Genomic DNA, 53,513 nt, shown 5'->3' with positions numbered 1-53,513 from the left:
CAGCGGGATGCCGCCCGCGACGTCGATGATCGCGTCGAAGTGCCCCGCGGGCAGCTCGCGCAGGGGCGTGACCCGGTGGTCGAACGTGCGCACGGCCCCGAGGCGCTCGATCAGCGGCTGGTTGCGGTCGCGGCACGACGCCCACACCTCGGCCCCGCGCAGCGCGGCGAGCTGCACCGCGAACGTGCCGACCCCGCCCGACGCCCCGATCACCAGCACCCGCGGGGTGCCGCCGTGCAGTCCGACCCCGCCGAGGTCGAGCGCCTGCCACGCCGTGCCCCCGGCGACCGGGAGCGTGGCGGCGACCTCGGGCTCCACGCCCGGCGGCAGCGGCACGAGCCGGGCGGCCGGCACCCGCACGTACTCCGCGAGACCTCCGCCGCCCACGAGCTCGCCGACCACGTGCTCGTCGAGCTCGGCGCCCACCACGTCGGGCCCGACGCCCACGACCGTGCCGACGACCTCCATGCCGCGCACGGGATGCTTCGGCCGGGTGAGCCCGAACGCCGGTCGCACGAGCAGCGGATCGCCGAGCAGCAGCCGCACGTCGCCCGCATTGAGCGCGGTGGCCCGCACGCGGAGCAGCACCTCGCCGTGGTGCGGCTGCGGCAGGGGGAGGCGTTCGAGCGCGACTCCGTCGGCGGGGCCGTAGGTCTCGCGACGCCAGGCGGCCATGCGGGCGGTCATGCGGCACCTCCGGGGGCGCTCGGATAGGAGAACAGCTCGTCGAGCCCGACGCCGAAGGCACGGGCGATCTGGAACGCGAGCTCGAGCGTGGGCGAGTATTTCTGCTGCTCGATCGCGATGAGCGTCTGGCGCGTCACGCCGACGGTCTTGGCGAGCTCGGCCTGGGTGAGCCCTGCCCGCTCGCGGTGGGCGCGGATGCTGTTGGAGACGAGGGTGGGCTTGACCATCACACGAGCCCCCGCCGGTAGGCGATCACCCGGGCGATGCCGCCGACCACCGCGGCCACGAAGAACCCGAGGAACATCGTGTTCGCGATCCAGAAGACGTCGGCTCCGATCCCGCACAGCACGATCACGCCGAGTCCGGCGATCGCCACGAACGCCTGCTCCACGCGGGCGCCCATGCGGCCGATGTCGCGGTCGCGGATGTCGGAGCGGCCGACGCCGTCGGGGTCGCGCATCCCGGCCAGGATGCCCCAGGCGACGCTGAGCAGGATGGTGCCGACGATGCCGCCGCCGATGCTCCAGAGCATGAGCGGGAACCAGTCGACCGCGGTGAGCGGCCCGCCCGCCGCCTGCTGCAGCACGAGCACCACGTAGGCGACGAGCACGATCGGGCTGATGATGAGCCCCGCCCAGACATTGCGTTCCTCGTAGACCATGACGCCCTCCGAATGTAAAGGATTCTTGACATGAGGCTACGCGCGGCGGATGCTCGTGTCAAGAATCTTTTACACGCCCGGCGGTGCCGGATCGAAGACGCGCCGGACACGCCCGCGGAACGCACCTTTTCGACCCCGCACCGGTGGGCGCGGCGGGCGGGGGCGGGGTCAGATGACGGGAGCACTCCAGGGGTCGAGGTTGCCGTAGCGGTGCGCCGTGATGGAGATCGACTGCTCGTGCACGAACGGGAGCAGCTCGATGCGGGCGGCCGCGGTCACCTCCGCGTCGTACACCGCCAGGTCGGGGTCGCCCGCGGTCGCCGCCGCCAGCGACGCCCGCAGCGTCGCGACCGCCTCCCGGCCGCCCACCAGACGCACCCGGTCGTACCGCGCGCCCGCGCTCGCGCCCTCCGCCGGCTCCTCCTCCGCGGGCAGCAGGCGCTGCATCCACTCCTCGTCCGACTCCAGGAACACCACCGCGTCGAGGTCGCCCAGCGCGTGCCGCACCCCGGCCGGCAGCCCCACCGGGGTGGAGAGCACGAAGTCCGCCCCCGCGCGGACCCCCGCGATCACGACCCGCAGCACGTCCTGCAGCCTTGCGTCCTCGGTCGCCCTGATCTCCACGTGCCCCGGACGGTAGCGGAACAGGTTGCGCTCCACCTCCAGCCGCGACACGTCGCGCACCCGCCCGAACTCTCGGTCCCAGGCCAGGGCATCCGACAGGGCCGCGCGCCGCAGCCACTCGAAGGCCTCGTACGCCAGCGACGGCTGCGCCGACTCGATGAGCGCCGTGATGCGCGAGTCGAGTCCCCGCAGGTGCAGGGTGCTCGATGCCGCGCCCCCGGGCTGCGAGCGCCACGTGCCGAGGCCGATCAGGTGGTTCGGGCCGCCCGGCTTCGCACCGGGGCCGACCGACGACCGCTTCCAGCCGCCGAAGGGCTGCCGCTGCACGATCGCCCCCGTGGTGCCGCGGTTGACGTAGAGGTTGCCCGCCTGCACCCGGTCGAGCCAGAGCGACAGGTCGTCGGGGTCCTGCGTGTGGAGCCCGGCCGTGAGGCCGTACGCGACCGCGTTCTGCAGCTCGATCGCGCGCGCGAGCGTGGGCGCGTGCATGATGCCGAGCACCGGGCCGAAGAACTCCTCGAGGTGGAAGCGCGACCCCGGCTGCACGCCCACGCGCACGCCGGGCCGCCACAGCCGTCCGCTCTCGTCGCCGTCCACGGGGGCGGGCTCGATCAGCCACCGCTCGTCGCCCTCCAGCTCGGTGAGCGCCCAGGCGAGCTTGCCCTGGGGTGTCTCGATCACGGGGCCCACCTCGGCCGACGGATCCGCCGGCCAGCCCACGCGCAGAGAGCGGACCGCGTCGGCGAGCTGCCGGGCGAAGCGCTGCGAACGGCCGACAGGGCCGACGAGGATCGCGAGGGAGGCGGCGGAGCACTTCTGCCCCGCATGCCCGAAGGCGCTCTTGACCAGGTCGGCGACGGCCAGGTCGAGGTCGGCGGACGGCGTGATGATCATGGCGTTCTTGCCGCTGGTCTCGGCGAGCAGCGGCAGGTCGGGGCGCCACGAGCGGAACAACGCCGCCGTCTCCCACGAGCCGGTGAGGATCACGCGGTCCACGGCCTCGTCGGTGATCAGCGCCCGTCCGAGCTCGCCCTCCTCGATGTCGACCAGGGCGAGCACCTCGCGCGGCACGCCGCCCTCCCACAGGGCCTCGGCGAGCGCGGCGGCGCAGCGTCGCGCCTGCGGGGCGGGCTTGAGCACGACCCCCGAGCCGGCGGCGAGCGCGGCGAGCACTCCTCCGGCCGGGATCGCCAGCGGGAAGTTCCAGGGCGGCGCGACCACGGTCACGCGCGCCGGCTCGAACACCGCACCGGAGATCGCGTCGAGCTCGCGGCACGTGGAGGCGTAGTAGCGGGCGAAGTCGACGGCCTCGCTGACCTCCACGTCGGCCTCGGCGAACACCTTTCCGGTCTCCGCCGCGGCCACCTCGATCAGCTCCCCGCGCCGACCGTCGAGCGCGGCGGCGGCCCGTAGCAGCACCTCCGCGCGCTCCGCCGCCGGACGCGAGCCCCACGACGCGGCCGCGGCGCGCACGCCCCGCACGAGGCGCCCGAGCTCGTCGGCGTCGTCCACGCGGGCGGCGGCGAGCACGGCCTCCCCCACGGTCGAGTCGGCCAGGCGACCGCGGATCCCGTCGGCCCACTCCCGGTTGGCGGGCAGCGCGAGGTCGGTGTCCTGCGCGTTGGCGAAGCCCGGAGCGCCGCCCGTGTCCTCACCGCGCTCGCGGGCCGCGTACACCGCCGTCTCCAGGAAGGCCCCGGTGTCCGCGCCGTCGGTGCCGCGGGCGATGCCCAGCACCGCCTGCGTCAGGTCGGCCTCGGGGATCGGGGCCGCGGCGGTCGGGCGGACCGACTCGTGCACGGGTGCGAGCCGGTCCTGCGTGCGGCGCGGTCCGCGGAGCAGGGTCGCGTCCGTGGAGCGGTCGAGGGCGTCGAGGAACCGGTCGCGCTCCCGGGCGAACAGCCCCTCGTCCTCGTGCAGCCGGAAGGCCGCGGACAGGAAGTTGTCGGACGACGCGTTCTCCTCCAGCCGCCGCACCAGGTAGCTGATGGCCACGTCGAACTCGGCCGGGGCGACCACGGGCACGTACAGCAGCACCGGCCCGACCTCGCGCGACACGGCCCGCACCTGGCCCTGCGCCATCCCGAGCAGCATCTCGAACTCGATCGCATCGCGCACGCCGCGCTCGCCCGCGAGCAGCCAGGCGTAGGCGATGCCGAACAGGTTGTGCCCGGCGATCCCCAGCTTCACGGCGGAGGTGTGCGCGGGCGTGAGCGCCCAGTCCAGGCAGCGGAGGTAGTTCGCGTCGGTGTCGAGCTTGGTGTCGTAGGTCGCGGGGGTCCAGCCGTGCAGCCGCGCCTCGACGTGCTCCATGGCGAGGTTCGCGCCCTTCACGAGCCGCACCTTGATGCGGGCACCCCCGTGGGCCACGCGGTCCTGCGCCCACGCGGTCAGCTCCTGCAGCGCGGGCAGCGCGTCGGGCAGGTAGGCCTGCAGCACGATGCCGGCCTCCAGCCGCGCCAGCCGCGGATCCTCCAGCAGCCGCGTGAACACCGCGATCGTGAGGTCGAGGTCGCGGTACTCCTCCATGTCGAGGTTGATGAAGGTGCCGTCGTCCGCCGCGGTCAGGTACAGCGGCAGCAGACGCTGCACCACGCGGTCGACGACGACGTCGAACCCCCACATCGAGATGCGGCTCATGATGGCCGACACCTTGACCGACACGTAGTCCACGTCGGCGCGGCGGATGAGCTCGTGGATGCCGTCGAGCCGGCGCTGCGCTTCGGCCTCGCCCAGCACCGCCTCGCCCAGCAGATTGAGGTTGAGCCGCGAGCCCGAGGCACGCAGCCGCTCGATCGCGGGGCCGAGCTTGGCGGGACGCGCGTCGACCACGAGGTGCCCGACCATGTCGCGCAGCGCCCGCCGCGCGATCGGCACGACCGGGGTCGGCAGCACGGGCGCGACACCCCCGCCCAGGCGCACGGCCGAGCGCAGGTACCAGGGCAGGAACTCGGGCACGATCGGCGCGATGCGGTGCAGGCGGGCGGCGGCCGCGGTCAGGCTCTCCGGGCGCATCACCCCGTCGACGAAGCCGAGCGTGAAGGGCAGGCCGTTCGCGTCGCGCAGCACCCCGGCCAGGCGTGCGGCCGCGGGGTCGACGTCGGCCGCCGCGGCCTCGATCACCCAGCGGCGCGCGAGGTCGATCGCACGGTCGGAGAGGGGGGCGGACGACGCGGCATCCGGCGGGAGCTCGGCCATGATCCTCAGCCTATGACCGGGCCCCTGTTTCGGCGGGAGCCCGGGCCGCACGACCTCGCCCCTATGCTGTTGCCGTGACCACGACACCGCCGGAGGGGACGGCGCCGCAGGGCCGCAGCGACGCGTCCGCCGCCCGGGCCAGGGTGCTGGGGTGGGCGCGGCGCAGCATCGACCTGATCCCGACCCCGTGGCTGCTCACCGGCGCGGGGGCGCTGCTCCTCGCCGGCACCGCGGTGTTCGGCGGGCTGGAGGCGGCCGCGGTCGACCCGACCCCCACGGTCGCGGTGGGTGAGACGTACGCGGGGTCCGACCTGGAGCTGACGGTCGTGGCGGTGGAGCTGCGCGACGACCGCGGGCAGACGTGGGTGTTCCCCGAGGAGGAGAAGGGCGAGCGCGTGCTGGTGGTCACGGTCGACGCGGTGAACACCTTCCACGCCCCGCGCGGCTCGACCTCGGGCGTCCCCGAGTCGGCGGTGGTCGACGGCATCCGCATCGAGGGCCTCGACGAGAAGGGGCAGGTGTCGCGGGCCGACGACGGACGCGGGGCCCCGACGCTGCAGCCCGACGTCCCCGCACGACTGCTGCTCGCCTGGCTCGTGGGGCCGGACGACTACCGGGAGGGCGAGGAGCTCACGCTCACCCTGCCGGACTCCACGCACGCGGTCGGCTCACGGGTGATCCGCGGGGATTACTGGACCGACGTGCGGGTCGGCGCGACCCTCACGGCACGGATCGGCGAGGGGACGGCACCGTGAAGAAGCACGTCCTCGTGTGGCTGCTCACCGCGGCGCTGCTCGCCGGCGCGTGGGTGGTGTCGAAGGTCACGCTTCCGGACGACGCCGCGACGGCCGCGTTCCCCCGGGTCACGCGGATCGGCGAGGAGGCCGCCGTGCGCAACCTCGTCGTGACGATCACCGACGTGCGCCTGGCCGACCGGGTCGAAGACGCGGACGGCTGGTCGGCCGACGGCACCTGGCTGGTGGTCGACCTGGAGGCCGCGTCCGCCGTGACGCAGGACCTCAGCACCCTCTCGCTCGCGCAGCTCACCATCGGCGACCGCACGTTCAGCGCCACCGATCGCGGGACGACGTTCGCGCAGCAGCGGCTGGTGACCGGCGTCCCGCGCGCGGGGAGTCTGGCGTTCGAGCTGCCAGACGACGTCACGGACGACCGCGCCACCCTGCGCCTCGGGGTCGCGGGCGCCGGCATCGGCGAGGTCCTGCTCGACGGGGTCGTCGACCTGCCGCTCGACCTCGCCGACCTCCCGGTCGAGGCCGCCATCCTCCTGGACGAGAACGGGTGGGCCCGCGGATGACGATCCCGCCTCCGCCGCTCCCGCCCGCGCCCACGGTCGAGCCCGCACCGGTGCCGCGTCGGCCGTCGTGGTGGCGTCGCAACGCCGTCGCGCTCGTCGCCCTCGCGGTGCTCGCCCCGGTCACCGCCGCGGCCGTCGGCTGGCAGGAGTGGTATCAGTACTTCGGGTTCGGGGCCAGGGCGGTCACCGCGATCACGGTCGACGAAGACGCCTCGGCCGACCTCGCCGGAGCCGAGTGGGGCCCGGTGCGCGGGGGCGAGATCGACGACGTGAGCGGCCTCGACGTCCCCGACGGCACGCGGCTGATCGCCGTGGCGGTGCCGGTCGACGCGAGCACCGCGGGCATCGGCTGCGAGACCCCGAAGCTGGTGGAGCGGGCGACGGGCCGCGAGTGGCGCCCCGTGCGTCTGGAGATCGGGCTGCTGTCCGACCCGGACGAGCCGGAGACGTGCCTGAGCGCAGAGGCCGGGGAGTACGAGCTGGTCGTGCCGTTCGTGGTGCCGGACGACGCGGAGGGCCCGTTCTGGGTGGACGTGCGACCCTACGACGCGGGCGGCTCGTTCCTCAGGTTCGCGTTCGAGCTCTGACCCCCCACGGCATCGCGCGGCGGGGCGGCGACGACGGCCGCGGCGACCGCGTCGACCGAGGAGGGCAGCAGCCCCGCGGCATCGGCGACGGCGCGCATCTCCGCCTCGGCCGCGGAACCGGTGGTGGTGTCGGAGCGCTCCTGCTGCTTGCGTCGCAGTCGCCCGAGCGTGGCGTCGTACGCGCCGCTGATCACGGCGATGCGCACGGGCTCGATCAGCAGCATCGGGACGAGGGACACGAGGGGCGTCGCGACCGCCCAGAAGACGAAGTCGTGCGGACCGATCAGGCGGGTGAGACCGAAGGCCAGGTACGACTCGAGCGCCTTCACCACCACGTACAGCAGGGCGTAGGACGCGACCAGGAGCGGGCCGGCCCGCCACATCAGCAGCAGCGCGCGACCGATCGGGCGGAACCGGGCGCCCAGTTCGTCGCCGAGGTCTCTGAGCCGGCGCACGAGCGGGTTGGGGATGGCCTCGGCGTGCTGACGGAACCGCGACAGGAACCGGCTCTCGACGCGCAGCTTCTCGGCCACGATCGCCTGCCCGAACACGACGCCGGCGATCGTGAGCCACGCCAGCGGCGCCAGCAGCACCGGACCGGCCTCCGACAGCACCCAGCCGACCCCGTCCCACAGCCACCGCAGCGGCGCGACCGCGTCCAGCAGTCCCTCGCGCACGTCTTCCAGGACCGCCATCGCGGCTCGGCTGTCGACCCAGGCCTTGATCGCGTCGAACACGTCGCCGAGCACCATGACCGAGAAGAACACCCAGACGACCTCGAAGTACACCGCCACGGGCGACAGCCAGGCGGCGAGTTTCGGCGACCACTTCGACCACGCCCATCGCCCGGCGAACGCGACGACGATGATCGCGATCGTCCAGACGTTGAGGGGCAGGTTGAGCACCGTGTCCTCGGAGCCGACGGCCGGTTCGCCGTTGACGCTCGCCGTCCAGATGATCCCGGAGCGCACCTCGAGGGCACGGGCCGAGTAGGTGCGCACGTCCTCGCCGAGCAGGCCCTGCGCCCAGTACACGGCGAAGAAGGGGAGGATCCCGGCGAGCAGCGCGGTGAGGAACGTCCGGCGCCGGTCGGCGGCGGACTCCGGGAGCGGGGCGACCTCCTGCAGGTTGCGCAGCCCGTCGCGCAGCACCAGGAACATGGCCACCAGGCTGACGAGGCGGGCGAGGATCGCGATGGGCAGCACCAGGAAGCCCAGCGTGGCCGAGGTGGCACCCACGAAACCGGCGATCTCGGTGATCACGTAGTGCACGAGGACCCCGGCCAGGTACCACGCCATGAGCGCGGGCCAGTGCCGCAGCAGCACGCGCCCGGCGGTCGTCAGGATGGCCAGCACAGCGTCAATATATCGGCAGTGCGCCCGCCGCGCGCCTGATCAGTTCCAGACGCTGGGGGCGGGCGTGCGCACGGGCGGGAGGGCGGACGCCGCCGCCCAGTCGTGCACCCAGGCGTCGATCTCCGGCACGCCCTCCGGCTTGCCGACCGCGGCGAACAGCTCCTCGTTGCTCACGGTGCCGCCTGTGCGCCGCAGCACGCGCGCCCGCACGATGGCCCTGGCGTACACCTCGCCGTCGACCACGGCCCGGTGCTCCAGGAACAGCGCCCTGTCGTCGTGGCCGATGAACCGCGACTGCACCTCGAAGCGCTGCCACAGCTGCAGCGACTTGCGGAACGTGATGGTCTCGCTCGAGACGACCGCGTACCAGCCGCGCTGCTTCATCACGTCGAACAGCCCGGTGCGGATCAGGTGATCCCAGCGGCCGAGGTCGAACAGCGACAGATAGCGGCCGTTGTTCATGTGCCGGAGGATGTCGAGGTCGGTGGGGAGGGTCGTGACGGTGACGCTGCTCACCGCGGTCGGGTCGAGGGTCTTCCCCTGCCGCACGCGACGCCGCGCGCCGAGGATCACGAGGAGGGTCCGCCAGATCACGTTCACGAGGGACGATCGTAGCCAGCGGCGCACGAACCGTGAATATCGTTGTGCGGTTCCTCCAGGCCGTTCACCCGCGCGTCACCCCGCTCCGCGCCGATTTCGAGTTTTCACGGGCCGCGCGTAGAGTCACCGCATGAGCGCCGAAGCCCAGCCCGAAGTCATCGTCCGTCCGGTCCGTGATGTGGATGCCGAAGCCCTCGGTCGCGTGCACGCGCAGTGCTGGCACGAGACCTACGATCACCTGATCAGCAAGGCCGCGCTGGAGAAGGTCTCGCCCCGCCGCATGGCCGAGCTGTGGACGCACTGGGCCGCCCAGGGCCCCGACTTCAAGATGAACGCGGCCCTCGTCGACGGCGAGATCGTCGGCTTCGTCGGCTCCGGCCCCGCCCGCGACAAGGACGCCCCCGCCTTCCGGGAGCTCTACTTCATCTACCTGCTCGACGCGTACCACTCCACCGGCATCGGCCAGAAGCTGTTCGACGCCGCGGTCGAGAAGGACGAGCCGCTCTACCTGTGGGTCGCGGAGGACAACCCCCGCGCGCACCGCTTCTACACGCGCAACGGCTTCCACCTCGACGGCGCCTCGCACACCGAGCCCTTCCTCGGCGAGACGCTCACCGAGGTCCGCTTCGTCCGTCCCTGACGCGTCGCGACCGGGAGAACCCTCGTGACGGCGGCGATCCTGGTCGGACTCACGGGCGGGATCGCCGCGGGGAAGAGCACGGTCGCGCGCGCCCTGGCCGCGCACGGTGCCCGCATCGTGGACGGTGACGCGGCCGCCCGTGCCATCGTCGATCCCGGCACCACGGACGGCGCGGCGCTGCTCGACCGGATCACGGCGCTGCTCGGGGCCGAGGTCCGCACGGCGGACGGGTCTCTCGACCGGGCGGCGGTCGCGGCACGCGTGTTCGACGATCCCGCCCTCCTCTCCCGCTACAACGCCCTGCTGCGCCCGGCTCTGCTGGCCGAGGTGGCTGCGCGCATCGCCGAGGCCCGCCGCGAACCGGGTGTCGTGGTGCACGAGATCCCGCTGCTCAGCCGCACCACCGCCCCCCTGCCCTGGACGTACGACCGGGTCGTGACGGTCGAGGCCGCCGAGGCCATGCGCCTGCGACGGTTGCGGGAGGAGCGGGGGCACGATGCGGCCGAGGCCGAGCGGCGGCTCCGCGCACAGGGCGCCGAGGCCGACCGGATCGCGATCGCCAACGAGGTGCTGCGCACGGACGGCACCCTCGCCGACACTCTCGCCGCGACGGCCGTGCTGTGGGAGCGGCTCAGCGCTGCGCGTCCGCCGCGGTGACGATCTCCGCCAGCGCGCGCTCGACATCGCCCCGGTCGTAGCCGAGCAGGGCGGTCTCCGCGGGGTCCGGCTCGTACGCGATCACCGCGCCGCGGCCCTGCACGATGAAGCGGTCGGGCTGGAACGGATGCTCCTCGTCGCGCTCCTCGATCGTGTGCGCGCTGCCGGCGGCGTCGGCGAGCAGCTGGAAGTAGTCGCGATACGTGAGGTTCGCGTCGCCCACCAGGTAGGCGCGCCCGCCTTCGCCCGCATCGAGCGCGCCCTGCACGGCCTGCGAGAGCGAGCGCACCGACAGGTAGTTGGTGCCGCCGGGCGGGGCGAACAGCGCGGGTTCGTCGAGCTCGCCGCGCGTCCACGCGATCATGCGGGCGAACCGCCGCAGGCCGCGCTCATCGGCGCCGACGATCGACGGCGGGTTCAGGGTGATCGCCGCGAAACCGTCGTCGCTCAGGGCGCGGGTGCGCTCGTCGGCGTCGCGCCGCGCCGCCACGTAGGGGATCCGCTCCGCCCACTCCGGGTGCAGCTGGTGGTAGTAGCTGCCGATCTGCACGAACCGGCCGACGCCCGCGGTCTTCGCGAGCGCGGCGAAGCGCGGCACCCCGACGCTCTGCGTGCGCTCCCAGAACGCGTCGTCCTCCTGCGCGGCGGGCACGTGGCGGATGTCGTTGCCCGCCGCGAACACGACCGCGTCGAAACCGTCGAGCAGCGCGGCGGACCCGGCGTCGGTGTAGTCGCCCCGGAGGCGCGGCATCCCGGCGATGGCCCGGGGGTCGCGCTCGGACGGCTCGCGCCGCGCCATCACGGTCACCGCGTCACCGCGCGCGGCGAGGTCGGCGGCAACGTGACTGCCGATCATCCCGGTCGCGCCGACCACCAGCACCCGGCTCATGCGAACACCGCCCGGCCGTCGGAGATCACGGACGTCCCGTCGCGCCGCAACTCGAAGTCGCCGCCGTGCCACGACTCGACCTCGAGCACATCGCCCGGGATGACCGGACCGCTGAACCGGCCCCGTAGCGAGCGGAGGTCGGCCGGATGCGCGCCCTGCTCGGAAGCGAGGACGAGGGTGGTGGCGGCGAGCGTGCACAGCCCCTGGAGGATCGGCACGGTCTGCCCGATCCGCGCGGACGCCGCGGGATCGATGTGGATGTGGTGGCGGTCGCCGGTCAGCCGGTACAGGGCGGCCTGCGTCGGGAACGTCGTCACGGCGGCCGTCGCACCCACCGGTCGCTCGTCGGTGGCAGCCCGCGCCGGGCCCCGCTCCCCGCCGAACCCGCCCGCACCGGGTGCGAACAGTGACCAGGTCGCGGTGAACTCGGCGCACTCCACGATCACGTCGAACACGGCCGCGGAACCCTTGTCCCACACGTCGCCAACGCGGGCGGACAGCCGCAGCTCGCCCGAGCGCGGCAGCGGCCGGTGCACCTCCAGCGTCTGCGAGCCGTGCACGGCGCGGTCGTCGAACGCCCCCGCCTCGGCGAGCACGTCGGGCGCCCACTGCGCGAGCGTCAGCCCGAACGACGGGAGCACGCGCAGACGGTCCTCGAACACGAGATCGAGGTCGGTCGCGGCGGCCCCGACCGACAGCGCGTAGAGGATCGCGTCGCGCTCGTCGTAGCCGACTGTCTGCTCGCCGAGGTCGCGCCCGGCCCAGTCGCCCGCGCTCATGCGCCGTACACCGGCTCGGGGGCAGCAGCTTCGGCGACCAGGGCCCGCACCGCCTCGCCGACCTCGGCCGCGTCCCACCGCCGATCCCGGTCACGCCGGGGCCCGTGCCGCCATCCCTCCTCCAGGCAGAGGCGGCCGCCCTCGATCTCCAGCACGCGGCCGGTGACGTCGCAGTCCGCGCTGGCGAGCCAGGCGACCACGGGCGAGACGTTCGCCGGGTCCATGCGATCGAAGCCGTCCGCGGGCGCGGCCATCGCGTCGGCGAAGGGCCCCTCGGTCATGCGCGTGCGGGCGGATGGGGCGATCGCGTTGACGTGCACGCCGTACCGCTGCAGCTCGGCGGCGGCCACGAGGGTGAGGGAGGCGATGCCGCCCTTCGCGGCGGAGTAGGCCGCCTGCCCGATGCTGCCCTGGAGCCCGGCGCCGGACGAGGTGTTCACGACGCGGGCGACCGGCTGCCGCCCGGCCTTGGCCTCGGCACGCCAGTGCGCGCTCGCGTGGCGCAGCGGCGCGAAGTGCCCCTTGAGGTGCACGCGGATCACCGCGTCCCACTCGTCCTCGCCGGCGTTGACCAGCATGCGGTCGCGGACGAACCCGGCGTTGTTCACGAGGATGTCCAGTCGTCCGAACGCCGTGAGCGCCTGCTCGACGAGGGCCCCGGCCTGCGCGAAGTCGGCGATGTCGGCGCCGTTCGCGATCGCCTCTCCCCCGGCGGCCTCGATGAGCTCGACGACCTCCTGCGCCGGACCGACCGAGACGCCGTCACCGTCGAGGGTCGTGCCGAGGTCATTCACGACCACCTTCGCCCCCTGGCGCGCGAGCTCCAGCGCGTGCTCTCGGCCGAGGCCGCGACCGGCACCGGTGACGATGGCCACGCGGCCTTCGAGTATTCGTGCCATGGTCGACTCTCCTTCGAGCGGCGTCGGCGGACGCGGGTGGGATGCGCCCGAGCATACCAACCAAGCAATTGCTAGGGCAAATGCACGGTGAGGGTTCCGTCGATAACCAAGCAACTGCTAGGGTGCTTGAGCAAACGTTAGGTTAGGTGTCCGATGACGATCACTTCCACCCTGCACCCTCGCGGCGTCCGCACCGTCACGATGGACTACCCGCCGGTGAACGCACTCCCCGTCGCCGGGTGGTTCGACGTGGCCGCCGCGATGCGCGAGGCCACGGCCGACGCCGAGACCCGCGTCGTCATCCTCCGCGCCGAGGGCCGCGGGTTCAACGCGGGCGTCGACATCAAGGAGATGCAGCGCATCGAGGGCTTCTCCGGCATCCTCGGCGCCAACCGCGGCTGTTACGAGGCGTTCAAGGCCATCTACGAGTGCGCCGTTCCGGTCATCGCCGCCGTCAACGGTTTCTGCCTGGGCGGCGGGATCGGCCTCGTCGGCAACAGCGACGTGATCGTCGCCTCCGACGACGCGACCTTCGGCGTGCCCGAAGTGGACCGCGGCGCGCTCGGCGCCGCCACCCACCTGGCCCGCCTCGTGCCGCAGCATCTGCTGCGCTCGCTGTACTTCACGAGCCGCACGGTGACGGCGCAGCGTCTCGCGGAGTTCGGATCCGTCGACGCGGTGGTGCCGCGCGCCGACCTCGACGCGACCGCGCTCGCGCTCGCGGAGGAGATCGCCGCGAAGGACCCGCGCGTCATCCGCGCCGCCAAGGAGGCGCTGAACGGCATCGACCCGATCGACGTCAACCGCAGCTACCGGTTCGAGCAGGGCTTCACGTTCGAGCTCAACCTCGCCGGCGTCGCCGACCAGCACCGCGACGCGTTCGTCGCGACCGGCGAGAACCTGACGACATGACCACCGCCGGATCCGCCGCCGATCTCGCGCCGCTGATCCGCGACGGCATGACGATCGGCGTCGGCGGCTGGGGTTCGCGGCGTAAGCCGATGGCCCTCGTGCGGCAGATCGTGCTCTCCGGGGCGCGCGACCTGCGCATCGTCAGCTTCGGCGGACCGGACGTGGGCCTGCTCTGCGCCACTGGCCAGGCGTCCGAGATCGTGCACGGGTTCGTCTCGCTCGACAGCATCGCGATCGACCCTTACTTCGCGGACGCCCGGCAGTCCGGCGCGGTGCGCAGCGTGGAGTACGACGAGGCGATGCTGGTCGCCGGACTCCGCGCCGCCGCCCGGCGCCTGCCCTTCGAGGCCACCCGGGCGGGGGCGGGCTCGGACGCCGTCAGCCGCAACCCCCAGATCCGCACGATCACATCGCCCTACGCCGACGCCGAGGTGCTGGTGGCGATGCCCGCCGTGCCCCTCGACCTCGCCCTGCTCCACCTCGACCGGGCCGACGCCGCCGGCACCGCCGTGTGCCTCGGGCCGGACCTGTTCTTCGACGACCTGTTCGCGGGCGCGGCGGCGCACACCGTGGTGAGCGTGGAGGAGGTGGTGGACACCGCCGCGCTGTGGACGGGGCTCGGCCCCACGGCGCGCTTCCTCGACCGCACGCTCACCGACCGGATCGTGTATGCCCCGGGCGGAGCCGGGTTCACGGCGTATCCGCCCCATCACGACCGCGACGAGGAGGGGCAGCGCGCCTACGCCGCCGCGGCCGCCTCGCCCGCGGACCGTGAGGCGTATCTGACCCGGTTCCGGGCGGGCGAGCTCGCCCCGCGGACGAGTGAGGCGGCGACACCATGACGGCCACGCGCGCCGAGGTCGCGATCGCCGCGTGCAGCGACCTCTTCCGCGGCGCGGGCACGATCCTCGCGAGCCCCGTCGGCATCGTGCCCACCGTCGGGGTGCGGCTCGCGCGGCTCACGCACGCGCCCGGCCTGCTGCTCAGCGACGGCGAAGCCACCCTGTACGCCGACACCCCCGCCGTCGACGAGCCGTTCCGCGAGCCGGAGGCGCCGCTCCCCTACGCGCAGCTGTTCGAGCTGATCGCCCGCGGTCGCCGCCACGTGATCATGGGGGCCGCACAGCTCGACCGCCACGGCGACCAGAACCTGTCCGCGATCGGCGACCGCGACCGTCCCACCCGGCAGCTGCTCGGCGCCAGGGCCGCCGCCACGAACACCGTCAACCACGCGACCAGCTACTGGGTCGCCCGCCACAGCCCGCGCGTGTTCGTGGACCGGGTGGACGTGGTCACGGGCGTCGGGCCGGCCAGGGCGCGCACGGCCGGGGCCCACCGCTTCCACGACGTGCGCCGCATCGTCACCGACCTCGCGGTGCTCGACCTGACCGGCCCCGGCGACACGGTCGCCCTCGTCAGCCTGCACCCCGGCGTGACCCTCGACCGAGTGGTCGCGGCCACCGGCTTCCCGCTGCACATCCCCGCCGGCGTCCCCGAGACCCGGCAGCCCACCGCCGAGGAGCTGCGCCTGGTGCGCGAGCGTCTCGACCCCCGCGGACTCCGCGACCGAGAGGTGATCGCATCATGACCACGCCCCCGCAGCTCTCCACGCCGCTCACGCGCCTGACCGGCGTCGACCATCCGATCGTGCAGACCGGCATGGGCTGGGTCGCCGGCGCCCGCCTGGTCAGCGCCACCGCGCAGGCCGGAGCGCTGGGCATCCTCGCCTCCGCCACCATGACCATCGACGAGCTCGAACGGCAGATCATCGAGGTGACCGAGCGCACCGACCGGCCCTTCGGCGTGAACCTGCGCGCCGACGCCGGGGATGCCACCGAGCGCGTCGAACTGCTCATCCGGCACGGCGTGAAGGTCGCCAGCTTCGCTCTCGCCCCACGACGCGAGCTGATCGAGCGACTCAAGGACCACGGCGTGGTCGTGATCCCCTCGATCGGGGCCGTGCGGCACGCCGAGAAGGTCGCGGCGTGGGGTGCGGACGCCGTGATGGTGCAGGGCGGTGAGGGCGGCGGTCACACCGGCGCCGTGCCCACCTCGATCCTGCTGCCCTCGGTGGTCGCGGCCGTCGACATCCCCGTGATCGCGGCCGGCGGCTTCCACGACGGACGGGGTCTCGCCGCCGCGCTCGCGTACGGCGCCGCGGGGGTCGGGATGGGCACGCGGTTCCTGCTCACGAGCGACAGTTCGGTGCCCGAGGCCGTGAAGCGGCGATACCTCGACTTCGGGCTGGACGGCACGGTCGTCACCTCGAAGGCCGACGGCATGCCCCACCGCCTGCTGCGCACCGAGTTCGTGGAGGGACTGGAGGGCGGAAGCGGGGTGTCCCGCCTGCTGCCGACGCTGCGCCGGTCGTGGGAGTTCAAGAAGCTGAGCGGCCTGAGCTGGCCGCAGCTGGTGCGGGATGCGGTGTCGATGAAGAAGGCGACCGGGCGCTCCTGGACGCAGATGACCCTCGCCGCGAACACTCCGATGCTGCTGAAGGCCGGGCTCGTCGACGGCGACACCTCCGCGGGCATGCTCGCCGCCGGCCAGGTGGTGGGGCTGATCGACGACCTCCCCAGCTGCGAGGAGCTCGTCGACCGCGTGGTGCGCGACGCCGTGGCCCACCTCCGCGCCGCCGCCTCCTGCGTCCTCGCCTGAGCCCCGGGGAGCCGCGCCCCCCGGGGCCCGGACGCACGCCATCCGCGGGTCGTCCGTCGTCAGGCCCGGATGCGCAGCCTCAGAGGCGCTCGATGATGGTGACGTTGGCGAGACCGCCGCCCTCGCACATGGTCTGCAGACCGTAGCGACCGCCGGTGCGTTCGAGCTCGTTCAGCAGCGTCGTCATGAGACGGGTGCCCGTCGCGCCGATCGGGTGACCGAGGGCGATGCCGCCCCCGTTCACGTTCACCTTCTCGTGCGGCACCCCGGTCTCGCGCATCCAGGCGAGCACGACCGACGCGAAGGCCTCGTTCACCTCGAACAGGTCGATGTCGTCGAGGCTCATGCCCGTGCGCTCCATCGCGTACCGCGTGGCGGGGATCGGCGCGGTGAGCATGAACACCGGGCTGTCGCCGCGCACCGACAGGTGGTGGATGCGCGCGCGGGGCGTGAGCCCGTGGTCCTTCACCGCCTGCGCGCTCGCGACGAGCACCGCGCTGGAGGCGTCGCTGATCTGCGAGGCCACGGCAGCCGTGAGCCGTCCGCCGGGGGTGAGCGTCTGCAGGCCCGCCATGCGCTCGAGCGAGGTGTCGCGGCGCACGCCCTCGTCGCGGTCGAGCCCGTTCAGCGGGGCGATCTCGCCGTCGAACCGACCCTCGTCCTGCGCTCTGGCCGCCCGCTGATGGCTCTCCAGCGCGAACCGCTCCATCTCCTCGCGCGTGATGTCCCACTTCTCGGCGATCATCTCCGCGCCGACGAACTGCGAGATCTCCTGCCCGGGGTAGCGCTCCTGCCAGCCCGGCGACTCGGCGAACGGCGTGGTGAAGCCGTATGCCTCTCCGGCCACCATGGCCGAGGAGATCGGCAGCTGCGACATGTTCTGCAGACCGCCGGCGATCACCAGGTCGCTGGTCCCGCTCATCACGGCCTGCGCGGCGAAGTGCACGGCCTGCTGGCTCGAACCGCACTGCCGGTCGATCGTGACGCCGGGCACGTGCTCGGGGAAGCCAGCGACGAGCACGGCGGAGCGACCCACGTTGCCCGCCTGTCCTCCGATCGTGTCGGTCGCGCCGATGATCACGTCGTCGAGCGCGCCAGGGTCGATGCCCGTCCGCTCCACGAGCGCCTTCAGGCTGTGCGCGCCGAGGTCGGCCGGGTGGATGCCGGACAGCGAGCCGCCCCGCTTCCCGACGGGCGAGCGGACCGCGTCGACGATGTATGCCTCTGCCATGGTGTTCCTTCTCTCCGGGTTCACGCGTGCTGACTGCTGACGGCGACGACCTCGCCGGTCATATAAGAGGAGTATGCGCTGGCGAGGAACACCATGACGTTGGCGACCTCCCAGGGTTCCGCGGCCCGGCCGAACGCCTCGCGCGCTTTCAGCTGCTCCAGCAGCTCGGGCGAGGTGACCTTCTCCAGGAACGGGTGCATCGCGAGGCTCGGTGACACGGCGTTCACGCGGATGCCGTGCGGCGCGAAATCCATCGCCGCGCTGCGGGTGAGCGCCATCACGCCGGCCTTCGCGGCGGCGTAGTGGGCCTGCTCCACCTGCGCGCGCCAGCCGATCACGGACGCGTTGTTGACGATGACGCCGGCCGTGCCCGCCGCGACCATGCGGCGGCCGACCGCGCGCAGGCACCGGAACGTGCCGGTGAGGGTCACGTCGATCACCCTGTCCCACTGCTCGTCGGTCATGTCGAGGATCGACACCGACCCGCCGAGCCCGGCGTTGTTGATCATCACGTCGATCGCGCCGCCGTCCTCCGCGAGGTCGAGGAGGGCGGCGACCTGGTCCTCGACGGTCACGTCGCACACGGCGGTGCGCACGCGGTCGGCGCCGAAACGGTCACCCAGCTCGCTCTGCGTCTCGGCGAGGCGGCCGGCGTGCGTGTCGCCGAGCACCACGAGCGCCGCGCCCTCCTCCAGGCAGCGGACCGCGGCGGCCTGACCGATGCCGGCTCCGGCGGCGGCCGTGATGACGACGCGCTTCCCGTCGAGCAGGCCGTGACCGGGGACGTAGGCGGGGGCGGAAGAGCTCATGGGCGGGCCTCTCGGGGTAGGCCGAGCACGCGCTCGGCGATGACGGTGCGCTGGATCTCGTCGGAACCGCCGTAGATCGTGTCGGCGCGGCTGAACAGGAACAGCGTCTGCAGGTCGTCAAGCGCGTAGTCCGCGCCGACCCGCAGGGCCTCGGGTCCGGCGACCTCCATCGCGAGCTCGCCGAGCGCGCGGTGCCAGTTCGACCACAGCAGCTTCGCGACGGAGGCGCCGTCGCCCTGGGCACCGCCGAGCGTGCGGAGGGCGTGCTGGCGGATCACCTCCAGGTCCATGCGGGCGCGCACGAGGCGGTCGCGGATCACGGCATCGTCGATCGCGCCGGTGCGCTGCGCCGTCTCGATCACGGCGTCGAGCTCGCGACGGAACGCGATCTGCTGCGCGAGGGTGGAGACGCCGCGCTCGAAGCCGAGGGTCGCCATCGCGACGCGGAAGCCGTTCCCCTCGCCGCCTACGACGAGGTCGGCATCGGTGCGGGCGTCGTCGAAGAACACCTCGTTGAACTCGCTGGTCGCGGTGAGCTGCAGGATCGGGCGCACCTCGACGCCGGGCTGGTCCATCGGCACGAGCAGATACGACAGACCCTGGTGGCGGCTCGATCCCGGTTCGGTGCGGGCGATCACGAAGCACCAGTCGGCGTGCTGCGCGAGGGACGTCCACACCTTCTGCCCCGTGACGGACCACTCGTCGCCCGTGCGCTGAGCCTTGGTCGCCACCGCGGCGAGGTCGGATCCGGCGCCCGGCTCCGAGTAGCCCTGGCACCACAGCTCCTCGACCGCGACGATGCGCGGCAGGAAGCGGGCCTGCTGCGCGGGCGTGCCATGCGCGATGAGGGTGGGGCCGAGCAGCTCCTCCCCCAGATGGTTCACGCGGGCGGGGGCGTCGGCGCGGGCGTACTCCTCGTGGAAGATGACCTGCTGCGCGATGCTGAGTCCGCGGCCGCCGTGCTCGACCGGCCAGCCCACGCACGTCCACCCCGCAGCGGCCAGGTGCCGGTTCCACTCCAGGCGCGCCTCGAAGTCCTCGTGCTCGCGACCGGAGCCGCCGCGGCCGCGCAGCGCGGCGAAGCGACCGGTGAGGTTCTCTTCCAGCCAGCCGCGGATCTCGGCGCGGAATCGCTCGTCCGCGTCGTGCTGCGTCGCGTCCATCTGTGCTCCTCATCGAGTCGTGGTCTTCGGCGGACCGTTCCCGTATAGTATCAAACTAAACCAAGCGATTGTTTGGTTTCGCTCCCGGGAGTTCAGAGAGGAACCCGCCATGACCGACGACTCGGACGCCGTGGTCACCTACGAGGTGCGCGGCGCGACCGCGATCATCCGGCTGAACCGCCCCCAGTATCGCAACGCCCAGAACTCGAAGGTCACCTACGCCCTCGACGCCGCGTTCACCCGCGCCGTGGACGACGACGCCGTGAAGGTCATCGTGCTCGGCGGGAACGGGAAGCACTTCTGCGCCGGGCACGACATCGGCACCCCCGAGCGCGACATCGACCAGAGCTTCGAGCGCAGGGCCGTCATCTGGTGGGACCACGTCGGAGCCCAGGGCGTCGACTCCCGCTTCGCCCGCGAGTCCGAGGTCTACCTGGGGATGTGCCGCCGCTGGCGCGAGATCCCCAAGCCCGTGATCGCGATGGTGCAGGGTGCCTGCATCGCCGGAGGGCTCATGCTCGCCTGGTCGTGCGACTTCATCGTCGCCTCCGACGACGCGTTCTTCCAGGACCCGGTCGTCGCGATGGGCATCCCCGGCGTCGAGTACTTCGCACACCCCTGGGTGACCAACCCCCGCGCGGCCAAGGAGATGCTGTACACCGGCGACCGGATGCCCGCCGCCCGCGCGCACGAACTCGGCATGGTCAACCACGTCGTCCCGTCGTCCGAGCTGGAGCAGCGCACGCTCGAGCTCGCCGAGCGCATCGGCCGCATGCCCCGACTCGGGCTCGCCCTCGCGAAGAAGGCCGTGAACCAGGCGGAGGATCTGCAGGGCCTGCGCCCCGGCATGGACTCCGTGTTCGGGCTGCACCACGCCGCCCACGCGCACAACGCCGAGGTGGGCGGCGACTCCCTCGGCGGCGTGGACGTGCGCACCATCAAGGCCGACACCGCGGACGGAGCATCCCGATGAACCTCGACCTCACCCCCGCGCAGGAGGCCTTCGCCGCGGAGGCGCGCGCCTGGCTCACCGAGCACGTGCCGTCCACACCGCTGCCCTCGATGGACACGGCCGAGGGCTTCGCGGCGCACCGCGCGTGGGAGGCCGAGCTGGCGGAGGGCCGCTGGTCCGTCGTCTCCTGGCCCGAGCAGTTCGGCGGCCGCGACGCCGGAATCACGGAGTGGGTGCTGTTCGAGGAGGAGTACTACCGCGCGGGCGCCCCGACCCGGGTGGCGCAGAACGGCATCTCCCTGCTCGCGCCGATCCTGTTCGAGCACGGCACCCCGGATCAGCACGAGCGGTACCTGCGCGCCATGACCGACGGCTCGCTGATCTGGGCGCAGGCCTGGTCGGAGCCCGGAGCGGGCAGCGACCTCGCCGCGATCCGCAGCACCGCCCGCCGCGACGACGACCGCGGCGGATGGGTGCTCAACGGCCAGAAGATCTGGAGCTCGCGCGCGGTGTGGGCCGACCGCGGGTTCGGCCTGTTCCGGTCCGACCCCGAAGCGCAGCGGCACCGCGGCCTGACGTACTTCCTGTTCCCGATGGACGCCGAGGGCATCACGGTGCGGGCGATCGCCCAGCTCGACGGCACGACCGGGTTCGCCGAGATCTTCTTCGACGACGTGTTCGTGCCCGATGAGGACGTGCTGGGCGCTCCCGGTGACGGGTGGCGCGTGGCCATGAGCACCGCGGGCAACGAGCGCGGACTGTCGCTGCGGGCGCCGGGACGGTTCCTCGCCGCGACCGACCGCCTGATCGCACTGCAGTCCGAGCGGGGCGCGACCGGCGAGGATGACGCCGTGGTGGACGCCTGGATCGGCGCGGAGGCCTACCGGCTGTTCACGTGGCAGACCGTGAGCACCCTGCTCGACGGTGGTGCGGTCGGCGCGGAGGGCAGCATCAACAAGGTGTTCTGGTCGGAGCTCGACGTGCACATCCACGAGACCGCGCTGCGCATCCTGGGACCGGAGTCCGAGCTGCGCGGGGAGTCGGCGGTCGACGGCGGGCGCTGGGTCGACGACTACCAGTTCGCGCTCGCCGGTCCCATCTACGCGGGCACCAACGAGGTGCAGCGGAACATCATCGCGGAGCGGATCCTCGGACTCCCCCGCGGCGGAGACGGAAGGCGCGCCTGATGCGGTTCCTCCCCACGGAAGAACAGACCGCGTTCGCGGAGGCCATCGACGAGATCGTGGAGGGCGCGGGCGGCGCCGACGTCGCACGTGCCTGGGCCGACGGCGACACCGCCCCCGGGCTCGCCCTGTGGGCGCAGTTCGCCGAGCTCGGGCTGCTGGGGCTGCGGGTGAGCGAGGAGGCGGGCGGCTTCGGCGGCACCCTCGGCGACCTGGTGGTGGTGTTCGAGCGGCTCGGCTACCACGGCGTGCCCGGCCCCTACCTGGAGACGGTCGCGCTGCTGCCCTCCCTGGTGGACGACGGGACGCGGCAGGCCCTCGCCGAGGGAGCCATCGCCACCGCGGCGGTCGACGGTGTCGCTCCCGCCGCCGTGGACGCCGCCGTGGCCACGCACCGCTACCTCGTCCGCGGTGACGCGCTGCACGAGGGCGAGCCGGGCGCGGAGCTGACCTCGGTCGCGCCCACCCGGCGTCTCGCCCGGCTCTCCCCCACGGGAGCCTCGACCCCGCTCGTGCCCGGCGCCCTCGACGCGGCCCTGAACGAAGCAGCCCTCGCCGCCGCCGCGCTGCTCGTGGGCGCGGGAGAGCGGCTGCTCGCGGAGGCCGTGTCGTACGCGAAGGTGCGCGAACAGTTCGGCCGTCCGATCGGGGAGTTCCAGGCGCTCAAGCACCAGCTGGCGGATGTGCGGATCGCGCTGAGCTTCGCGCGGCCGCTCGTGTGGAACGCGGCACTGCGCGCCGACGAGCCCGACGAGGACCGGGCGGTGTCGGCCGCCAAGGTCGCCGCGGGCGACGCCGCGCGGCGCGCCGCGCGCACCTCGCTGCAGGTGCACGGCGCGATCGGCTACACGGCCGAGCACACGCTGCGGATCTGGCTGGGCCTCGCGCCCGCGCTGTCCGCGGCGTGGGGCACGCCGGATTTCCATCGGGCGCGCATCGCCCGCGACATCCTTCCGAAGGAGCGGTGATGTCTTTCGAACCCGATGAGGATCAGCAGGAGCTCGTCGCCCTCGTGCGCGGGATCCTGAGCCAACGCGCCGACAGTGCGGCGACGCGTCGGGCCCTGGAGTCGGACCAACGGTTCGACGCCGACCTGTGGCGTCTGCTCTGCGAGGAGATCGGCATCGCCGGCATGGCCGTCCCCGAGGAGCACGGCGGCGCCGGCTTCACACTGCGGGAGGCGCAGCTGGCGCTGGAGGAGATCGGCTACGCGCTCGCGCCGTCGCCGTACCTCGGCTCGGTCGCGATCGCGGCGCAGGCGATCCTGGCCGCGGGCGATGCGGAGGCGTCCGCCCGACTGTTGCCCGGCATCGCGGAGGGATCGTCGGCGGCGGCGCTCGTGTGGGCCGACCCGTCTGGACGCTTCGCCCCCGACCACATCGACGTGCACGCCGAGGCCGACGGGGAGGCGTGGACGCTCACCGGCACGGCGGGCTTCGTGCTGGACGGGCTGCCCGCCGACGTGCTGGTCGCGGTGGCCCGCACCGCCGACGGCCCGCGCCTGTTCGAGGTGCTCGACGCCGCGGCGGTCGCGCGCGAGGACGACCCGACGATGGACCAGACCCTGCGGCTCGCCACCCTCCGGTTCGACGGGGTCCCTGCCCGTCCGCTCGGCGACGGCGATCCCGCGGTGCTCGACGACGTGCGGGCGCTCGCGCTCGCGGCGGTCGCGGCGGTGCAGGCGGGCACAGCGGCGCGGGCCCTCGACGACACCGTGGCCTACGCGCAGCAGCGGGTGCAGTTCGGACGACCCATCGGCTCGTTCCAGGCGCTCAAGCACCGCATGGCCGACCTGCACGTGCGGGTGGAGGTGGCGCGCACCGCGTCGCGCGCGGCCGCCGACGCCCTCGCGTCCGGCGCCCCCGACCGCGCGGAGCTGGCCACGATCGCGAAGGCCGTGTGCTCGGAAGCGCTCACCCGGGTCGCGGGAGAGATGATCCAGCTGCACGGCGGGATCGCGATCACGTGGGAGCACGACGCGCACCTGGTGTTCAAGCGCGCGCACGCCCTCGGCACCCTGTTCGGCACCCCGCGCGAGCTCCGCGCCGCCGCCGAGCCCTGGGCCCTCGCACGCCTCTGACCGCAGCCCTGGCGGCGGCCTCAGCGGCGGAGCGGGGTGGTCTCGGTCCAGTCGGTGTACTTGCGGCGCTCGCGGAACAGCCAGCGGCCGTCCACCCGCACGAGGTCGTCGTCGTAGCGGTCGGCGAGGGTGAAGCGGATGCGTCCCTCCGAGGTCTCGCGGATGTGGTGCGACAGGCAGGCCGTATGCACCCGGGCGGTGTCGCCTCGCACCTCCACATCGCTCGGAGACAGCGCGTGACTGGTCGCCACGAAGGCCGTGAGGGCCTCGAACGCCGCGACCAGCTCCGCCGTCCCCCGCGGCGTCTCGGCCGGGTGATCGGCACGCGGCCGATACAGGAGCATCCGCCCGTCCGGCACGAACAACGACGCCATGTCGGCGAACCTCCGCTGATCGGCGTAGCGCCCGTACCGCAGGATCGTGCGGGTGATGTCGAGCCAGTCCGTGAACTCGGCCGTGCTCACCGGGGTCCCTCCGCGCGTCGACGGTGCAGCGGGGTCGCGGCGTCCGCGGCCCAGGTGGTGCGTCGGCGGTCGGGCTCCGCAGCCGGCAGCGGCTCCACCGCCACCAGGGTCTCACGGCTGCGCCGGGCGAGCTCCTGGTAGATGCGCACGCCGTTCCGCTTCCACTCCTGCGCGTCGTCGTCGAGGAGCCCGACCACCCGCGCCGGGGCTCCGAGCGCCTTCGACCCGGGCGGGATCACGGTGCCCGCGGTGACCACGGCACCCGCGCCCAGCAGCGCGTCCGCCCCGATCTCGGCGCCGTCGAGCACGGTGGCCCCGATGCCGATCAGCGCGAACGACCCGATGCGGCAGCCGTGCAGCACCGCACCGTGGCCGACGTGGCTGTGCGGGTCGAGCACCGCGTCCGCACCGGGGAACGCGTGGATGACGCACGAGTCCTGCACGTTCGACCCCTCCCCCACGACGATGCGACCGAAGTCTCCGCGCAGGCTCGCGAAGGGTCCGATGTAGCAGCCGGGACCGATCACGACGTCACCGATCAGGCTCGCGGTCTCGTGCACGAACGCGGTCGGGTCGACCACCGGCACCACGCCGTCGAACGCGTACGACGGCATCAGGCGACCTGACCGCCGTCGATGACGAAGTCCTGTCCGGTGCAGTAGCTGCTGGCCGGGCTCGCGAGGTAGGCGACGAGTGCCGAGATCTCCTCGGGCCGGCCCGCGCGCGGGATGGGGATGCGTGAGATGAACCCGACCCCCGCCCGGGTGTCCTCGGTGATCATGGGCGTGTCGACGGCGCCGGGACACACGGTGTTCACGCGGATGCCGCTGCCCGCCAGCTCGCGGGCCAGCGCGTGGGAGACCCCCCGCAGCCCCCATTTCGACGCCGAGTAGGGCACGCGGTTGGCGTAGCCGGCGACCCCGGCCGTCGAGGCGATGTTGATGATCGAGCCGCCGTCGCCCAGGAGCGGGAGCAGCGCCTGCACGCCGAGCATGGGGCCGATGAGGTTCACGTCGAGCGTGAGACGGATGACGCGCTCGGCCGTTTCCGCGAGCGGTCCTTCGGGGCAGAACCCGGCGTTGTTCACCAGCACGTCCACGTGGCCGAACCGCTCGCGCGCAGCCTCGGCGACCGCGCCCCACGCGTCGGCGGAGGAGACGTCGTGCGCGAGGCCGATCGCGCGATCGCCGTACCCGGCCGCGACCTCCTGCACGGCCGCCCCGTCGAGGTCGGTCAGCACCAGGTCGGCGCCGAGCTCGTGGAACAGAGCGGCGTGCGAGCGGCCCTGCCCTCCGGCGGCGCCGGTGATGACGGCGACGCGTCCGGTCAGGTCGATGACGGGTGTTGCACTCATGGGGTTCCTCCGCGATAGTGATCGAACAAACGTTTGCTTGAGAGATGGGAGACGGCATGCCGCGCCTGCACCACATGGGCATCACCGTGAGCGACACGGCGGCGGCCGCCGCGTTCTACGCCGCCGCGACGGGCGGCACGGTGACCGGCCCCCTGGTCAAGAGCGGCCCCGCGGTCGAGGCCGCGACCGGACGCCCCGGTGCCGAGATCCTGCTCACGTTCGTGCGGCTCGACGACGGCGTCTTCCTGGAGCTCGCGGAGTACCGCGGGGTCGACGCTGCGCGCATCGACCCGCACAACGGCCACATCGGCGCTGCCCACCCCGCGATCACGGTGCCCGACATCGCGCAGAGCCTCGCGCGGCTGGCGGAGCTCGGCCACCACCCGCTCTCGGCGGTCATGACCGCGACGGCCGGACCGCTCGACGGCTTCCGCTACGTGTACGTGCTCGGGCCCGACGACGTGCGGGTCGAGCTGCTGCAGGAGCCTCATCCCGGCACCGCCTGACCGGCGCCGTCGAGCAGCCGCAGGTCGGCGGGGTCCAGCGTCAGCTCGACCGCCGCGACGGAATCCCGCACGCTCTCCGGCCGGCTCGCACCGGGGATCGGGATCAGCACGGGCGATCGTGCGAGCAGCCACGCCAGCACCACGCGCTGCGGGCTGACGCCGGAGCGCGCCGCCACCTCGGCCACGGGCGCCGCCGCCCCGCCGAGCGCCTTCGCCTGGCGCATGCCGCCGAGCGGACCCCACGCGAGGAACGCCAGGCCGTGCTCCTCGCAGCGCCGCAGCACGGGCTCGCTCGACCGCTCCAGGAAGCTGTACTCGTTCTGCACGCTCACGAGCGCGTCGCCGAGGACGCCCCGGGCGAGGTCGAGCTGCGCAACGTCGACGTTCGACACCCCGACCCGCACCACGACCCCGTCGTCCACCAGCTGCCGCAGGGCCCCCATCGAGTCCGCATAGGGCACGCGCACGTCGGGCCGGTGGTGCTGGTAGAGCGGGAGCGCGTCGAGTCCGAGACGCCGCGCCGAGGCACGCGCGGCGGCGGCGAGATGCGCGGGCGTGCCGTCCACCCACCACGTCGCGGCGGGCCCGCGCGTGTGGCCGCCCTTCGTGGCGACGACCACGCGGTCCCTCGCGTCGGGGTGCCGGCGCAGGGCCGCGGCGAGGGCGCGCTCGTTCACGCCCATCTCGCTCGACGGTCCGTACGAGTCGGCGGTGTCGAACAGCGTGATGCCGGCATCGACCGCGGCGTGCACGGCGCGGACGCCCCGCTCGACATCCGACTCCGGGGTCTGCGTGAGCGTCATCGCGCCCATCCCGAGCGCCGAGACCCGCAGGTCGCCGAGCGCGCGCTGCGGCATCATCGGCCCACGACCGTCCAGCCGCCATCCACCGGCAGGCACTGGCCGATCACGTGCGTGGCATCGCGCAGCAGCCAGATGATCGCGGCGGCGATCTCCTCGGGATCGGCGAGACGGCCGCGCGGCGTGCGGCGCTCGACCGCGGCGAGGTCGTAGCCGCCGGCCACCAGCTCCTGCACCATCGGGGTGAGCGTGTGGCCGGGGGCGACCGCGTTCACGCGCACGCCGAGCGGCGCCCACTCGACCGCGAGATTCTCCATCAGCTGCCGCTCCGCCGCCTTCGCCGGACCGTAGTCGGCCTGGTTCGCCCAGCCGCGATAGGCCGTGGTCGACGACACCATCACGATCGACCCTGGTTCTCCATCGAGACGCCGCACGAGGGCCCGCGACACGGCGAGCGCCCCGACGACGTGCACGTCGTACAGCAGCCGCAGCCGGTCGAGGCCGATCTCCAGCGCGGGCATGTACGCCCCGCGGATTCCGTGACACACGACCACGCCGCCCACGGGCGCGCGTTGCCAGGCGCGTTCCATCGCGGCCTCGACCGCCGCCTCGTCACGCAGGTCGACCGCCTCGGAGCTCACGTCGTCGTGGGCGCTCGGGCTCAGGTCGAACACCGTCACGGTGAGTCCGCGCTCGCGGAGCAGCCGCACCACCGCGTCGCCGATCCCGCTCGCTCCCCCGGTGACCACGACGTGGTCGGCGGGTCGATCCTGCGCCTGCTCCGGCATCATCCAGCTCCCTCGCTGCTCGCCCTCCCGGGCATGCTACTGTGATTCCCAAACAAGCGCTAGGTTTAGCGTCGGTCGCGCGAAGGAGCGGGAATGGCGGACAAGCAGGTCAGCATCGAGGAGGCGATCGGCACCCTCGAGAGCGGGATGACGGTCGGCATCGGCGGGTGGGGGTCGCGGCGCAAGCCCATGGCCCTGGTGCGCGAGATCCTGCGCCGCGACATCACCGACCTCACCGTGGTGGCCTTCGGCGGCCCCGACGTGGGGCTGCTCGCCGAGGCCGGGCGCATCCGTCGCCTCGTCTACGGCTTCGTTTCGCTCGACAGCATCCCGCTCGATCCGCTGTTCACGCGGGCGCGCGAGCGCGGGGCGATCGAGGTCGAGGAGTACGACGAGGGGATGTTCGTCGCGGGGCTGCGTGCCGCGAACGCCCGCCTCGACTTCCTCCCGATCCGCGCGGGCCTCGGCTCCGACGTGCTCCCGGCGAACCCTCGGCTGCGCACCGTCCGCTCCCCCTACTCCGACGCCGAATACGTCGCGATGCCGGCGCTCCCCCTCGATGTCGCCCTCGTGCACGTGAACCGCGCCGACCCGCAGGGCAACGCGCAGTACCTCGGCCCCGACCCGTACTTCGACGACCTGTTCGCGATGGCCGCGCAGCGCACGATCGTCTCGGCCGAGAAGGTCGTGCCGACCGCCGCACTGCTCGACGAGGGCTCGTTCCACACGCTGCTGTTCAGCCGCCTCTACGCCTCCGCCGTGGTCGAGGCACCATGCGGGGCGCACTTCACCACGTGCGCGCCCGACTACGACCGCGACGAGGCGTTCCAGAAGCACTACGCCGCATACGCCAAGGACCCCGACGCGTGGGCGGATTTCGCGCGCACGTACCTGCACACCGACGAGGCGGGGTACCACGCCGCCGTCGCCCGCTTCCACGCCGACCGAGGAGAGTCATGACCACCGTCGCCCCCACGCCCGCGACCGTCGCCACCACCGCCGAGGTCTGCGTCGCGGCCTGCGCCGACACCTACCGCGACTCCGGCGAGGTGCTCGCCCACGCCGTCGGGATCATCCCGTCCCTCGGCGCCCGTCTGGCCAAGCTCACCACGGCGCCCGACCTGGTGCTCAGCGACGGCGAGGCCTTCTTCCTCAGCGGTCCGCCGATGCCCGGCGACACCGCAGCCCCCGCACCGACGATCGAGGGGTGGGCGCCGTTCCGCCGCATCTTCGACATCCTCGCGACCGGCCGACGCCAGAGCATGATGGGCGCCAGCCAGATCGACCGGCACGGCAACCAGAACATCTCGCTCATCGGCGACTGGGACCGCCCCACCAAGCAGCTGATCGGCGTGCGCGGGGCTCCGGGCAACACGGCCAACCACCGTGTGGACTACTGGGTGGCCCGGCACAGCCCCCGCGTGTTCGTGGAGTCGGTGGACATGGTGTCGGGTGTCGGCACCGACCGTGCGGCCGAAGCGGGGCTGGAGCACCACCGCCTCGGCGTGATCGTCACCAACCTCGCCGTGCTCGGCTTCGACGCGGACGGCATCGTGACGGTGCTCTCGGTGCACCCCGGCGTCGACCCGCAGCTCGTGGCGGACAGCACCGGCTTCGCGCTGGATGCGAGCGCCGCACCCCTCACGCGCACGCCCGACGCGGAGGAGCTGCGGCTGATCCGCGACGTGCTCGACCCGCGCGGCACCCGCAGCCGCGAGGTCGCAGACTGACGCGGGCTCCGCTCAGTCGGAGAGGAGGCCCTTGTGCAGCAGGTCGAGGAAGTTGTCGGTCAGGCTGGCGGCAGTGTGCCCGCGGCCGGGCCGGTACCACGCGACCGTGGACCACACGGCGTCGCGGATGAAGCGGTAGGCGATGGGCGCGTCGATGGAGTCGCGGAATACGCCGACCTTCTGCCCTTCACGGATCTGCGACAGCCACAGCTCCTCGATGCGCTCGCTGTTCTCGCGCAGGAACTCGAAGCCGGGCTGGCGGCCGAGGAACGACAGCTCGTTCTGGTAGAGGCCGACCGCGTCGGGCTGGCTCTCGATCGTCGTGAAGGCGTGCGCGATGAGCTTGTCGAGGATGTCGCGGGGGCTGCCGCCCTCGGCCACGATCTCCTCGAACCGATCGAGCAGCCCGGTCATGAAGCTGCCCAGGATCTCCTGGAGGATCGCCTCCTTGGAGGAGAAGTGATGGTAGAGGCTTCCGGAGAGGATGCCAGCCTCGTCGGCGATGTCGCGGACCGTGGTCGCGGAGTACCCGCGCTTGGCGATCAGGCGCGCGGCGATCGAGAGGATCTGATCGCGCCGCTCGGAGCTCTGCTCCTGGCGGCCTCCGCTTTTGGTCGTTGCCATTGCTGCTCCTTCACAGAAAATCTCACAAGCGCTTGCTCAAGTGTGCCGCATGCGAGCGGTTTCCCGAAACATCCCTTCGGAGTGTACGCATGATCTGGGAAAGGACGTCCATGACAGTCTCGGAAGCCACCACGGTCCCCGCCCTCCTCACGGAGATGGCGGCGCTCGGCGATCACCCCGCCATCGTCGACGGCGACGTGACGATCGGCTACGCCGAGCTGCGGGACCGCGTGGAGGACGTCGCCCGCGCCTACCTGGCGCAGGGCGTGGGGCCCGGCGACCGCATCGGTCTCTGGGCGCCCAACCGGTACGAGTTCATCCTCGCGATGCTCGGCGCCCAGCTGGTCGGGATCGCGGTCGTGCCGTTGAACACCCGCTTCACGGGTCACGAAGCCGCCGAGATCCTCGCCCGCTCCCGCGCCACCGCGCTCGTGCTGGCGGACGGCTTCCTCGGCAAGTCCTACAGCGAGATGCTGCGCGATGCAGCGGCCGAGCGCGGCGGGGACGGCCCGGTGTTCCCCGGGCTCCCGCACCTCCGCACCGTGGTCTGCCTGGACGGCGACGGTGCCGCCGGGCTGCTGTCGTGGAACGCCTTCCTCGCCGGCGGTGGAGCCGTGGCACCGTCACGGGTGGCCGAGGCTGCCGCGGCGGTCGGTCCGGACGACATCATGGACGTGCTGTTCACCTCGGGCACCACGGGCGTGCCCAAGGGCGTGCTCAGCGCGCACCGGCAGACCCTGTCGGTCGCGCGCGCCTGGGGCCTCGGAGCCCGCCTCACGCCGGAGGACCGCTACGCCGTCGTGAACCCCTTCTTCCACGGCTTCGGCTACAAGGCGGGCATGATCACGTCGCTCATGGCCGGCACCACGATCTACCCCCTGGCCGTGTTCGACGCCGACCGCCTGCTCGACCTCGTGCAGTCCGCCCGTATCAGCGTGCTGCCCGGGGTGCCCACCATCTTCACATCGCTGCTCGACCACCCCCGCCTCGGCGAGTACGACCTGTCGTCGCTGCGGTTCGCGATCGCCGGGGCCACGGCCGCCCCCGCGACGCTCTTCCACGACATGGTGAACGTGCTCGGCTTCGAGACCGTGGCCCAGGCGTACGGCCTCACCGAGTGCGTCGTCGCCACCCTCTCCCGCCCCGGCGAGTCGCTGGAGCACACGGCCCAGACCACCGGACCCGCGGTCGAGGGCGTGGAGATCCGGGTCGTGGACGAGGAGGGGACCGACGCGGGGGTCGACGTGGACGGCGAGATCCTGCTGCGCGGCCCCAATGTGATGCTCGGCTACTTCGAGGACCCGGCCGCGACCGACGCCGTGCTCGACGCGGACGGCTGGTTCCACACCGGCGACGTCGGCCGTCTCGACGAGCACGGCTGCCTCAAGATCACCGACCGCCTGAAGGACATGTTCATCGTCGGCGGCTTCAACGTGTACCCCGCCGAGGTCGAGAACGCGCTGCGCAAGCACCCGGCGGTGAACGAGTCGGCCGTGATCGGTGTGGACGACGACCGGCTCGGCACCGTCGGCCGCGCCTACGTGCTGCTGCTGCACAACGCGGAACCGCGCCCCGACGCCGCCGAACTCGAGACCTTCTGCCGCCGGCACCTGGCGAACTTCAAAGTGCCGCGCGAGTTCGTGCTCGTGGAGGACTTCCCCCGCAACGCCACCGGCAAGATCCTCAAGTCCGAGCTCCGCGACCGCGCCTGACCCGCCGCGGTCGATTGGCCCGCGCGACCCCCGGCCGGTAGCCTTCGAGGTCGGCCACGGGGAAGGACGGGGATGCGGGGACACGACCGATCGGCGGGGATCACGCGACGCACGGCGATGCGGGCGGCGGTGTGGACGGTACCGGTGGTGGCGGTGACCTGCGCGGCGCCACTGGCGGCGGCGTCCACCGCGCGCCCGGCGGTGCAGATGCTGCCCGTCACCATCGACCGCGCGACCTTCACCTGGCCGGGAGCGGTGGTCGGCAACCCTGGGACGACGCCGATCACCGTGACGTGGTCGGTCGCGGTGTCACCCGAGCTGGACTGGATGACCGGGCCCACCACGGGCTCGACGACGGTCCCGCCCGGCTCGTCCGCCACCATCGCGGCGGGGGTGCAGGGATTCCCGGTCGCCGCGGCGTGGCCCACCACGCTCACCCTCACGCTGCTGCGCGACGGCGGCAGCGAGGATCACAGCATCGTGTTCCAGGCCGAAGAGGCCTGACCGGGATCCGGGGCTTCAGCTCAGGCGCTCGAGCACCATCGCCATGCCCTGGCCACCCGCGGTGCACATGGTCTCGACCGCGAACTGCTCGTCTCGCTCCCGCAGCGCGTTGATCGCCGTGGTCGTGATGCGCGCACCCGTCATGCCGTAGGGGTGGCCGAGGGCGATCGCGCCGCCGTTGACGTTCACGCGCTCCGGATCGATGCCGATGTCCGCGATGGACGGCACGACCTGGGCCGCGAACGCCTCGTTGATCTCCAGGAGGTCGATGTCGCCGATGCTCATGCGGGCGTGGGCGAGCGCCCGCTCGACGGCCTGCACGGGACCGAGCCCCATGATCTCGGCCGACAGCGCCGACACCCCGGTCGACACGATGCGGGCGAGCGGGGTCAGCCCCAGCTCGGCGGCTCGGGTGTCGCTCATGACCACGAGCGCCGCCGCCCCATCGTTCAGCGCGCAGCAGTTCGCGGCCGTCACGGTGCCGTGCGGGCGGAACACGGGCTGCATCCCGCTGATGCCGTCCAGGGTCACCCCCGCGCGGGGGCCGTCGTCGGCCGAGACCAGCGTGCCGTCGGTCAGACGCACGGGAGTGATGTCCTTCTGCCAGAAGCCGCGGGCGGCCGCGGCCTCGGCACGGTTCTGGCTGAGCACGGCCCACTCGTCCTGCTCGCGCCGGGAGACGCCGCGGAACGTGGCCACGTTCTCGGCGGTCTCGCCCATCGCGATGTAGATGTCGGCGAGCTCGCCGCGCGCGCGCGGGTCGGACCACACGAACTCCGGGTCCTGCGCGTCCCGCGCGGTGCGGGCAGCGGCGTCGGCCCACCGCGGGTTCTTGGTGTCGGGCATGCCGTCGGCCTTGCCGGACCCGAACTGCGACACCGCCTCGACCCCGGCCGACACGAACACGTCGCCCTCGCCCGCCTTGATCGCGTGGAAGGCCATGCGAGTGGTCTGCAGCGAGGACGCGCAGTAGCGGTTGACGGTGGTGCCGGGCACGCCGTCCCACCCGAGCTGCAGCGCGACCATGCGGCCGATGTTGTACCCCTGCTGACCGGCCGGCTGCGCACACCCCATCATCAGGTCGTCGATCTCGGCGGGGTCGAGTCCCGGCACGGCTTCCACGGCGGCGCGCACCATCTGCGTCGCGAGGTCGTCGCCGCGCATGTCCTTCAGGCTGCCCTTGAACGCGCGGCCGATGGGCGAGCGCACGGCGGAGACGATGACGGCTTCGGTCATGAGGGGGTTCCTCCAGAGTCGGGCAGGCGGTCGGCCTGCCGCACGATGTCGGCGTTCGGGGTGTGGGCGAGGAAGGCCGGCCATTCGCCGCCGCCGTCGACCGGGATCACGGCACCGGTGAGGTGCGCGGAGAGGGGGGAGGCGAGCACGACGCACACGGCCCCGAGTTCGGCGGGGTCGGCGAGACGTCCGCGCGGGATGGTGCGCGCGATCTCGGCGTATTGCTCGGGCGTGCCGTAGTGATCGGCGGCGCTCTCGGTGTGCACGAGCCCGCTGCTGACCGCGTTGACGCGGATCTCGGGGGCCCACTCGACGGCGAGGCTGCGGGTCAGGCTCTCCAGTGCCGCCTTGGCCGCCCCGTAGACGGCGGTGCCCGGACTCGGACGGCGCGCACTGATCGAGGTGATGTTGACGACACTGCCCTTCGCTGCGCGCAGAGGCTCGAACGCGGCGCGCGTGGCGACGGCGGCCGAGAGGAAGTTGATCTCGGTGATCGCCTGGAAGTAGCGGGGCGAGCCCGCCTCGAACCGGCCGAAGGGGGAGCCGCCGACGTTGTTGACGAGTACGTCGAGCCGTCCGTGGCGCTCGGCCACGTCGCGGATCCACGCCTCGTTCTGCGCCGCGTCGCGCACGTCGACGGGGCGGAAGGAAGCGCGGCGCCCGTCGCGCTCGGGAACCCCGTCGGGCTCGGAGCGCCCGCAGAACTCGACCTCGGCCCCGGCGTCCAGGAACGCGTCGACCACGCCCCGGCCGACACCGCGACCGCCGCCGGTGACCGCGACGACCTTCCCCGCGAAATCGATGACCAGACTCACTGCGCACTCCTCCGTACCGCGCTCCGGTGCGACGGCCTGTCCATGCTACCAACCAAATGCTAGGTTTGTTGCATGGGTCACGAAGACGTACCTCCCCGCTCTCCGCGCACGATCGTCGTCACCGGCGGTGCGCTCGGCATCGGTGGCGGCATCAGCCGCCGCTTCGCCGCTGAGGGCGACCACGTGGTGCTGGTCGACATCGACGCCGACGCCGCTGAGGCGACAGCGTCGGAGATCGAGGAAGACGGCGGGAGCTGCACCGCGCTCGTCGGCGACATCACCCGGGACGACACGGTCGCCCGCCTGGCGGCCCACGTTCAGGAGCAGCACGGTCATGCGGAGGTGCTCGTCAACAACGTCGGCGACTTCCGCCCCGCGAAGTCATTCTTCGCCAAGAGCCCACCGGAGCAGTGGCAGCGGTTGCACGAGCTGAACCTCTGGCACGTGTTCGCGGTGACGCACGCCCTGCTGCCCGGAATGATCGCGGCCGGCCGCGGCAGCATCGTGAACGTGTCCACCGTGGAGGCCTTCCGCGGCATCCCCGGCAACGCGGTGTACTCCGCCTACAACGCCGGCGTGTCCGCCTTCACCAAGAGCCTGGCGGTCGAGCTCGGCCCCTCCGGCATCCGCGTCAACGCGATCGCCCCCGACCTCGCCGACACCCCTCAGACACCGGCCGAGCTGATGCTCGCCGGACGCGACCCCGCTCTGCTGCGCTCCTGGCTCCCTGCCGGGCGCTTCGGTCGACCGGAGGACTTCGCGGGCGTGGTGGCGTTCCTCGCCTCCGACGACGCCGCCTTCGTGACCGGACACACCATTCCGGTCGACGGCGGCACGCTCGCCGCCTCCGGCTGGTACGGCCGCGCGGAGGGCCGCGGCTGGACCAACCTGCCGGATCGAGCATGAACCTCGCGGAGCTGGTCGATCGTCAGGAGATCCACGCCCTCGTGCTCCGCTACTGTGCTGGGGTCGACCGGGCGGATTGGGGCGCGGTGCGTGCGGTGTATGCCACGGACGGCGTCGACCACCACACCGGTTTCTCCGGTGACGCCGACGCCTACGTGGCCTGGTTGCGCGAACGGACCGCGGTCTTCGACGGCACTGCGCACCTCACCGCCAACCACACGGTCGAGCTGCTCGGCGACCACGCGTACGCGGAGACCTCCGGCACCGCTGTGCACTGGGGATCCCCGGCCGACGACGAGACCCGCAACTTCACGAGCGGCTTCCGCTACCTCGACCACCTGCGCCGCGACCCGGACGGCTGGCGGATCGTCGAGCGCCTCGCGGTGCGCGACTGGACCCGGTCCGACGCCGGGCGCCTGCGCGATCCCGAGGGCGACGGCCCACGCGGACGGCGAGGACCGGACGACCCCTCCACCGCGTTCCGGGAGCGGGTGCGGACGACAGCCGAGAGCGCGAGGAGGATGACATGACCGCGGACATCGAACGGCGGCTGCGGCTGCTGGAGGACCGCCTGGAGCTCATCGACCTGGAGGCGACGTACGCGCGCTCGTTCGACGAACGCGACGGCGCCGTGTGGAGCGCGCTCTTCACGGACGACGGGGTGTACCAGTCCCGGCCCGTAGGCGACGCGCCGCCCGTCACGTTCGTACAGGGTCGTGTTGCGCTGGAGGCGTTCTGCCGCGACGCCCCGTTCTCGGGCATCCACTTCCTGCACCTGCCGCAGCTGCGGTTCGACGGCGACCGGGCGACCGCCCGCGTGCACCTCGAGTTCCACGGCGACCACCCTGCGGACCCGGGCGCACCCCGCGTGGCGATGCGCGGGTACTACGACGTGGCGTATCGCCGGGTGGACGGTCGCTGGCGCATCGCCCACCGCGTCACCACGGCGTTCGGACGCGAACAGACAACGGTGCTCGGCTATCCGCCCGCGGCCGTGCTGCCGGACTGATCCGAGCGGAGGTCGGGCGAGGTCACGGTCAGGCGCGGCCCCGGTCAGACGGGGAGGACGAGCCGGAACCGCTCGCAGAGCACGGGCATGTCCGGGGCGTAGCCGCGCGGGCTCTCGGAGTGGGTGCGCCAGTAGCGCTCGTGCACCTCGCGCCAGTGCTCCAGCGTGCGGTCACCCTCCCCCTCGGCGAAGGCGTGCACGGCATCGACCCGGTCGAACGGCACGACCTCGAGCGCGGTCGTCTCGATCACGGCGCGCGGCTCCCCGCGTCCGTCGAGGATGATGCTGAGCTCACCCACCTCGGGCAGCGGGTCGCCGGTCGCCTCGTAGTCCCACAGCGACGACGCGGTGCCGACCTTCACACCGGCGAGCACCAGCGCGAGCAGCTCGTCGGCGTGCGCCGGGGTGGCACCGAACGCCCATGCCTCCGGCACCGCTTCGGGAAGGTGCGGCAGCGCCGCCCTCGCGTCGCGCCAGTACTGCTCGATCCCCGCACCGTCATCCACCCGCCCAGACTAGCGGCGGACACCCCCGGGACCGCCTGCCGTCACGCGACCGCGCCGAAGTACGCCCGCTGCAGATCCTCCAGGGACACGTCGGCCGCGGCGCCCGCGAGCGTCGTGCGGCCCATCTCGATCACGGCCACCTCGTCGGCGATCGCGACGGACTCCTGCACCGCCTGTTCGACGAGGAGGATGCCGATGCCGGTCGCCTTCAGCTCGTGCACCCGCTCCATGACCTCCTTGACGATCACGGGGGCCAGGCCCTGGCTCGGCTCATCGAGGATCAGCAGTTTCGGCTTCGCCATGAGCGCCTGCCCGATCGCGAGCATCTGCTGCTGTCCGCCCGACATGCTCGCAGCCGGGAGGGCCCGCTTGCTGCCGAGGATCGGGAACAGCTGGTAGATCTCGTCGACCGAGGAGGCGAGGCCGCGCTTGCCGAGGCGTCGCGAGAAGCCGCCGAGGATCAGGTTCTGCTCGATCGTCAGCTCACGGAAGACCTTCTTGCCCTCCTGCACGTAGGAGATCCCGCGCGCGACCCGCTTGTGCGGCGCGTCGGCGAGGGGCGCCCCCAGGTAGGAGACGGACCCGCCCGTGACCCGGTTCAATCCGGTGATGGCACGCAGCGTGGTGGTCTTGCCGGCGCCGTTGCGACCGAGCAGCACCGTGATCTCTCCCGACCGCACCGTGAGCGACACGTCGCGCACCACGGTCAGGTCGCCGTAGCCGGTCTGCAGCGCCGACACCTCCAGCAGCACGTCACTCATGGTCGCCGCCTCCCGCCGCGTTGGTCTCCGCCGTGACGCCGAGGTACTCCTCCATCACGCGCGGGTTGCTCTCGATCTGCTCCGGGGTGCCGTGCGCCATGACCGCGCCCTGGGCGAGCACGTAGATGTCGTCGGCGAGACGCAGCACCAGCTGGAAGTTGTGCTCCACGAGAATCACGGTCATCCCGGCGTCGCGCAGCCGGCGCACCAGGCTCTCCAGCACCTCCAGCTCGTCCTCGTCGAGGCCGGAGGCGACCTCGTCGAGCAGCACGACCTGGGGCGAGGCCGCGAGGCTGCGGGCGACCTCCAGCAGGCGGCGGTTGCCGAGCGGGAGGGAGTCGGCCGGCTCGTCGCGCTGCGCGCTCAGCCCGACCAGTGCCAGGGCACGTTCGGCCGCCGCGCGGTTCTCCCGACGCGCCCGCCAGAACGACGGCAGGCGCAGCACCGACGCGAACACGCTGGCGCGCTCGGTCGCGTAGCACCCGGCCTGCACGGCTTCGAACACGGTGAGCTTCTCGGGGATGTTGGGGGTCTGGAACGTGCGCGACACTCCGGCCCGCGCGACCCGATACGACGAGAGCCCCTGGATGGGCCGCCCGTCGAGCTCGATCGTGCCGGCGTCGGTGCGGTAGAACCCCGAGATCATGTTCAGCAGCGTGGTCTTGCCCGAGCCGTTGGGCCCGATGATCGCGGTGACCGCGCCCGGCGCCGCCTCGATCGAGACCTTCGAGAGCGCCTGGTTGCCACCGAACGCCTTCGAGACACCGTCGGTGCGCAGCAGGGCGCCGTCGAGCCTCTCGACGTCGGCCGGGGCTGCGGGCACGGGCTCGATGCCGACCCTGCGCTTCGCAGCGATGTCGGCCTTGCGCACGAGGCTGCGCACGAGCCCGGAGAGACCGCCGGTGAATGCGACCCCTCCGATGAGCAGGAACGCACCGGAGATGATGAGGCCGAACTTGCTGAAGTTCGTCGACTGGTTCATGCCGAACTGCAGCACGGCCGCGCCGATGAGCGCCCCGTAGATGCTTGCGGATCCGCCGAAGATCGACGCCGCGAGCACCGTCATCGCGAAGGAGAACGCGAACGCCTCCGGCGAGATGAACAGGTCGAGGTTGGCGAACAGCACGCCCGCGATGCCGGCCGGCACCGCGCCGATCGCGTACGCGGTGAGCTTGGCGCGGAAGACCGAGATGCCCATGGACGACGCCAGCACGGGGCTCTGCTTGAGCACGCGCAGGGCGGTGCCGTGGTCGGACACGACGAGGTTGCGGATGAGGGCGAACACGACGATCGCGATCGCGACGATCAGCACGTAGTACGTCCGCCCGTCGATCATCTGCCCGAAGGAGGTCGCGGGCATGATGCCGGCCAGGCCGTTGCGACCGCCGGTCTCCTCCTTGAAGATCGACAGCACGTCGGGGACGATCAGGATCAGGAAGAACGAGGTCATCGCGAGCGACCAGCTGCCGAGCCGGAGCCCGGGGATGCCGGAGATCAGGCCGACGATCAGGGCGGCCCCTCCGCCGATCAGCAGTTGCAGCCAGATGTCGGTCACGCCGGCCTTGTTGGCGAGACCCGCCGCGTAGGCACCGGCGGCGTACATGGCGACCTGACCCATCGCGAGCTCGCCGGCGTAGCCGAGCGAGAGGTTCAGGCCGAGCACGATGAGGGCGAGGATGAGCGTGAGCTCGATCTGCCGGGTCGCGCCGTAGTTGAGCCCCAGGAAGGGCAGCACGAGCAGCACCGCGCCGATGGCGAGCGGCAAGAGCCACCCGGGGACGGCACGCAGTTTCAGCCAGAGAGCGGCCATGGTCACACCGTCCGTTCCACGCGACGGGTGAAGAGCCCCGTCGGTTTGACCATCAGGATCACGATCAGGATGAAGAACACCGTCAGCCCCGCGTAGTCCGCGCCGATGTAGCGCGTGGCGAGGGCCTCGGCGAGTCCGACGATCAGCCCCCCGACCAGCACGCCGCCCAGCGACCCGAAGCCGCCGATGGCGAGCACCACGAAGCCCTTGAGCGCGAGCGAGGCGCCGAGGGTCGCGACCGCGTAGGTCTTGGGCCCGACGAAGACGCCGAGGAACCCGGCGAGCACCCCCGTGAAGATGAAGGCCAGCAGGGCGAAGCGCCGCACGTTCACGCCGCGCAGCTGGGCCGCCTCCCGGTTCTCGCTCATGCCGAGCAGGGCGATGCCGGTCATGCTCCGCTTCGCGAACTGGGTGAGCACCACCACGAGCACGATCACGAGCACGATCAGGGCGATCTCGACGGGGTACACGCGGCCGCCGAGGAACTCGAGCACCTGGTCGCCCATGAAGAAGGGGACACGCTTGGGCTCACCGCCCCAGATCACCTGTGCGACGCCTTCCATGATGATCGACGCGCCGAGCGTGGTGACGAGCAGGTTGTGCGGGTCTTTCACCGGTCGGATGGCGACGCGCTCCTCCAGCGCGGCGATCCCGCCGACGATCACGGCCGCGCCGATCGCGACGAGCCACCAGGGCAGACCCCAGACGACGATGCCGACGTACGCGAGGAACGCACCGAGCATCATGAGCGCCGCCTGGGCGAAGTTGAAGGTCTTCTGGGAGAGGAAGACGATGTTGTAGCCGATCGCCACCAGTGCGTAGATCGCACCGAGCGCGAGGCCGGACCAGATGATGGTCATTGCGGTCGGGTCCTTCCATCATTGTGGCTTCGAGGCGGCGGGCTCCGTGTGCCGACGGCTCGGATCCGCGGGGGATCCGAGCCGCCGGCCGTGGTCGCTCGCCGGCCGGGTCAGGGCTGGAACTGACCGTTGACGAGCTCGCCCGGCGGGATGAACGCGAACTGGTCCGGGCTCACGTGCGGGCTGTGCGCGTCCTTCTCGAACGCGTAGTTGGCGAGGATCGCCGTCTCGGCCGCCTTCTGCACCTCGGGGTCGATGAGCGCCTCGACCAGGGCGTCGGGGTCGTCGATGCCACCGGCCTTCTCCGCGGCGGCCTTGAACAGCAGCGCCGAGTCGTAGTTGTACGCGAGGATCAGCGACGACTTGATGTCGCCCGCAGCGAGCATACGCTCCACGGCGTCGTTGACCTTGGTGTCGTCGGGGTTGTACTGGGTGCTGGAGTACACCTGCATGGTGAGGTTCTTCACCTGATCGGTGCCGAGCACGCCGTCGGGGGCGGGCGTCGCGATCAGACCGGTCGCGGCGACGGAGGAGTTGCCCATCACCGGCACGTCCCAGCCGAGCTTCTCGAGGCTCTGCAGCACGTAGCCGAGCGGGGCGCCGTAGGCGTCGAGAACGAGCACGTCGGGGTCGCCCTGCTGGAGCGCCGACAGCTGCGGGGTCATGTCGAGCGCGGCGTTGTCGAAGCCCTCGTTGCCGGTGACGGTGAAGCCCGCGTCGGCGAAGGTGGTCTCACCGAGCTGTCCGAACAGCTCGCCGTAGGCGCTGGAGCCGTGCAGGATGGCCACGTCCTCGTAGCCGCGATCCTCCATCTCGGCGACGAACGAGCCGAGGTAGTCGGGCACGGACGCGCTCAGGTCGAAGCTGTAGGGGTTGACCGAGGGGTCGCCGGAGCCGGTGGTCGGGCCGATGTTGAACGACACGATCTGGTTCTGCGTGAGGATCGGCAGCATCGCCTCGGTGATGGTGGAAGGGCCGGAGTTCATCACGAGGGCGGGCTTGCCCTCGGTGGCGATGTACTCGCGCAGCTTGGTGACGGCGACGGTCGGGTCGGCGTTGTCCTCCAGATGCGTGATCTCGACCTCGCGGTCGAGGATGCCGCCCATGTCGTTGACGGCGTCGACGGAGGCGAGGGCTGCCGTGACGGCGGTGGTGGCGTTGTCCGCCAGGATGCCCTCCGCGCCCATGCCGCCCAGCACCACGATCTTGATCGGATCGCCCCCGGCGTCCCCGCCGCCGCTGTTGTCGGCGTCCGCATCGCCGCCGGAGCAGCCGGCGAGCGCCATGGACGACACCACGATCCCTGCGGCGACTGCCGCGAGCCTCTTGAATCGCATTTCCGAACCTCTCTCATCGTTGAGTTAGAGCGACCAAACGCTTGCTTAGTAAATCACACTCGGATCACCCGGACAATGCCCAACCGGTCAATTGCTTGGTTGATGACGGAACTGCTGTTAGATTCGCCGCTCATGGACACTCCGCAGAGCATCGACGCCCGCCAGCCCTCCCCCCTCGACGGCGTCGCCGTGGTGACGGGAGGCACCGGAGGGATCGGCTCGGCGATCGCGCGCGGCCTGGTCGCGGCGGGCATGCGCGTGGTCGTCACCCACCGCTCCGAGCCCGCCCCCGAGGTGCGCACGGCCCTGGGTGCCGACATCGAGCTGCACCGCCTGGACGTGCGCGACGAGGAGGCAGCGCGCGCCCTCGCGGACGACCTCGTGACACAGCACGGTGCGATCCACACGGTGGTGCACGCCGCCGGTCCCCACGTGCCGATGGTGCACCTGTCGAAGGTCCCCGTGGCGCAGTTCGCCCGCCAGGTGGACGACGACCTCGTGGGCTTCTTCACGATCGCTTCGGCATTCCTGCCCGCCCTGCGCCAGGCGTCCGGCTCGCTCACGGTCGTGACCAGCGCCGGCACCCGCCGATACCCCGTCCGCGACGGGCTCTCGGTGGCCCCGAAGGGCGGGGTGGAAGCACTGGCGCGCGGGCTCGCCGCGGAGGAGGGCCGCTTCGGCGTGCGCGTGAACGCCGTGGGCCCCGGGATGCTGTGGGACGGCATGTCGGCCCGCCTCATGGCCTCAGGCGACCTCGACCAGCGGGCGCTCGACGTGGCCATGGCCAACATCCCGATGCGCCGCTTCGGCACCGCGGACGACATCGCCGCGGCGGTCTCTTTCCTCGCGTCGCCCGCGGCCGGGTTCATCACGGGGCAGAAGCTCGACGTCGACGGGGGCTTCGGGCTCTGAGCCCCGGGGACGGTCACGCGCGGCCCGGCGTCATCGCATGCCCTGCAGGCGCTCGAGCAGCCAGTCGATGCGGGCGGCCTCGTCGCGGTTGAACCGCTCCGCCCACTCCAGGGCGACCCCGGAGAACCGCCACGCCTCTTCGCGCTCGGCTCCCCTGGCGTGCGCCCCCGCGTCCTCAGCGGTCCGCAGTGCCTCGTCGCGGTAGGCGGTGAGCGCGGCGCGCAGGCGGTCGAGATCGCCGTTGTGCGCGGCCCACAGGCGCAGGATCTGCGGGTGCTTGAGCACCACCGGCTCGGGCGGCACGTCGTCGGTCCAGCGCCGCATGTGGTCGCGTCCGAGCGGGGTGATCGCGTACAGGCGCCGGCTCTTCGCGGCGTGCGTCTGCTCCACCCGGGAGACCGCGAGGCCGAGGTCCTCCAGCCGGCGCAGCTCGGTGTAGATCTGGCTCTGCGACGGAGCCCAGTAGAAGAACGCGAGGCTCTGGTCGGCCCACTGCTTGACGTCGTAGCCCGACAGCTCGGTGTCGAACGACAGGATGCCCAGGACGGCCCAGCTCGTGGCGGGCAGCTCCGGCAGCTGCGGGGTGTTCTCGTGATCGGTCACTTGACCTCCTCGTCGTTGAGTGAGATATTCCTGATCGTACTATGACTAGCAGTCATACCGACGCCGATCGAAGGAGATCAGGTGGACGAGACGACCCGGATGCTGGACCTGCTCAACGCGACGTTCCCGCCGATCTGGACGATGGACCCGCTGGCGGGACGCGCCGCCGTGGATGCGCGCATCCGCCCCGCCGCGAACCTCGACGACGCCGACGCGGAGGACGCGGTGGTCGCGCGCGGCACGCACCCGATCCCGATCCGCGTGTACCGCCCCGCGACGATCCGCGATGGCGCGCCCGCCACCGTGTACGCGCACGGCGGCGGCTTTCTGCACGGCTCGATCGCCGGACACGACGGCTTCTGCCGACGCTGGGCGCGGGAGACGGAGTCGATCGTCGTGTCGGTCGACTACCGGCTCGCGCCGGAGGCGGGACCCGGCGCCGCCCGGGACGACCTCGTGGCCGCCGCGGACTGGGCGATCGCGGCGGGCCTCGCGCCGCACGGGCTGCTCCTCGCAGGGGACAGCTCGGGGGGCAACATCGCCGCCGGCGCCGCGATCGCCCTCCGCGACTGCGGCCACAGCCCCGTCGTCGGCCAGGTGCTGCTGTACCCGTTCCTGGACCCGGCCATGGCCACGGAGAGCCATCGCACGCGAGCCGCGGGGTACTTCGTGACCGCCGAGCTGCTCGCCCACTACTGGCGCACCTTCCTCGGTGACACCGCCGACCGGGTCCACCCCGACGTCACGCCGCTCGCGGTCGACGACCTGGGCGATCTGCCGCCCGCCGTCGTCGTGACCGCCGGGCTCGACCCGCTGTGCGACGAGGGGGCGCTGTACGCCCGGCGTCTCCGCGCCGCCGGGGTGCCCGTGGTCGAGCGACACCATCCCGACCAGTTCCACGGATTCCTCACGATCCCCGGCTACGGCCCCGCCGCGTCCGCCGCGGCCCTCCTCTGGAGCGACGTGCGCGCGCTCACCCCCACCCCTGCGAAGGAGCAGACATGACCACCCAGCACGACCTCCTCGTCGTCGGCGCCGGCCTCGCCGGGCTGTACACCACGATCCACGCCGAACGGGCCGGGCTCGACGTGCTCGGGCTGGAGGCCGGCGACGACGTGGGAGGCACCTGGTACTGGAACCGCTACCCCGGTGCGCGGTGCGACGTGGAGAGCATCGACTACTCGTTCTCGTTCGACGACGAGCTGCAGCGCGAATGGCGATGGACCGAGCGCTATGCGACACAGCCCGAGATCCTGCGCTACCTGAACCACGTGGCCGACCGCTTCGACGTGCGCCGCCACTACCGGTTCGGGCAGCGCCTGTCCGCCGCGACCTGGGACGAGGGGCTGCAGCACTGGGAGGTGCGCACGGAGACCGGGCTGACGGCGACCGCGCGGTGGCTGGTGATGGCGACGGGCGGGCTCTCGAAGCCGCAGCTGCCCGATCTCCCCGGGCGCGACACCTTCGCCGGCACCGTGCTGCAGACCTCCGCCTGGCCCGAGGGCCAGGTCGACCTGCGGGGGCGGCGCGTGGCCGTGATCGGCACGGGGTCGTCCGGTGTGCAGGCCATCCCGCTGCTCGCGGAGCAGGCGTCCGAGCTCACGGTGTATCAGCGCAGCGCCAACTACAGCGTGCCCGCGTTCAACCGTCCGATCGACGACGAGGAGTGGGCACAGCAGCAGCGGGCCCTACCGCGACGGCGCGAGCTGTCGTGGAACGGTGCCGCGGGCTCGCCGTGGACGAGTCATCCCGTGCCCTTCGCGGAGACCGGCGAGGAGGAGCGGCGGGCGGTGTTCGAGGAGAGCTGGACCCGCGGCGGCGTGCTGTTCGCGAAGGCGTTTCAGGGCCTCACGGTCGACCCGGTGATCAACGACGCCGCGCGGTTGTTCTTCGAGGAGAAGCTCGCCGAGCGGGTGCATGATCCCGAGGTGCGCGCGACGCTGACCCCGCGCGATCACCCCGTGGGTACCAAGCGCATCTGCACGGACTCGGGCTACTACGAGACGTTCAACGCCCCGCACGTGACGCTCGTGGATCTGCGCACGGAGCCTCTCGCCGAGGTCACCCCGACCGGCATCCGCACGGCCGCCCGGCACCGCGAGCACGACGTGATCGTGTACGCCACGGGCTTCGACGCCATGACCGGGGCCCTGACGGCGATCGACATCCGGGGCCGCGAGGGCCGCTCGCTGCGCGAGGACTGGAGCGGCTTCCCCTCCACCTACCTCGGCATCGGACTGCCCGGGTACCCGAACCTGCTGGTGCTGAACGGCCCGGGCAGCCCCAGCGTGCTGTCGAACATGGCGCTGACGTCGGAGCAGCAGGGCGACCTGGCGCTGCGGATGATCGCGCACTGCCGTGACCGCGGGTTCACGTCGATCGAGGCGCGCGCGGATGCGGCGGAGGCGTGGACGGCGCACTCCCTCGAGCTCGCCGACCGCACGCTGTTCGGCTCCGCACCCTCGTGGTACACCGGCGCCAACATCGCGGGGAAGGCTCGCGGCTTCCTGCCGTACATCGGCGGCTTCAAGGCCTACATCGACCGGTGCGAGGAGGTCGCCGCCGCCGGGTTCCGCGGTTTCGTGCTGTCGTCGCGCTGATCGCGGAGTCGGGCTGGCCTTCGGACGACCTCGCCGCTAGAGTCAAACAAGCAAATGCTTGGGCAAAGGAGCGCGGGATGAGTGCCATCGACCTCGGATTCACCACGGGAGACGCGGTGCTCATCACCGGCGCGGGCAGCGGCATCGGCCGGGCGACCGCCGTGCGCGCCGCCGAGCTCGGGCTGGCCCTGAGCCTGTGGGATCTGAACCCCGAGGGACTCGAGGAGACCGCGACGCAGGTGCGCGCGGTCGCCCCCGCGGTGCACACCTGGGTGGCCGACGTGTCGGACGATGCCGCCGTGTCCGCGGGTTTCGCCGACGCCGCCGCCACCCTCGGCCCGGTGCGCTACCTGCACAACAACGCCGGTCCCGCGTCTGCTTCCACACTCCCCTTCGACCGTGCCCTGGAGATCTGCGTGGGCAGCGTGCGCCGTGTGACCGACGCCTGGGCGGCGGCCGGTCCCGGCACCGGCGCCGCGATGGTCGCCACCACCTCGGTCGCCGGCAACCTCGTGGGCACCGACAGCGCGTGGTACTCCGCCGCGAAGGCCGCCATCATGGGCTACGTCCGCCACCTCGCCGCCCACCGCGCCCACGAGTTCCGCTCCAACGGCGTCGCGCCCGGGATGACCGACACCCCGCGGCTCGCCGGGTTCGCGAGCAGCGAGACCGGACAGCGTGTCCTCACGCGCATTCCGCTGAAGCGCATGGCCACGCCCGACGACATCGCCTGGGCCACACTGTTCCTGCTCTCGCCGCTCGCGGGCTACGTCAACGGCGTCTTCCTCCCGGTCGACGGGGGCTGGACGGTCACCCAGTGAGCGCGGAGCCCGAGCGCCCGGTGCTGCACTCCCACACGACCCGCCTCAGCTACGCGGACACCGACCCCGCGGGGATCCTCTACTACGCCGCCTGGTTCCCGAAGATGGAGGCGCTGCAGTCGGAGTTCCTCTATCTGCAGGGGCTACGGCAGGACACGCTGGTCGAGCGCTTCGGGTGGTGGACGGTGTCACGCGCCACGACGTGCGAGTACCTGGCCGCAGCCCGCCTGTTCGACGAGGTGCGCATCGACCTGCGTCTGGGACGCATCGGCGCCTCGTCGTTCCGCTTCGCGTTCCGCATGACCCGACTCGACGACCGCGTGCCGGTCGCGCGCGCCGAGAACACGGTCGTGACGGTCTCCCCCGCGCAGGAGCCCGTGCGCATCCCCGCCGACCTGCGCGCGCACCTGGAGCGCTGGGCGGGAGGGGGTGCCGCATGAACGTCGACCTGCGCACGATCGGCGACCGTCAGGAGATCGCGATGCTGCTCGCCCGCATCGCCCACCTGGCCGACGCGGGAGACCCCGCGGAGTACGTGCGGTGCTTCACTCCGGACGCGGTCTGGGACCTCACCGACGCGACCGACCTGCCGATGGACGTGCAGACGATCTCCGGGAGGGCGGCGCTGCTCGCGGGCGTGCACGAGCGCCGTGCGGCCGGCATCCAGGGCCCGGGCACCCACACGCGGCACGACGTGTCGAGCATCGCGGTCGAGGTGGACGGCGACCGGGCGCGGTCGCGCGCCTACTTCCGCTACTACCGCGGCACCGACGGGGCGCCGGTGCTCGCGGCGATGGGGGTGTACGCCGACGAGTTCGTGCGCGACGGCGACCGCTGGCTGCTGCGGCGACGCGTGATCAGCCGGGGCTGAGCCACGCGCGGGCCCGGCCGCTGCGTACGAGCTCGCGGTGCATCTCGGTCTGCCGCAGCGCGGAGTGCAGCCAGAATCCGTCGAGCCCCTGCCATCCCGCGGTCCACGTGAGGCGCTGCGCGTACTCCCACACCGGGCTGTCGCCGAGCTCGTCGACCAGCGCTGCCACCTCGGCCGTGCGACGCAGATGGTGGGCCGCGATCCGAGCCCGCCGTTCCCTCAGCCCGGTGAACCGGAACTCGTGGCCGGGCAGCACCGTGAAGGCGTCGAACGGCGCCAGGCGGTCGAGCGAGTCGAGCAGGTCGCCCAGGGGCTCATCGCCCGGCAGCACGCCGATGCCGACACCGGAGTAGATGCGCGGCAGCACGTGATCGCCCGTGAACAGCAGTCGCGCCTCTCGGTCGGCGAGGCAGACGTGACCGCCCGTGTGCCCCGGGGTCGCGACGACCTCGAGGCGCCGCCCGCCGAGGTCGAGCACGTCGCCGTGGGCGAGCAGCACGTCGGGCTCCACGTCGCCGGTGAGGGACGGACGCGTGAACGACGCCAGGAGCTCGGCGTGGCGATCGCGGGGGACGCCCCAGCGCTCGACCGTATGGCGGTAGGCCGCGGGGTCGGTGGCCGCGGGATCGACCACGACACCCAGCACCCGTCGCTCGGCGGACGACATCGCGATGCGGGCTCCCGTGCGGTCGCGGAGCCGTGCGGCGAGCCCGAGGTGGTCGGGGTGGTGGTGGGTCACGACGACCGTCGCGAGCTCGGACAGCGCGCGGCCGGCGGCGGCGAGCGCTTCCTCGATGCGGGACAGGTTGCCCGGGGTGTCCCACCCCGGATCGATCAGGTGCACGCCGTCGCCGCCGAGCACGGCGTAGGCGAGCGTGCCGGGCAGCGTGCCCTCGGGGATCTCGACCGGGATGCACCACAGGCCGGGGGCGATCTCGGCGGGCGGGCGCAGTTCACCGCGATCCCACGCCGTCCGCTCCGCCTCGTCGACGGGGACCACGTCGTCCGCTACCGCGTTCATGACACCACCCTAGCAATCGCTTGTTCATTTCACGAGATCCGGCTAGCCTGACGCCTGGGACGCGGTCCCGCGAGCGGGACGGTGACAGTGGAGTCGGGACGAGAGCGCCACGAGCGCGCAGTGGTCGCACTGCTCGCCGCATGCGGCATGCTGACCTCCCTGCAGTTCACGCTCATCGTGCCCATCCTGCCGCTCATGCCCGCCCTGCTCGGCACCACGGCCGCCGATGCGTCCTGGCTCATCACGGTCACCCTGCTCACCGGGGTGGTCGGGACACCGGTGGTGACGCGGCTCGCCGACCTGCACGGCCGCCGGCGGATGCTGCTCGTGGCCATGGCGCTGCTCGTCGCCGGATCGGTCATCGCGGCCGTCGTGCCCGGATTCCTCGCGGTGCTCATCGGCCGAGCGCTCCAGGGCTTCGGCACCGCCGTGGTGCCGATCGGCATCGCCCTCCTGAGCGCCCTCGTCTCCCGCCGCCGCGCCGTGCTCGGCATCGCCCTCATGAGCGGCACGCTCGGCATGGGCTCCGCGCTGGGCCTCGTGCTCGCCGGGCCGCTGCTCGCGTGGGGCGGACTGCCGGCCGTGTTCTGGTGCTCCGCCATCGTGGGCGCTGTGTTCTGCGTGCTCATCCGGCTGCGCATCGATGAAGCCCCCACGCGGCCCGTGCGGGGATTCGACGGCATCGGGGCCGTGCTGCTCGCGCTCGGGCTCACGGCTCTGCTGCTCGCCATCTCGCGGGGTCAGCACTGGGGATGGGCCAGCATGCCGACGCTCGGACTCGCGGCACTCGCGGCCGCGGCACTGCTCGCCTGGCTGCTGTGGGAGCGACGGCACCCGGCACCGCTGATCGACGTGCGCACGAGCCTGCGCGCACCGATCCTGCCGATCAACGTGGCCTCGTTCTTCGCGACGGCCGGCATGTACGCCAACCACCTGCTCACCACCCAGGAGGCCCTGGCACCCGCCGCGACCGGCTACGGCCTGGCCACCACGACCGCCGCCGCCGGGCTCTTCCTGCTGCCGTCCGCCGTGACGATGATCACCCTCGCGCCCCTCGCCGCCCGTGTGATCAGCCGCTTCGGCGGGCAGCGCGCACTGCTGCTGGGGTCGTCGCTCATGGCCGCGGCGTTCCTGCTGCGGATGCTGTTCCACGGCGCGGCCCTGCCCGTCCTGCTCGGCTCGGCACTGGTCGGCGCGGGGGTGGCGTTCGCGTTCGCGGCGATGCCGTCGCTCATCACCGCCTCGGTCCCTCCAGACGAGGTCGCCACCGCGAACGGCGTGAACTCGGTCATCCGCACGCTGTCCGGCGCGGTCGTCGCCGCCCTCTTCGCGTTCGCGATCACCGCCCTGCCCTCGGCCGCCGATCCGTCCTTCCTGTCCGAGCAGGCGCTTCTGCTGTGCTTCGGCGCCGCAGCGCTGTGCGGTGCCGTGACCGCCGTGCTCGCCACCGTCCTCCGCCTCCCCCGTCTCCCGGAGTCGCCATGACCCTGTTCTCGCCACTGACCCTGCGCTCCGTGACGCTGCCCAACCGCATCGGGATCTCCCCCATGTGCATGTACGCGTCCCGCGAGGGCTTCGTGACCGACTTCCACGTCGCGCATCTCGGACGCTTCGCCCTGGGTGGTGCGGGGCTCGTGATCGCCGAGGCGACGGCCGTGCATCCGCGGGGCCGCATCTCGCCGTTCGACGCGGGACTGTGGAGCGACGAGCAGGTGCCGGGGTGGGGTCGGGTCGCCGAGGTCGTGGGTGCCGCGGGCGCCGTTCCCGGGGTGCAGCTGGGTCACGCGGGGCGGCGGGCAGCGGTGCGCGAGCCGTGGCGGGCCGGTGCACCCCTGGACGAGACCGACGCCGCGGTCGGCCACGGCCCCTGGCCCCTCGACGCCCCGAGCGCCCTGGCGGCAGGACCGGGCCACGCCGTGCCCGCGGCGGTCACCGCGGCCGACATCGCCCGCTCCGTGCAGGACTGGCACGACGCCGCGGTGCGGGCGGTCGCCGCGGGGTTCCGCTTCGTCGAGCTGCACGGCGCCCACGGCTACCTGCTGCACTCGTTCCTCTCCCCCGTGTCGAACCGTCGCACCGACGCGTACGGCGGCAGTCCGCAGAACCGGCTCCGCTACCCGCGCGAGGTGGTCACCGCCGTGCGGTCGGCGATCGGCGACGGCATCCCGCTGTCGTTCCGGCTGTCCGCGGTCGACGGCGCCGCGGACGGACTGGGCATCGACGACACGGTCGGCATCGCGCGCGCCCTCGCCGCGGAGGGCGTGGACCTCATCGACACCTCGTCCGGGGGCATCACCACCGACCGCTCGACGGACACCAGGGTCCGCCGCGGCTTCGCCTTCCACGCCGACTTCTCCCGCCGCATCCGCGACGAGGCCGGGGTGCCGACCGCGACGGTGGGCCTGATCGTGGACCCCGTGCAGGCCGATCGACTGCTCGACCACGGCGACGCCGATCTCGTGCTGCTCGGCCGGGAGGCGCTCGACGACCCCAACTGGCCGCATCACGCGCGCGCGGCGCTCGGCGACGACAGCCACGAGGGATGGGACGTGCGGTTCGGCAGCGCCCTCGGTCCGCGCGCGCGGACGCTCGCCCGGCTCGCCGCCGCGGGTGAGACCCCGCTCTCGCGCTTCGAGGGCTGAGCCGGAGCCCGAGCACTCAGGGAGCGAGCAGCTCTCTGGCGACCGCATCCCCGTCGAGCAGGTGATTGCGGCGCTCCCGCACGCGCCATCCGTTCGTCGTTCGCACCAGCTCCCACCGGTTGGCGCTGACCCGCTCCGCTTCCCAGTGGTCGCCGTCGCGCAGCAGCACCACGGAGTGCGTCACGGCCACCGCCGTGTCCCCGTCGATCTCGATCCGAGGGGCGGAGAGTACGTGCGCGCAGCCGCGGCGCAGATACTCGCGGTGCGACGGCAGGTCGACCAGGGTCCGGACGCCGTCCGCGTCCAGAACCGTGTCGTCGAAGCGGTAGGTGCCATCCGCCGCCCAGAGCGCCGAGACCTCGGCGGCGTCCGCGCTGTCCACGGCGGGCCCGTACCGCGCGATCAGCTCGGCGATCTCTGCGCGGTCCTCGAGCGCCCGCAGCCGCCGTTCGAGATCGGCGCTCACCAGTCCTGCCACGGGATGATCGTGTGCACCGGGGTCGACAGCACGACCTCGCCCGCCCCGGGGAACCGCTCTTCCACGGCGCGCAGAGCCGGGGTCACGAGGTCGGGATCGTCCTCCAGATAGAGCAGGCGGAGGCGCAGGGACCCCGGCTCATCGGCCGGGCTCTCGTCGAACGGCAGGGAGGAGTGCCGCTGCGGGTGGCTGTACGAGAAGGTCCAGGCGCCGGCGACGCCGTCCACGTCGAGCAGGGCCGGGATGAGTTCGCGGTCCTCTCGCCGATGCGCCTCGTGGGCCTTGTGGCCATGCGGCTCGGCGAAGCGGGTGGCGGTGAGGTGCAGTCCGCGGTTCGGGCGGTAGGGCAGCACGTCGGGCGACACCAGAGCGCGCGGGGCGGCATAGCCCTTCACCGGACGGAAGAACGCGAGCAGGGGGCGCTGGATGCCCGGGAGCAGCGGCCCGCGACCCCACTGGAACGAGGCCTCCCCGAGCGCATCCCACGCGGCGACGGACTCGTCGACCGGGTCGCGGAACCAGTACATGGCGACGAAGTCCACAGCGCCGGCGAGTGACCCTGTGGCCAGACCATCACCCGTCGGTCGCACTTCCCACCGGTCTCCCCCTGCGACGCCGGGCAGGGCGAGGTTCTCGGGCCGGTGGTCGAGCTGATGCCAGCGGTTGTACTCGGCGTGCTGTGAGCGGTCGTCGAGACGGACGAAGGAGAAGAAGGCGAGAGGCAGCGACACGCCCCAGTCAAGCGTTTGCTTGGTGACCTGTCAACACCCGCTCGCCTCGGGCGATCAGCGACCGGAGACCTTGCCGAAGAGCTTCGCGATCGGGGCGAGCACGAGCGGACGCGCCGCCGCCCACGCGCCCGCGATCACGACGAGCGAGAGCACGAACACCCAGAACCCGGTCCAGGTCGCCGCATCCTGCGCCGCGAACATGTGGTTGAGGTTGCGCTGGAACCCGGTGAGCATCACGAGTGCCACGTGCACGACGATGAACGCCACGAAGTACAGCATGATCGGGAAGTGCAGCGCGCGCGCCCACTCCACCGGGTACGCCTTCGACAGCCGCTCCGCCCTCTTCGGCCACAGCCCCGACATGCGGAAACCGGTGGCGGCGGCGAGCGGCGCCGCCACGAACACGGTCACGAAGTAGGCGAGCTGCTGCAGGCTGTTGTAGTTGTTCCAGCCGTTCTCGTGCGGCCAGTCGAGCGAGACGTACTGCAGGGCCGCCGACAGCGCGTTCGGGAAGACCTCCCAGCTCGTCGGCACGATGCGCACCCAGTGCCCGGTGACGAAGAGCAGCACCACGAAGGCCACGCCGTTCACGAGCCACAGGATGTCGAGCGCCTGGTGGAACCAGAGGTTCAGGCTGATCTTTCCCTTGGGGTTGTTCCGCGGCGTCCAGAACACGGTCGGCCGCTTCTCGGTGCGCACCTGCAGACCCGAGCGGATGATCAGCACGATCAGGAACATGTTGAAGAAATGCGCCCAGTTGACCCACGGCGCGAAGCCCGGCTCGACCGGGATCGCCGGCTCGTACTCGCCGGGGAACGCAGCCAGGAAGTCCTGCATGAACGGGACGCTCAGCAGCGCCCGCACCAGCGCGACGGCCGCGCCGGCCAGCACGCCCAGGGCCACGGCACCGAAGAGCCCCGCGATCGCCTGCGTCCAGGTCGGGCGGCGGCGACCCGTGTCCGGAGAGGTCGTGAGGTGACGCGGCGCACGGCCGTTCCACACCGTCCGCGTCCACGGCAGCGGCGTCGCGAGGTCGGCGGCCGGCACGATCTCCGTCGTGCTCGGCGTCGCGGCGGCGGGAACGGCAGCGGCAGCGGGAGCGGCGGCGGCGGGAGCGGTGGCGGCGGCAGCGGTGGCGGCGGGAGCGGCGGCAGCAGCTGATCGGCGTGGCCCTGGAGCTGTTCAGCCTCAGGTCGCCCGACGACGTGTCGATCGACGAGATCGCGGCGGCC

59 protein-coding genes (1 of these 59 cut by a window edge) are annotated in these 53,513 nt (G+C 72.5%); 29 read left to right on the top strand and 30 right to left on the bottom strand.

Annotation, left to right across the window (positions count from 1 at the left end):
* The 4 genes from ACWGQ1_RS15725 to ACWGQ1_RS15710 form a co-directional block, all read right to left on the bottom strand.
* Positions 1-687, bottom strand: the 5' portion of a protein-coding gene (locus tag ACWGQ1_RS15725; protein ID WP_206252632.1) for an NAD(P)-dependent alcohol dehydrogenase. Its footprint begins 306 nt before the window's first position; 687 of the gene's 993 nt are visible here — the first part of the coding sequence; the start codon lies at positions 685-687; the stop codon falls past the left edge of the window.
* Positions 684-914: a helix-turn-helix transcriptional regulator gene (locus ACWGQ1_RS15720; protein WP_136034144.1), complete on the bottom strand. Its 231-nt coding sequence runs from the start codon at positions 912-914 to the stop codon at positions 684-686. The genes ACWGQ1_RS15725 and ACWGQ1_RS15720 overlap by 4 nt, the downstream gene beginning before the upstream one ends.
* Entirely contained in the window at positions 914-1,348 is a 435-nt protein-coding gene (locus tag ACWGQ1_RS15715; protein WP_136034142.1) for a hypothetical protein, read from the bottom strand. The genes ACWGQ1_RS15720 and ACWGQ1_RS15715 overlap by 1 nt, the downstream gene beginning before the upstream one ends.
* 168 nt (positions 1,349-1,516) lie before the next feature.
* Entirely contained in the window at positions 1,517-5,170 is a 3,654-nt protein-coding gene (locus ACWGQ1_RS15710) for a proline dehydrogenase family protein (protein ID WP_452313274.1), read from the bottom strand.
* Positions 5,171-5,244: 74 nt separating this feature from the next.
* On the opposite strand from ACWGQ1_RS15710, the gene ACWGQ1_RS15705 reads away from it, so the two are divergent.
* Genes ACWGQ1_RS15705 through ACWGQ1_RS15695 form a run of 3 tightly spaced genes read left to right on the top strand, consistent with a single transcriptional unit; the run spans position 5,245 to position 7,072 of the window.
* The gene (locus ACWGQ1_RS15705; protein ID WP_452313273.1) at positions 5,245-5,925 is read left to right on the top strand and encodes a hypothetical protein; all 681 of its coding nucleotides are present in this window, start codon (positions 5,245-5,247) and stop codon (positions 5,923-5,925) included.
* Positions 5,922-6,485, top strand: a complete 564-nt coding sequence (locus ACWGQ1_RS15700) for a DUF4352 domain-containing protein (protein WP_136034136.1) — start codon at positions 5,922-5,924, stop codon at positions 6,483-6,485. The genes ACWGQ1_RS15705 and ACWGQ1_RS15700 overlap by 4 nt, the downstream gene beginning before the upstream one ends.
* A complete protein-coding gene (locus tag ACWGQ1_RS15695; RefSeq protein WP_136034134.1) occupies positions 6,482-7,072 on the top strand; it encodes a hypothetical protein in 591 nt (196 codons plus the stop codon). The genes ACWGQ1_RS15700 and ACWGQ1_RS15695 overlap by 4 nt, the downstream gene beginning before the upstream one ends.
* Here the strand turns inward: ACWGQ1_RS15695 and ACWGQ1_RS15690 are convergent.
* Both ACWGQ1_RS15690 and ACWGQ1_RS15685 read right to left on the bottom strand, forming a co-directional pair.
* The gene (locus ACWGQ1_RS15690) at positions 7,027-8,427 is read right to left on the bottom strand and encodes a hypothetical protein (protein ID WP_136034132.1); all 1,401 of its coding nucleotides are present in this window, start codon (positions 8,425-8,427) and stop codon (positions 7,027-7,029) included. The genes ACWGQ1_RS15695 and ACWGQ1_RS15690 overlap by 46 nt on opposite strands.
* A gap of 39 nt (positions 8,428-8,466) precedes the next feature.
* Entirely contained in the window at positions 8,467-9,027 is a 561-nt protein-coding gene (locus tag ACWGQ1_RS15685) for an acyl-CoA thioesterase (protein ID WP_136034130.1), read from the bottom strand.
* Positions 9,028-9,157: 130 nt separating this feature from the next.
* On the opposite strand from ACWGQ1_RS15685, the gene ACWGQ1_RS15680 reads away from it, so the two are divergent.
* Together ACWGQ1_RS15680 and coaE are read left to right on the top strand one after the other, a co-directional pair.
* A complete protein-coding gene (locus tag ACWGQ1_RS15680; protein ID WP_136034128.1) occupies positions 9,158-9,667 on the top strand; it encodes a GNAT family N-acetyltransferase in 510 nt (169 codons plus the stop codon).
* A gap of 24 nt (positions 9,668-9,691) precedes the next feature.
* Complete coding sequence (gene coaE / locus ACWGQ1_RS15675) at positions 9,692-10,324, top strand: dephospho-CoA kinase (RefSeq protein WP_240744653.1); 633 nt, start codon at positions 9,692-9,694, stop codon at positions 10,322-10,324.
* Here the strand turns inward: coaE and ACWGQ1_RS15670 are convergent.
* From ACWGQ1_RS15670 to ACWGQ1_RS15660, 3 genes are read right to left on the bottom strand one after another with little or no spacing between them, the layout of a single operon-like run.
* Entirely contained in the window at positions 10,299-11,213 is a 915-nt protein-coding gene (locus ACWGQ1_RS15670) for an NAD-dependent epimerase/dehydratase family protein (protein WP_136034126.1), read from the bottom strand. The genes coaE and ACWGQ1_RS15670 overlap by 26 nt on opposite strands.
* Positions 11,210-11,992 (bottom strand): MaoC/PaaZ C-terminal domain-containing protein, encoded by a 783-nt coding sequence (locus tag ACWGQ1_RS15665; RefSeq protein ID WP_452313272.1) that lies wholly within the window; start codon positions 11,990-11,992, stop codon positions 11,210-11,212. The genes ACWGQ1_RS15670 and ACWGQ1_RS15665 overlap by 4 nt, the downstream gene beginning before the upstream one ends.
* Positions 11,989-12,891: an SDR family oxidoreductase gene (locus ACWGQ1_RS15660; protein ID WP_452313271.1), complete on the bottom strand. Its 903-nt coding sequence runs from the start codon at positions 12,889-12,891 to the stop codon at positions 11,989-11,991. Before ACWGQ1_RS15660 ends, ACWGQ1_RS15665 begins: the two co-directional genes overlap by 4 nt.
* A gap of 153 nt (positions 12,892-13,044) precedes the next feature.
* Here ACWGQ1_RS15660 and ACWGQ1_RS15655 point away from each other — a divergent pair, with 153 nt between their 5' ends.
* Genes ACWGQ1_RS15655 through ACWGQ1_RS15640 form a run of 4 tightly spaced genes read left to right on the top strand, consistent with a single transcriptional unit; the run spans position 13,045 to position 16,461 of the window.
* Positions 13,045-13,803, top strand: a complete 759-nt coding sequence (locus ACWGQ1_RS15655; RefSeq protein WP_136037419.1) for an enoyl-CoA hydratase family protein — start codon at positions 13,045-13,047, stop codon at positions 13,801-13,803.
* Complete coding sequence (locus ACWGQ1_RS15650) at positions 13,800-14,645, top strand: CoA transferase subunit A (RefSeq protein ID WP_452313270.1); 846 nt, start codon at positions 13,800-13,802, stop codon at positions 14,643-14,645. The genes ACWGQ1_RS15655 and ACWGQ1_RS15650 overlap by 4 nt, the downstream gene beginning before the upstream one ends.
* Positions 14,642-15,391 (top strand): CoA-transferase, encoded by a 750-nt coding sequence (locus ACWGQ1_RS15645; RefSeq protein WP_452313269.1) that lies wholly within the window; start codon positions 14,642-14,644, stop codon positions 15,389-15,391. Before ACWGQ1_RS15650 ends, ACWGQ1_RS15645 begins: the two co-directional genes overlap by 4 nt.
* Entirely contained in the window at positions 15,388-16,461 is a 1,074-nt protein-coding gene (locus ACWGQ1_RS15640; RefSeq protein WP_452313268.1) for a nitronate monooxygenase, read from the top strand. The genes ACWGQ1_RS15645 and ACWGQ1_RS15640 overlap by 4 nt, the downstream gene beginning before the upstream one ends.
* Before the next feature lie 79 nt (positions 16,462-16,540).
* Here ACWGQ1_RS15640 and ACWGQ1_RS15635 read toward each other — a convergent pair whose 3' ends face one another.
* The 3 genes from ACWGQ1_RS15635 to ACWGQ1_RS15625 are packed head-to-tail and all read right to left on the bottom strand — an operon-like array spanning position 16,541 to position 19,664.
* Positions 16,541-17,692 carry an acetyl-CoA C-acetyltransferase gene (locus ACWGQ1_RS15635; protein WP_136034111.1) on the bottom strand — a complete coding sequence of 384 codons (1,152 nt, stop codon included), beginning with the start codon at positions 17,690-17,692 and terminating at the stop codon, positions 16,541-16,543.
* A 20-nt stretch (positions 17,693-17,712) separates the two neighbouring features.
* Positions 17,713-18,501, bottom strand: a complete 789-nt coding sequence (locus ACWGQ1_RS15630; protein WP_136034109.1) for an SDR family oxidoreductase — start codon at positions 18,499-18,501, stop codon at positions 17,713-17,715.
* Positions 18,498-19,664, bottom strand: coding sequence for an acyl-CoA dehydrogenase family protein (locus tag ACWGQ1_RS15625; protein WP_136034106.1), 1,167 nt, complete (start codon positions 19,662-19,664; stop codon positions 18,498-18,500). The genes ACWGQ1_RS15630 and ACWGQ1_RS15625 overlap by 4 nt, the downstream gene beginning before the upstream one ends.
* Positions 19,665-19,773: 109 nt before the next feature.
* On the opposite strand from ACWGQ1_RS15625, the gene ACWGQ1_RS15620 reads away from it, so the two are divergent.
* Genes ACWGQ1_RS15620 through ACWGQ1_RS15605 form a run of 4 tightly spaced genes read left to right on the top strand, consistent with a single transcriptional unit; the run spans position 19,774 to position 23,880 of the window.
* Positions 19,774-20,637, top strand: coding sequence for an enoyl-CoA hydratase (locus ACWGQ1_RS15620; RefSeq protein ID WP_136034104.1), 864 nt, complete (start codon positions 19,774-19,776; stop codon positions 20,635-20,637).
* Positions 20,634-21,803, top strand: coding sequence for an acyl-CoA dehydrogenase family protein (locus ACWGQ1_RS15615; RefSeq protein WP_206252613.1), 1,170 nt, complete (start codon positions 20,634-20,636; stop codon positions 21,801-21,803). The genes ACWGQ1_RS15620 and ACWGQ1_RS15615 overlap by 4 nt, the downstream gene beginning before the upstream one ends.
* Positions 21,803-22,768, top strand: a complete 966-nt coding sequence (locus tag ACWGQ1_RS15610) for an acyl-CoA dehydrogenase family protein (RefSeq protein ID WP_452313267.1) — start codon at positions 21,803-21,805, stop codon at positions 22,766-22,768. Before ACWGQ1_RS15615 ends, ACWGQ1_RS15610 begins: the two co-directional genes overlap by 1 nt.
* Positions 22,768-23,880, top strand: coding sequence for an acyl-CoA dehydrogenase family protein (locus tag ACWGQ1_RS15605; protein ID WP_136034098.1), 1,113 nt, complete (start codon positions 22,768-22,770; stop codon positions 23,878-23,880). Before ACWGQ1_RS15610 ends, ACWGQ1_RS15605 begins: the two co-directional genes overlap by 1 nt.
* Positions 23,881-23,900: 20 nt before the next feature.
* On the opposite strand, the gene ACWGQ1_RS15600 is transcribed toward ACWGQ1_RS15605, so the two are convergent.
* The 3 genes from ACWGQ1_RS15600 to ACWGQ1_RS15590 are packed head-to-tail and all read right to left on the bottom strand — an operon-like array spanning position 23,901 to position 25,698.
* A complete protein-coding gene (locus tag ACWGQ1_RS15600) occupies positions 23,901-24,344 on the bottom strand; it encodes a nuclear transport factor 2 family protein (RefSeq protein WP_206252611.1) in 444 nt (147 codons plus the stop codon).
* The gene (locus tag ACWGQ1_RS15595) at positions 24,341-24,958 is read right to left on the bottom strand and encodes a gamma carbonic anhydrase family protein (protein WP_136035313.1); all 618 of its coding nucleotides are present in this window, start codon (positions 24,956-24,958) and stop codon (positions 24,341-24,343) included. The genes ACWGQ1_RS15600 and ACWGQ1_RS15595 overlap by 4 nt, the downstream gene beginning before the upstream one ends.
* The gene (locus tag ACWGQ1_RS15590) at positions 24,958-25,698 is read right to left on the bottom strand and encodes an SDR family NAD(P)-dependent oxidoreductase (RefSeq protein WP_136034092.1); all 741 of its coding nucleotides are present in this window, start codon (positions 25,696-25,698) and stop codon (positions 24,958-24,960) included. The genes ACWGQ1_RS15595 and ACWGQ1_RS15590 overlap by 1 nt, the downstream gene beginning before the upstream one ends.
* A gap of 56 nt (positions 25,699-25,754) precedes the next feature.
* Here ACWGQ1_RS15590 and ACWGQ1_RS15585 point away from each other — a divergent pair, with 56 nt between their 5' ends.
* On the top strand, positions 25,755-26,204 hold the full coding sequence (locus ACWGQ1_RS15585) for a VOC family protein (RefSeq protein WP_168442885.1): 450 nt from the start codon (positions 25,755-25,757) through the stop codon (positions 26,202-26,204).
* On the opposite strand, the gene ACWGQ1_RS15580 is transcribed toward ACWGQ1_RS15585, so the two are convergent.
* On the bottom strand, positions 26,186-27,064 hold the full coding sequence (locus ACWGQ1_RS15580; RefSeq protein WP_308194334.1) for an aldo/keto reductase: 879 nt from the start codon (positions 27,062-27,064) through the stop codon (positions 26,186-26,188). The genes ACWGQ1_RS15585 and ACWGQ1_RS15580 overlap by 19 nt on opposite strands.
* Positions 27,061-27,795 (bottom strand): SDR family NAD(P)-dependent oxidoreductase, encoded by a 735-nt coding sequence (locus tag ACWGQ1_RS15575; RefSeq protein ID WP_205812726.1) that lies wholly within the window; start codon positions 27,793-27,795, stop codon positions 27,061-27,063. The genes ACWGQ1_RS15580 and ACWGQ1_RS15575 overlap by 4 nt, the downstream gene beginning before the upstream one ends.
* Positions 27,796-27,885: 90 nt before the next feature.
* Between ACWGQ1_RS15575 and ACWGQ1_RS15570 the strand changes: the two genes are divergently transcribed.
* On the top strand, positions 27,886-28,752 hold the full coding sequence (locus tag ACWGQ1_RS15570; protein ID WP_452313266.1) for a CoA-transferase: 867 nt from the start codon (positions 27,886-27,888) through the stop codon (positions 28,750-28,752).
* Positions 28,749-29,522, top strand: a complete 774-nt coding sequence (locus ACWGQ1_RS15565; protein ID WP_136034087.1) for a CoA-transferase subunit beta — start codon at positions 28,749-28,751, stop codon at positions 29,520-29,522. The genes ACWGQ1_RS15570 and ACWGQ1_RS15565 overlap by 4 nt, the downstream gene beginning before the upstream one ends.
* 12 nt (positions 29,523-29,534) lie before the next feature.
* Here the strand turns inward: ACWGQ1_RS15565 and ACWGQ1_RS15560 are convergent, their stop codons facing one another.
* Positions 29,535-30,146, bottom strand: coding sequence for a TetR/AcrR family transcriptional regulator (locus ACWGQ1_RS15560; RefSeq protein WP_136034085.1), 612 nt, complete (start codon positions 30,144-30,146; stop codon positions 29,535-29,537).
* A 110-nt stretch (positions 30,147-30,256) separates the two neighbouring features.
* Between ACWGQ1_RS15560 and ACWGQ1_RS15555 the strand changes: the two genes are divergently transcribed.
* Both ACWGQ1_RS15555 and ACWGQ1_RS15550 read left to right on the top strand, forming a co-directional pair.
* Positions 30,257-31,858, top strand: a complete 1,602-nt coding sequence (locus tag ACWGQ1_RS15555) for an AMP-binding protein (RefSeq protein ID WP_452313265.1) — start codon at positions 30,257-30,259, stop codon at positions 31,856-31,858.
* A gap of 72 nt (positions 31,859-31,930) precedes the next feature.
* Complete coding sequence (locus ACWGQ1_RS15550) at positions 31,931-32,362, top strand: hypothetical protein (protein WP_378823392.1); 432 nt, start codon at positions 31,931-31,933, stop codon at positions 32,360-32,362.
* 15 nt (positions 32,363-32,377) lie between these two features.
* Here ACWGQ1_RS15550 and ACWGQ1_RS15545 read toward each other — a convergent pair whose 3' ends face one another.
* Both ACWGQ1_RS15545 and ACWGQ1_RS15540 read right to left on the bottom strand, forming a co-directional pair.
* Positions 32,378-33,598: an acetyl-CoA C-acetyltransferase gene (locus ACWGQ1_RS15545; protein ID WP_136034079.1), complete on the bottom strand. Its 1,221-nt coding sequence runs from the start codon at positions 33,596-33,598 to the stop codon at positions 32,378-32,380.
* Positions 33,595-34,413, bottom strand: coding sequence for an SDR family oxidoreductase (locus tag ACWGQ1_RS15540; RefSeq protein WP_136034077.1), 819 nt, complete (start codon positions 34,411-34,413; stop codon positions 33,595-33,597). The genes ACWGQ1_RS15545 and ACWGQ1_RS15540 overlap by 4 nt, the downstream gene beginning before the upstream one ends.
* A gap of 72 nt (positions 34,414-34,485) precedes the next feature.
* Here ACWGQ1_RS15540 and ACWGQ1_RS15535 point away from each other — a divergent pair, with 72 nt between their 5' ends.
* From ACWGQ1_RS15535 to ACWGQ1_RS15525, 3 genes are read left to right on the top strand one after another with little or no spacing between them, the layout of a single operon-like run.
* A complete protein-coding gene (locus ACWGQ1_RS15535; RefSeq protein WP_136034075.1) occupies positions 34,486-35,319 on the top strand; it encodes an SDR family NAD(P)-dependent oxidoreductase in 834 nt (277 codons plus the stop codon).
* Entirely contained in the window at positions 35,316-35,849 is a 534-nt protein-coding gene (locus ACWGQ1_RS15530; protein WP_136034072.1) for a nuclear transport factor 2 family protein, read from the top strand. Before ACWGQ1_RS15535 ends, ACWGQ1_RS15530 begins: the two co-directional genes overlap by 4 nt.
* A complete protein-coding gene (locus ACWGQ1_RS15525; protein ID WP_136034070.1) occupies positions 35,846-36,328 on the top strand; it encodes a nuclear transport factor 2 family protein in 483 nt (160 codons plus the stop codon). The genes ACWGQ1_RS15530 and ACWGQ1_RS15525 overlap by 4 nt, the downstream gene beginning before the upstream one ends.
* A gap of 44 nt (positions 36,329-36,372) precedes the next feature.
* Here the strand turns inward: ACWGQ1_RS15525 and ACWGQ1_RS15520 are convergent, their stop codons facing one another.
* The 5 genes from ACWGQ1_RS15520 to ACWGQ1_RS15500 form a co-directional block, all read right to left on the bottom strand.
* Positions 36,373-36,834: an ASCH domain-containing protein gene (locus ACWGQ1_RS15520; RefSeq protein WP_136034068.1), complete on the bottom strand. Its 462-nt coding sequence runs from the start codon at positions 36,832-36,834 to the stop codon at positions 36,373-36,375.
* 41 nt (positions 36,835-36,875) lie between these two features.
* Positions 36,876-37,595 carry an ABC transporter ATP-binding protein gene (locus ACWGQ1_RS15515; RefSeq protein ID WP_136034066.1) on the bottom strand — a complete coding sequence of 240 codons (720 nt, stop codon included), beginning with the start codon at positions 37,593-37,595 and terminating at the stop codon, positions 36,876-36,878.
* Positions 37,588-39,405, bottom strand: coding sequence for an ABC transporter permease subunit (locus tag ACWGQ1_RS15510; protein ID WP_452313264.1), 1,818 nt, complete (start codon positions 39,403-39,405; stop codon positions 37,588-37,590). Before ACWGQ1_RS15510 ends, ACWGQ1_RS15515 begins: the two co-directional genes overlap by 8 nt.
* 2 nt (positions 39,406-39,407) lie before the next feature.
* Positions 39,408-40,265 (bottom strand): branched-chain amino acid ABC transporter permease, encoded by an 858-nt coding sequence (locus ACWGQ1_RS15505; protein ID WP_136034062.1) that lies wholly within the window; start codon positions 40,263-40,265, stop codon positions 39,408-39,410.
* Positions 40,266-40,375: 110 nt separating this feature from the next.
* Complete coding sequence (locus tag ACWGQ1_RS15500; protein ID WP_136034060.1) at positions 40,376-41,602, bottom strand: ABC transporter substrate-binding protein; 1,227 nt, start codon at positions 41,600-41,602, stop codon at positions 40,376-40,378.
* Between the two features lie 132 nt (positions 41,603-41,734).
* Between ACWGQ1_RS15500 and ACWGQ1_RS15495 the strand changes: the two genes are divergently transcribed.
* Positions 41,735-42,514, top strand: coding sequence for an SDR family NAD(P)-dependent oxidoreductase (locus ACWGQ1_RS15495; protein ID WP_136035588.1), 780 nt, complete (start codon positions 41,735-41,737; stop codon positions 42,512-42,514).
* A 30-nt stretch (positions 42,515-42,544) separates the two neighbouring features.
* Here ACWGQ1_RS15495 and ACWGQ1_RS15490 read toward each other — a convergent pair whose 3' ends face one another.
* Positions 42,545-43,117, bottom strand: coding sequence for a PadR family transcriptional regulator (locus ACWGQ1_RS15490; protein ID WP_136034057.1), 573 nt, complete (start codon positions 43,115-43,117; stop codon positions 42,545-42,547).
* 81 nt (positions 43,118-43,198) lie between these two features.
* Between ACWGQ1_RS15490 and ACWGQ1_RS15485 the strand changes: the two genes are divergently transcribed.
* From ACWGQ1_RS15485 to ACWGQ1_RS15465, 5 genes are all read left to right on the top strand, one after another.
* Positions 43,199-44,122 carry an alpha/beta hydrolase gene (locus tag ACWGQ1_RS15485; RefSeq protein ID WP_136034055.1) on the top strand — a complete coding sequence of 308 codons (924 nt, stop codon included), beginning with the start codon at positions 43,199-43,201 and terminating at the stop codon, positions 44,120-44,122.
* Positions 44,119-45,717 (top strand): NAD(P)-binding domain-containing protein, encoded by a 1,599-nt coding sequence (locus tag ACWGQ1_RS15480; protein WP_452313263.1) that lies wholly within the window; start codon positions 44,119-44,121, stop codon positions 45,715-45,717. The genes ACWGQ1_RS15485 and ACWGQ1_RS15480 overlap by 4 nt, the downstream gene beginning before the upstream one ends.
* 77 nt (positions 45,718-45,794) lie before the next feature.
* Positions 45,795-46,538 carry an SDR family NAD(P)-dependent oxidoreductase gene (locus ACWGQ1_RS15475; RefSeq protein ID WP_136034051.1) on the top strand — a complete coding sequence of 248 codons (744 nt, stop codon included), beginning with the start codon at positions 45,795-45,797 and terminating at the stop codon, positions 46,536-46,538.
* Positions 46,535-46,978 carry a thioesterase family protein gene (locus ACWGQ1_RS15470; RefSeq protein ID WP_452313262.1) on the top strand — a complete coding sequence of 148 codons (444 nt, stop codon included), beginning with the start codon at positions 46,535-46,537 and terminating at the stop codon, positions 46,976-46,978. The genes ACWGQ1_RS15475 and ACWGQ1_RS15470 overlap by 4 nt, the downstream gene beginning before the upstream one ends.
* The gene (locus ACWGQ1_RS15465) at positions 46,975-47,409 is read left to right on the top strand and encodes a nuclear transport factor 2 family protein (protein ID WP_136045339.1); all 435 of its coding nucleotides are present in this window, start codon (positions 46,975-46,977) and stop codon (positions 47,407-47,409) included. Before ACWGQ1_RS15470 ends, ACWGQ1_RS15465 begins: the two co-directional genes overlap by 4 nt.
* On the opposite strand, the gene ACWGQ1_RS15460 is transcribed toward ACWGQ1_RS15465, so the two are convergent.
* The gene (locus ACWGQ1_RS15460) at positions 47,396-48,430 is read right to left on the bottom strand and encodes an MBL fold metallo-hydrolase (RefSeq protein ID WP_247982254.1); all 1,035 of its coding nucleotides are present in this window, start codon (positions 48,428-48,430) and stop codon (positions 47,396-47,398) included. The two genes, ACWGQ1_RS15465 and ACWGQ1_RS15460, sit on opposite strands and share 14 nt — an antisense overlap.
* Positions 48,431-48,550: 120 nt before the next feature.
* On the opposite strand from ACWGQ1_RS15460, the gene ACWGQ1_RS15455 reads away from it, so the two are divergent.
* Both ACWGQ1_RS15455 and ACWGQ1_RS15450 read left to right on the top strand, forming a co-directional pair.
* Positions 48,551-49,915: an MFS transporter gene (locus tag ACWGQ1_RS15455; RefSeq protein WP_452313261.1), complete on the top strand. Its 1,365-nt coding sequence runs from the start codon at positions 48,551-48,553 to the stop codon at positions 49,913-49,915.
* Complete coding sequence (locus tag ACWGQ1_RS15450) at positions 49,912-51,072, top strand: NADH:flavin oxidoreductase/NADH oxidase (protein WP_206252593.1); 1,161 nt, start codon at positions 49,912-49,914, stop codon at positions 51,070-51,072. Before ACWGQ1_RS15455 ends, ACWGQ1_RS15450 begins: the two co-directional genes overlap by 4 nt.
* A 16-nt stretch (positions 51,073-51,088) precedes the next feature.
* Here the strand turns inward: ACWGQ1_RS15450 and ACWGQ1_RS15445 are convergent, their stop codons facing one another.
* The 3 genes from ACWGQ1_RS15445 to ACWGQ1_RS15435 are packed head-to-tail and all read right to left on the bottom strand — an operon-like array spanning position 51,089 to position 53,328.
* A complete protein-coding gene (locus ACWGQ1_RS15445; RefSeq protein WP_452313260.1) occupies positions 51,089-51,550 on the bottom strand; it encodes a nuclear transport factor 2 family protein in 462 nt (153 codons plus the stop codon).
* Positions 51,535-52,281, bottom strand: coding sequence for a hypothetical protein (locus ACWGQ1_RS15440; protein ID WP_136034426.1), 747 nt, complete (start codon positions 52,279-52,281; stop codon positions 51,535-51,537). The genes ACWGQ1_RS15445 and ACWGQ1_RS15440 overlap by 16 nt, the downstream gene beginning before the upstream one ends.
* A gap of 54 nt (positions 52,282-52,335) precedes the next feature.
* Complete coding sequence (locus ACWGQ1_RS15435) at positions 52,336-53,328, bottom strand: cytochrome b/b6 domain-containing protein (RefSeq protein ID WP_452313259.1); 993 nt, start codon at positions 53,326-53,328, stop codon at positions 52,336-52,338.
* Positions 53,329-53,513: the final 185 nt, after the last annotated feature.

This window comes from Microbacterium sp. NPDC055599 (assembly GCF_053618975.1).
Note: the sequence above shows the minus strand (reverse complement) of the source record. Positions and strands in the feature narration are given on the sequence as shown.

Coding starts and splice junctions, on each gene's coding strand:
- ACWGQ1_RS15720 (WP_136034144.1), bottom strand. CDS start 914: ATGGTCAAGCCCACCCTCGTCTCCAACAGCATCCGCGCCCACCGCGAG.
- ACWGQ1_RS15715 (WP_136034142.1), bottom strand. CDS start 1,348: ATGGTCTACGAGGAACGCAATGTCTGGGCGGGGCTCATCATCAGCCCG.
- ACWGQ1_RS15710 (WP_452313274.1), bottom strand. CDS start 5,170: ATGGCCGAGCTCCCGCCGGATGCCGCGTCGTCCGCCCCCCTCTCCGAC.
- ACWGQ1_RS15695 (WP_136034134.1), top strand. CDS start 6,482: ATGACGATCCCGCCTCCGCCGCTCCCGCCCGCGCCCACGGTCGAGCCC.
- ACWGQ1_RS15680 (WP_136034128.1), top strand. CDS start 9,158: ATGAGCGCCGAAGCCCAGCCCGAAGTCATCGTCCGTCCGGTCCGTGAT.
- ACWGQ1_RS15670 (WP_136034126.1), bottom strand. CDS start 11,213: ATGAGCCGGGTGCTGGTGGTCGGCGCGACCGGGATGATCGGCAGTCAC.
- ACWGQ1_RS15665 (WP_452313272.1), bottom strand. CDS start 11,992: ATGAGCGCGGGCGACTGGGCCGGGCGCGACCTCGGCGAGCAGACAGTC.
- ACWGQ1_RS15660 (WP_452313271.1), bottom strand. CDS start 12,891: ATGGCACGAATACTCGAAGGCCGCGTGGCCATCGTCACCGGTGCCGGT.
- ACWGQ1_RS15655 (WP_136037419.1), top strand. CDS start 13,045: ATGACGATCACTTCCACCCTGCACCCTCGCGGCGTCCGCACCGTCACG.
- ACWGQ1_RS15650 (WP_452313270.1), top strand. CDS start 13,800: ATGACCACCGCCGGATCCGCCGCCGATCTCGCGCCGCTGATCCGCGAC.
- ACWGQ1_RS15645 (WP_452313269.1), top strand. CDS start 14,642: ATGACGGCCACGCGCGCCGAGGTCGCGATCGCCGCGTGCAGCGACCTC.
- ACWGQ1_RS15640 (WP_452313268.1), top strand. CDS start 15,388: ATGACCACGCCCCCGCAGCTCTCCACGCCGCTCACGCGCCTGACCGGC.
- ACWGQ1_RS15635 (WP_136034111.1), bottom strand. CDS start 17,692: ATGGCAGAGGCATACATCGTCGACGCGGTCCGCTCGCCCGTCGGGAAG.
- ACWGQ1_RS15630 (WP_136034109.1), bottom strand. CDS start 18,501: ATGAGCTCTTCCGCCCCCGCCTACGTCCCCGGTCACGGCCTGCTCGAC.
- ACWGQ1_RS15625 (WP_136034106.1), bottom strand. CDS start 19,664: ATGGACGCGACGCAGCACGACGCGGACGAGCGATTCCGCGCCGAGATC.
- ACWGQ1_RS15620 (WP_136034104.1), top strand. CDS start 19,774: ATGACCGACGACTCGGACGCCGTGGTCACCTACGAGGTGCGCGGCGCG.
- ACWGQ1_RS15615 (WP_206252613.1), top strand. CDS start 20,634: ATGAACCTCGACCTCACCCCCGCGCAGGAGGCCTTCGCCGCGGAGGCG.
- ACWGQ1_RS15610 (WP_452313267.1), top strand. CDS start 21,803: ATGCGGTTCCTCCCCACGGAAGAACAGACCGCGTTCGCGGAGGCCATC.
- ACWGQ1_RS15605 (WP_136034098.1), top strand. CDS start 22,768: ATGTCTTTCGAACCCGATGAGGATCAGCAGGAGCTCGTCGCCCTCGTG.
- ACWGQ1_RS15595 (WP_136035313.1), bottom strand. CDS start 24,958: ATGCCGTCGTACGCGTTCGACGGCGTGGTGCCGGTGGTCGACCCGACC.
- ACWGQ1_RS15590 (WP_136034092.1), bottom strand. CDS start 25,698: ATGAGTGCAACACCCGTCATCGACCTGACCGGACGCGTCGCCGTCATC.
- ACWGQ1_RS15585 (WP_168442885.1), top strand. CDS start 25,755: ATGCCGCGCCTGCACCACATGGGCATCACCGTGAGCGACACGGCGGCG.
- ACWGQ1_RS15580 (WP_308194334.1), bottom strand. CDS start 27,064: ATGATGCCGCAGCGCGCGCTCGGCGACCTGCGGGTCTCGGCGCTCGGG.
- ACWGQ1_RS15575 (WP_205812726.1), bottom strand. CDS start 27,795: ATGATGCCGGAGCAGGCGCAGGATCGACCCGCCGACCACGTCGTGGTC.
- ACWGQ1_RS15570 (WP_452313266.1), top strand. CDS start 27,886: ATGGCGGACAAGCAGGTCAGCATCGAGGAGGCGATCGGCACCCTCGAG.
- ACWGQ1_RS15565 (WP_136034087.1), top strand. CDS start 28,749: ATGACCACCGTCGCCCCCACGCCCGCGACCGTCGCCACCACCGCCGAG.
- ACWGQ1_RS15560 (WP_136034085.1), bottom strand. CDS start 30,146: ATGGCAACGACCAAAAGCGGAGGCCGCCAGGAGCAGAGCTCCGAGCGG.
- ACWGQ1_RS15555 (WP_452313265.1), top strand. CDS start 30,257: ATGACAGTCTCGGAAGCCACCACGGTCCCCGCCCTCCTCACGGAGATG.
- ACWGQ1_RS15550 (WP_378823392.1), top strand. CDS start 31,931: ATGCGGGGACACGACCGATCGGCGGGGATCACGCGACGCACGGCGATG.
- ACWGQ1_RS15545 (WP_136034079.1), bottom strand. CDS start 33,598: ATGACCGAAGCCGTCATCGTCTCCGCCGTGCGCTCGCCCATCGGCCGC.
- ACWGQ1_RS15535 (WP_136034075.1), top strand. CDS start 34,486: ATGGGTCACGAAGACGTACCTCCCCGCTCTCCGCGCACGATCGTCGTC.
- ACWGQ1_RS15530 (WP_136034072.1), top strand. CDS start 35,316: ATGAACCTCGCGGAGCTGGTCGATCGTCAGGAGATCCACGCCCTCGTG.
- ACWGQ1_RS15525 (WP_136034070.1), top strand. CDS start 35,846: ATGACCGCGGACATCGAACGGCGGCTGCGGCTGCTGGAGGACCGCCTG.
- ACWGQ1_RS15515 (WP_136034066.1), bottom strand. CDS start 37,595: ATGAGTGACGTGCTGCTGGAGGTGTCGGCGCTGCAGACCGGCTACGGC.
- ACWGQ1_RS15510 (WP_452313264.1), bottom strand. CDS start 39,405: ATGGCCGCTCTCTGGCTGAAACTGCGTGCCGTCCCCGGGTGGCTCTTG.
- ACWGQ1_RS15505 (WP_136034062.1), bottom strand. CDS start 40,265: ATGACCATCATCTGGTCCGGCCTCGCGCTCGGTGCGATCTACGCACTG.
- ACWGQ1_RS15500 (WP_136034060.1), bottom strand. CDS start 41,602: ATGCGATTCAAGAGGCTCGCGGCAGTCGCCGCAGGGATCGTGGTGTCG.
- ACWGQ1_RS15495 (WP_136035588.1), top strand. CDS start 41,735: ATGGACACTCCGCAGAGCATCGACGCCCGCCAGCCCTCCCCCCTCGAC.
- ACWGQ1_RS15480 (WP_452313263.1), top strand. CDS start 44,119: ATGACCACCCAGCACGACCTCCTCGTCGTCGGCGCCGGCCTCGCCGGG.
- ACWGQ1_RS15475 (WP_136034051.1), top strand. CDS start 45,795: ATGAGTGCCATCGACCTCGGATTCACCACGGGAGACGCGGTGCTCATC.
- ACWGQ1_RS15465 (WP_136045339.1), top strand. CDS start 46,975: ATGAACGTCGACCTGCGCACGATCGGCGACCGTCAGGAGATCGCGATG.
- ACWGQ1_RS15460 (WP_247982254.1), bottom strand. CDS start 48,430: ATGAACGCGGTAGCGGACGACGTGGTCCCCGTCGACGAGGCGGAGCGG.
- ACWGQ1_RS15450 (WP_206252593.1), top strand. CDS start 49,912: ATGACCCTGTTCTCGCCACTGACCCTGCGCTCCGTGACGCTGCCCAAC.